Source organism: Desulfotruncus arcticus DSM 17038 (assembly GCF_900113335.1).
Taxonomy (GTDB): domain Bacteria; phylum Bacillota; class Desulfotomaculia; order Desulfotomaculales; family Desulfallaceae; genus Desulfotruncus; species Desulfotruncus arcticus.
On sequence record NZ_FOOX01000024.1, the window covers coordinates 1 to 57,671 of the forward strand.

Consider the following 57,671-nt stretch of genomic DNA (forward strand, 5'->3'; position numbering starts at 1 on the left):
GAAGATCCCGGACCTGGCGCTCAAGTTTTCTTATCAATTCATCATCTGGGCTTAACTTACCACTACCAGGGAATGGCCCTTCAGGCTTTTCACGATATCTTTTTAACCAACCATGTAGCGTGTTGATTTTTATACCTAATTCCCTTGCAACAGAAGCCACTGATCCTTCGGAAGCTTCTACTCGTTTTATAGCTTCCATTTTAAATTCTGTACTGTATTGCCTTGCCATATTTTTTGCCCCTTTCAATTTCTAGTATACTACGTGTTCTTACTGTCCATCAAAAGGGGTACGGGTCAGGATATATCAACATGGCTTCGAGCAATAGCGACAACAGATGAAAGCACATGTCCCATCTGCGGTAATGTACATAGTGATTCCATATCAGTTTTAAATGATCTCTGCGACGCAATCGCGGAGATTGAAAAAACCGCTGGTGATATGAAAGTTGTCCCAGCGGCATTTGAGCGAGAATTACAGATAGTAGATGAGGAGATTCAATATCTCTCTGAGAAGATGTCGGCAATACGGCGCCGGATAAATGAGGAGAGCGGAAAATATCAGGACAACGCGGATAGGAAATATACCTTAAACAATGTAGCGCGTTTTCTTGGCAGAATGGAAATAGCCATCCAAACTTACGATAGAATAGGTTCTGATAGCGAGTTAGAGCAAAAAATCCAAGAAATAGATACTCGTTTATCTGAACTCCGAAAGATAGTAAATGAAAATGAAATCCAAAAGAAGATTAAAGCCGCTTTACGATATATTGAAAGCGAGGCCAACAAAATTGTATCTGGGCTAGATGCTGAACGACCGGATGATCCTATAGAATTCATAATTAAAGACTTGACAATATGTGTCAAGAATGCCTCTGGACGTAGCGACTACTTATGGGAGATAGGAAGTGCCTCTAATTGGTTAGCTTATCATATTGCTCTTAGCCTAGCGTTTCAAAAATTCTTCCAAGAGCGTGGAGAGATATCAATACCTAGTTTTTTGGTGTTTGATCAGCCTAGTCAGGTCTATTTCCCACAGAAACTGGCTCGCCGAAACGAAGAAGATAGCATAGATGATCAAGCAAACTTGAAAGATGAAGATAAAGAGGCAGTACAAAAGATATTTACTACGCTCTCGAAATATATTATGAATACAAAAGCAAAAGTGCAAATTTTAGTGATGGAACATGCCGACGAGGATGTATGGGGTGAAATTGAAAATATTCATCTTGTTAAAAGATGGCGTGGTAATAATGAAAAGCTTGTTCCAGTGGAATGGGTGGATTAGGGATGTTTCCGACACGGTTTTTTAAGAGGCTCCAATGATAGAGTTTTTCACATCAAAACAAAGGAATGTATTTTAAGGTTATTTAGGGAAGATAGGTGGCAGATAGAAATAGTCTGGGACTAGAGAAGTAGTATATAAAATTGAGGTAGATACTGTGTACATTTCCGAACTAAAATTAGAGTCATTCAAATCTTACGAAAATTTAATGTTAAAATTTGACAAAAGTTTTAATGTTATTATTGGCGAAAATAATATTGGAAAATCAACGATATTTGAAGCGTTGCAACTTTGGAAAAAATGCTATGATCTCTCAATTTCAGCAAAGGGTGATAAGTTTTATAGCAAAACAACAACACTGTATGTTAATTTTGAAGATCTTCATTTTATTCGACTTTCGAGTGATGAAGATATTTTTTACTCAGATAAAACCTCATGCAATTTAAAAGTCACTTTTGCTGAAGAGATAAATGGTATACCTCAATACTATACTCTTGATTTTACACTGACGAAGCCTAATATTAAAAACGCATATGTTCGCATAATTCGCGGCAATGAAAATGAGTTTGATCGACTATTAGAACGCCTTAGTCAATTAAATATTAAACTCAGAGAATTTATTTTTATTCATCAAACTTCTCCAGTATCAAATGTTTTAAGTAAAGAACCTTATATGTTCAAAGGACAAGTTACTAAGAAAATTCAAAAGGGAAAATCCGACGAGGTGCTCCGCAACAAAATACTTCAGAGCTTAGAAAAAGGTTCTCAGCTTGAAGAATGGATGCAAGAGGTTTTAGATGTGTCCTTTTGTTTTATACCGCCTAAGCGAAGCGAACGTGACAAGAGTGAATATATAAAGTTATTAGTTGATAAGGACGGAAGTAAACTTGACGTATATTTACAGGGAAGTGGATTTTTACAAACCGCTGAAATATTCTCTACCATTGAAGTGATGAATAATTCGTTAAATATATTGCTAATAGATGAGCCGGATTCACATATTAGCCCACGGATTCAAAGCAGATTACTCTGTTGTTTAAAAAACATTAATGAAACACAAACCTTTATTATTTCACATAATGACAATTTTGTTGCTGATGTGGCTCCCGAGCATATTCTCTTCGTTAATAGTACCAACAAAGGTCAGGGAACGGTTGAGCCATTAGAAGTAGATAATGTAGATGTTCTGCATATGGCACTTGGGGGAATTATTACCGGGTTAACAAGGTTACAAAAATACAAAACCGTATTTTTCGTCGAAGGTGAAGATGATATTTCATACGCTAGAATGTTATGTAATACATTAAAACGCATTGGTTCAGCAGAGAAAATTGAGATGGATAAGCTGTCTTTTTGGTTTATCCGGGGAAAAGATAATCTCAATATCAAGATTATGGCAGGGAAGCAACTTTTATCTCAAGCAGTGGCAGGTTGTCGGTTTAATGCAATATTTGATAAAGATTTTTCTACTACAGGCGCAAACGATAACTATATTAACACAGACGTAAAAAGACGTCTTGGAAATGGTTGTATAATACATACACATAATGGATACTGCATTGAATCTGTCCTCTTTTCTAACCTGGAATTATTAAAATGCTATTTAGAAAAGTTATTACCGTATGCAGCAACACATCCAATTGAAGGGGTAATTCCAAATCCGGATTTTGATCTTTCTCAATTCATTCAAGACTTTTGTGATAAAAAAAGAACTGACATTAGGGATGTGGGTTCTCAATTCTACCAGGATATGAAAAATCGTTTCAACTCACAGAAAAAACCTCAGCGTCCTGAATTAAACGATGTTGACTTTGATGTTTTTGCTGCAGAAGCGTGCTATAGCGTACAGTTTTTAATGAATAAGTCAAACATAGCAGAATTTGTATCACAATTAGAGTATGAAATTGGGGGACAACTGTTCGACAGAGATGACGATAATGAAGAAACATTGTCAAGTAAATTACTCATACATTATTTCCAGACTATCGAAATAGATGATGACATTATTCCAGACTTTTTAGAATTAGTGCATGCTCTTCGCATATAATTTGAACGACAGTATGAGTTCTGAGATAACGTAAAATAAATATGCAAATAAAAAGGACATATGCTATACATCTAAATTGATTCACATACATTAATCCTATGGTAATGTGAGTATTAAATGTCTATTTACACACATTACATAATTTAATCAGTTTTTATTTGTTGTTAAAGGTGCTGAAATCAGTGCTTTTTTTCTTTTGCCCAAAATTGAGAAAGGACTGTCCTTATGAAAATTTGTCAGGTGTAAATCTTCATGACCAAGAGATTAAAACGAAGCAGGAAAAGCCGAAGTGATGGTACCGGTCCGTACAAAAACGGGGGAACGAGGAATGCACTATATTGAACACTTAGCTAGTTTAGCACTCGAGAAAAGGGAATGGCCGTAAGGGTGCAAAATCACAGCCGCAGGTAGGTGCGATATTTTCCTACTCTCTCTTTTCGGCTGGTGATATCTGAAGTTAATCGCAACCGCATTTCAACACAAGACAGCAGTCTTGTGTTGCAGCAAGCACTGAATTTGGCTAGCCAAATTCGCTTGTTAGGGGCTGTCGCCCCTAATACCCCCTTCATGCTGCACTCCTATTAATCAAGAAAAGCGGTGCTATGAATGAACGAACTGCAACAAAAGTGGCGGAAGGAATTTCGCGCTTTCATCCGGTGCAAGGACATCCATCCTGCGCGAAAGGAGCCGGAACGATGAGAAAACGAAATATCCAAATCATTGTACGTCTGAACGCCAGAGAACAACAGAATCTTGCCAAGCAGGTAAAGAAATCGGGGCTTTCACAGGAAGCATTTATCCGTTCCCTCATCAACGGCTATGAGCCCAAGGAACTGCCCCCTCCCGACTATTTTTCCATGACGCGGGAGCTGCACGCCATCGGCGGCAACCTGAATCAGATTGCGGCCAAGGCCAATGCCACCGGGCATATTGACAAGACGGTATTTCAATATGAAGCCAACCGGCTCAGAAAGGCGGTACAGGATATTATAGAGGCGGTCACAGCGCCGGAAAGGAGAAGGGACGATGGCGACCACAGCGATATGGGACGTGACCGACCGCCTTGACCGGGTGCTTGACTACGCCGCCAATCCCGAAAAAACCGAAAACCCTGATTTTACCAATCCAGACTTTCAGGGCTTGCGCAAGGTGCTGGATTATACCCAGCAGGATGTCAAAACCGAAAAGCAGTTCTATGTGACCGGCATCAACTGCGACCCGGCCACCGCCTGCGAGCAAGTGGGCCGCACAAAGCGGCAATATCAAAAGCAGGACGGCATCCTGGCCTTTCACGGTTACCAAGCCTTTGCGCCGGGAGAGGCCACCCCCGAAACCGCCCATGCCATCGGTGTGAAGCTGGCCAAAGAGCTTTGGGGCGACCGCTTTGAGGTGGTGGTATCCACCCACCTGGACAAGCAGCATCTTCATAACCATTTTGTCCTGAATTCCGTGTCCTTTAAGGACGGCAAGCGGTATTACGACAACAACGCCAGCTACGCTCTCATGCGCAAGACCTCTGACCGGCTGTGCCGAGAACATGCCCTGTCCGTCATTGAAAACCCGAAGCGCGGCAAGTCCAAGCACTACGCAGAATGGAGGGCGGAACAGGAAGGCAAACCCACCTGGCGAGGCCTGATCCGGGAGGACGTAGACAAGGCCATTGCCGCCGCCATGACCTTCACGCAATTTATCGCCGTCCTGCGCAAACAAGGCTATGAAGTCAAAACCGGCGTGAAACACCTGGCCGTGCGTCCTTTAGGCAAGGAACGCTTTGTCCGGCTGAAAACCCTGGGCGAAGATTATTACACCGAGGAAGCCATCAAGTGCCGCATCCTGCAAAACCGCACACCCCAGCGGCCACCTCCCTTGCCAGAGCTGAAGCGAAAACGCTGTAATTTCAAAGGGTCCCTTAAAACAGCGAAAAAGCTTACCGGCCTGCAAGCGTTGTACTTCCACTACCTCTATAAAATGGGCATCCTGCCCAAGCCCCGCGCGTCCAACCAAAGGACGCATTTTTTATTGCGCGAGGACCTCCGCTATTTGAATGAACTCACCGCGCAGACCAAGCTGCTCTGCAAAAACCATATTTCCAGCAGCGAGCAGCTTTTCGCCTACCGGTCAACCGTGGAGCGGGAAATGAGCGCCCTGTCGGCCCAACGCAAGTCTCTTTACAACCGCATCCGCCGGTGCCGGGACGAAGAGCAGGCGACAGCCTATAAGGAGCAAATCGCCGGACTGACCAGGCAAATCAGCCAGCTTCGCAAGGAGGTGAAGCTCTGCACGGGCATCCTGTCCCGTTCCGGGGAAATGCGGGAAAAGCTGTCCCGGATCAAGCAGGAAGAAATCCAGCGGCGAAAGGAGGCAAAAGCCTATGAGCAGCGGAGCCGACGCCGTGGACCAAGCCATCAGCCTGAGTCTTAAGGGGATCGAGGTAATGGCCAGAATCTCCGGCGAGGGGGCCAAAAACCTGGCCACCTATTTGTATGCCGTTCTCACAGACCAAAAGAAAACCAGAGGGAAAATCCGGCTGGAGGGGCTGTTGCGCAGCGGCAAGGAGCTGAAAGTCTTTGCGTTCAGGAACGAGGACTTGCAGAAATTCACCCGGGAGGCCAAACGCTACGGCGTCCTTTATTGCGCCCTCCGTGACAAAAAGGACACGGACGGCATGTGCGACATCATGGTGCGGGCCGAGGACGCGGCCAAGATCAACCGCATCGTGGAACGCTTCAAGCTGGCCACCGTGGACACCGCCAGCATCAAGAGCGAAATCGAAAAATCCCGGACCGCCCAGCAGGAGGAAAAAGCGCCCTCCGAAAAGGAAACACCCGCCGAAAAAAGCGCAGACGATTTTCTGGACGAACTCCTGGCCAAGCCCGACCAGCCGGAGCCGGACCAGGAGCGGACCGACAACCCAAACTCCACCACGGACCCTACGGCGGCGAAGGCGGAGAAATCCCCTCCGTCCGAGCCTACTTACGAGCGCAGCGGGAAGGCCGCCGGGGGTACGAGTGAGCCGGAGCGGAAATCCGTCCGGCAGGAACTGAAGGAAATCCGGGAGGCCCACCGGGAGCAGACGAAACCCAAGCGGGAGGCGACCAAGGAACAGGCCAAATCCGCCATGCCGCCCGCCAAATCAGGCCGACATAAATCCAAAGCCAAATCAAAACCGAAAGAGAGGTAAATCCAGATGGGTAATTTTGACGATCTTTTCCGGCAGGAGCAAGGCCAATCCCCGCCCATAAGCGACCAGCCCTTCGACAAGGAGGCCTGGGCGCAAAAAAAGCAGGAGCAGCGGGAAACGGTGTACGCCATGATCGACGAAACGGCGACAGCCGTGGCGCGTGACGGAGACACCTTTCAGAAATATCTGGACGTGCAGAGCCGTTTTGACCGCTACAGCGTTTCCAACGCCCTGCTAATCCTGACGCAGAAACCGGAGGCCACCCGCATAGCGGACTTCAACACCTGGAAGGAACAGGGCGCGTACATCCGCAAGAAGGAATCCGGCTTTTACATCATCGAGCCGGGCGAGGAATACCAGCGCCAGGACGGTTCCACCGGCATCAGCTACAACCCCAAAAAGATGTTCGACATTTCCCAAACCGGAAACAGCCGCAAACGGGAAACCCCCGTCTATCCGGATGAGCGTACCCGGATCAAGGCGCTGCTGGCTCACGCTCCCGTGCCCGTCCGTATCAGCGACGCGCTGCCAAGCGGCGTGAACGCCCTGTACCAGCCGGACACGCGGGAAATCCAAATCCGGTGCGGCCTGGACGCCAATCATATTTTCCGCGCTCTCGCCCAGGAACTGGCCCAGGCGGAAATGGACAAGGGCGACGGAAGCTACAACCGTTCCGAGCAGGGCTTCCGCGCCTATTGCGTGTCGTATATGCTCTGCAAGCAGTACGGCGTGGAAACGGGCGGCTTTTATCACTTCGAGGGCACTCCCCAAATGCTGGAGACTTTGGAGCCGCAGGAGATCCGCGCCGAATTGTCCGTTATACGCGAGGCTGCCAACGAAATTTCCGGCCGCATGAACCGGATGCTCAACCAGCAGCGGCAGCAAAAGCGGCAGGAGACGGAACGTTAAGGAGGAATAGCCCTTGAAGGAAGAAGAAAGGGTGCTGACCCTGGACGACTACGAATACGGCGTGGTGGTGAACGCCCTCAATGAACTGCGAAACGACCTGATTAAGGAGGAACGGCCCACCGACGCCGTGGACGAGCTACTTTTGAAAACCATCGACGCCCCAACCAAAAAGCAGAAGCGCAGGAACCACGATGAAGCGCGCTGAAACCGCCAGGAGCAATCTCATCCTCTGGGCGGTTTTTTTAATTCCGGTGGTGTGGGCGGCCTTGCTGGTCGCCCCATCCCTTTCCGGCGGGCTGCCCGAAATCCTGGAAAACCTCACGGCGGCGATGAACGATCCGTTTCATATCCAATGGGTGGACAATTCGCCCAAGTGTGTTTTGCTCTTTATCGCCGCCTACGGGATGAGCATCGGGATATACCTGTCCACCAAGCGCAATTACCGGCCCAGGGAGGAACACGGCAGTGCCCGCTGGGGCGGGGCGGCGGGTGTCGATAAGAAATACCGGGACAAGAACCCGCAGAAGAACAAAATCCTGACCCGGAACGTCCGCATCGGGCTGGACGGCAGGAAGCACCGGCGCAACCTCAATGTCCTGGTGGTGGGCGGCTCCGGTTCCGGCAAAACCCGGTTTTACGCGAAACCCAACGTCATGCAAGCCAACACCTCCTTTGTGATCCTCGATCCCAAGGGAGAAATCCTGCGGGATACCGGAAACCTGCTCAAAGCAAGGGGCTATGACATCAAGGTGCTGGATTTGATCAACATGCACCTCTCCCACTGCTACAATCCCTTTATTTATTTGCAGGACGACAAGGACGTGCTCAAACTCGTCACCAATCTGATCCGCAACACCACGCCCAAGGGCTCCAACACCAACGACCCCTTTTGGGAACGCTCCGAAACCGCGCTCTTGGAGGCGCTTATCCTCTACCTGCTCTACGAAGCGCCGGAGGATGAGCGAAACTTCCCGATGGTCATGGAGATGATCGTCGCCGCCGAGGTTCGGGAAGAGGACGAAACCTACCAAAGCCCCCTGGACGAGCTGTTTGAGCGGCTGGCCATGCGGGAGCCGGAGCATTTGGCGGTCAAGCAGTACAACATCTTCAAGCTGGCAGCGGGAAAGACGGCCAAGTCCATTTTAATCAGCCTGGGCGTCAGGCTGGAAAAGTTCAACCTGTCCACTATCGCCGGAATCACTACGGTGGATGAAATGGCGCTGCCCGCCATCGGGGAGAAAAAGACGGCTCTGTTCGCGGTAATCCCTGACAACGACAGCAGCTTCAATTTCATCGTGGGGATGCTCTACACCCAGCTTTTCCAGCAGCTTTACTATCTGGCCGACCATGTTTACGGCGGCAGGCTGCCCTTGCACGTCCATTTCGTAATGGACGAATTCAGCAACGTCGCCCTGCCGGATGAGTTTGACAAGCTCCTTTCCACCATGCGCAGCCGGGAAATATCCGTTTCTATCATCTTGCAAAACCTGGCCCAGCTCAAAGCATTGTTTAAAGACACCTGGGAATCCATCGTCGGCAACTGCGATGAATTTTTGTATCTGGGCGGCAACGAGCAAAGCACCCACAAGTATGTGTCCGAGCTTTTAGGGAAGGAAACCATCGACCTGAACACCTATGGACAGAGCAAGGGAGCTCAGGGCAGCTATTCCACCAATTTTCAGTTGTCGGGCCGGGAGCTTCTCACCCCCGACGAGGTGCGGATGCTGGACAACCGCTACGCCCTGCTGTTCATCCGGGGCGAACGCGCCGTCATGGACGACAAGTACGATATTCTCAAACACCCGAATTTAAAGCTGACGGTTGACGGCGGCGGCCAACTTTACCGGCACGGCACCACGGAACACGCCCTGGACTGGAAAGCCGTGGCCTTAAAGGAAGACGGCGATTACGAGCTGCTTTCCGAGGAAGAACTCGAAAGTCTGTCCCCATCATAAAAACAGGAGGAATGATACTGATGAAAATGTCTGGAAAAACCAAAAGGGTTTTTATGGTTTGCTGCGCGCTGGCGCTGCTGCTGCCCCTTTTCGCCGTTCCCGCGTATGCGGCCAATGACCCCCTTCAGGTGGTCAACAACCTGTCCGAATTTATCTTCGGGCTGATCCGCGCCATCGGCCTGATCCTGCTGGGCTTCGGCATCGTGCAGATCGGCCTGTCGCTGAAATCCCACGACCCGAGCCAGCGGGCCAACGGCTTTTTGACCCTGGCGGGCGGCGTCATCATCACCTTTGCCAAGGAAATCCTTAATCTCATCACAGGAGGTTGATGGCCATGTTCAACAAATTCCCCATCACTGAGAAAATGCACATTCATTCCCTGGACGGCGAACTGCGGGAAGCCACCATCCTGGGGCGGCTGGGCGACAACGATTATATTGCCGAGTATAACGGGGTCAAGTGCCATGCCATCTACAACCCCTTTGTCAATCATTTCTATGTGGATGACAAGTATGGCGTCATCAAGGACAAAAAGCCCGGCAAGGACGAACCATGCCGGTGACGATCACAGGAGCAAAGCCCGCGCTTCAGGCGCGGGCTTTGCTTTGGAAACGAGGTGAGTTTATTTGGAAAGCGGCAATTGGGTGGTTGAGAACCTGAACAGCGCCTTGGGAACCTGGAACGAAAAGCTGGTGGAAATCTGGCAGCTTGTCACCCAGTCCCCCACGGAATTTCGAGGCGGCGGCATCTGGCACGTCATTGCCGATATCCACGGCGCGCTGCAGGCCATCGGCCTGGCCCTGCTGGTATTGTTTTTTGTTATCGGTGTGGTCAAAACCTGCGGCAGCTTTGCGGAGGTGAAAAAGCCGGAACACGCCCTGAAGCTGTTCATCCGCTTCGCTTTGGCCAAAGGCGTTGTGACCTACGGGCTGGAGCTGATGATGGCGCTATTTACCATTGCCCAGGGGATCATCTTTACCATTATGAGCAGCACGGGCTTCGGCACCACCAGCCAAGCCGTTTTGCCGCAGGCCATCGTGCAGGCCGTCGAGGAGTGCGGCTTTTTGATGAGCATCCCCCTGTGGGCGGTGACGATCATCGGCAGCCTGTTCATCACGGTGTTGTCCTTCATCATGATCCTGTCGGTGTACGGTCGTTTTTTCAAATTGTTTCTCTATACCGCCATCGCCCCCGTGCCTCTGGCCTCCTTTGCCGGAGAGCCCAGCCAGAGCATCGGCATAGCTTTCCTCAAAGGCTATGCCGCCGTCTGCCTGGAGGGGGCGATCATCGTCCTGGCCTGCGTCATCTTTTCCGTCTTCGCGGCCGCCCCGCCGGTGGTGGACGCCAGCGCCAGCGCCGTGACGATGGTGTGGAGCTATATCGGGGAGCTGATTTTCAACATGCTGATACTGGTCGGCGCGGTGAAGATGGCCGACCGGGTGGTGCGAGAGATGATGGGATTATAAAAAGGATACCGGACAATGAAAATCCGGTATCCTCATAATTTCTCATATATCCTTGAACGGAACGCCATCCCCGTAAACAACAGGTTCCCCTGTTCTTGGGTCAAGCAAATCCCCCTGCGCGTTAAACTGAATTTTGTCAAGCGGTACGCCCATCTCTCTGGCCCGCCGGATCTGCCACGCGACGTCATCTTCAAAGTATTTCTCGTCCCGTTTGCGCCGTATCGCCTTTATCAGAGACGCAATCCAGCTTAACACGGTCAGGCCGAGCAACGAGAAAAGGATGATATGCGCTAAAGTCTCATGTTCCACCGCCCATTTGTTCAGCACGGTGCTGAAAAGCAGGAAGCAAAGGAGGGGAATCGTCAGCCGGAGCTTTCCTGCTGCTTTGAATATGAAAGAAAGAATGAGCAATCCCACCGTAAGGCAAAGAGAAATAAGGGCCACGGCTGCCATAATGGTCACTTCTTTCCATATCGTCCGTATATTTCTATTATATCACGCGGCGCAAATATACAAATAAGAGCGGGAAATCGACACGATCTTGAACGTGAAGTTTAGCAGGGGCATCAACAGGAAGAGGAAGATGGGGATGCGTACAGAAGAATAAACCCTCCTTTTTTACGCTTATTATCGCGCATCAAAGAAGGAAATGGGAGGGTGCGAACGAATTATTTTGGCCTGTCCTGCGCTTTTAATTATTCCGCTTTTTCCCTAACAATTCTTCAACAGAAATATCCAATGCTTTCGCAATCGCAACAATCTCATAATCCTGAACCAGACGGTATTGTCCTTCAAGGCGGGAAAGACTCGTGGGGCTGATGTCCAAGCCCACGGTTTGCAGTTTCGCCAGAAAATCCTTCTGCTTTATATTCCTTGCCTTCCGAAGGGCAACAACCTTGGCTCCGATCATGTTTTTGTTGCCGGGCGGGTTCTGTCGTGGTTTCATAACCTTCGCACCTCACTGTTCTTCCCATCAATTTTAGGTGAGGATACGATAGTTTTAATGCGAATATCGCAGTAAAATAAAAAATAAGTCGATAATCGCAGTAAAATTGAAAGGAGTATGACATAAAAATGAGACAGAAATTGGTTGTTTTACGGGATACAAGCACATTGATCAGCATTATGGCTGACGAAGAACACCCTATTTTTATCCAGCGTAAAATCAGGCAAAGGAAATTTCGGCCATGAAAAAGGTGTCTCTCAATAAAAAACTGGAAAAAGAAAGGAGGAAACTCAACAAACTGGGGGAGGAAGCCTTGAAAAATGGTATCCCCCTCACCCAGGATGAGGCGTTTATGGCGCAGAACCGCAAGGTTGACGCTTTGATAGTAAAGGTAATCAAGGAGAGTGAACGGCACAGGAAAAACCGGCAGGAACGATAAGACCGACAGTCCGATGGCGCTTCGTTAAAGAGGCGCTATTTTTTTTGGAGGTGATATTTTGGAAGTCAAGATCAACCGGGAAATCCGGGACTATACCGAGAGCTTGTTTTTTGGACTGTCCATGCGGCAGTTCATTTTTTCTGTCCTGGCCGTCATTGTGGCCATCGGCATCTACTTCGGCCTGCGCAGCTTCTTCGGCACGGAAACCGTAAGCTGGATGTGCATTCTGGGGGCCGCACCCTTCGCCGCCCTCGGCTTTATTCAATACCACGGCATGACGGCGGAGCAGTTTTTGTGGGCCTACATCAAGTCGGAATTTCTCCTGCCCAAGCGCCTGACCTTTCATCCGACCAACATCTATTACGAAGCCCTGAAGTCCGCCCTGGAAAAACGTGAAAAGGAGGCACGGAAACGCCATGATTAAAACCCTGCAAAAAATCATGAAGCAGGACAAGGAAAGGTTTGCCGTCCCCAAGGGCGTGCAGCAGGCCATTCCCATCCGCGCCATCTGGCCGGATGGCATTTTTCAGGTGGGGAACAAGTTTTCCAGGACCTTTCGCTTTGCGGACATCAACTATGCAGTGGCTTCCAAGGAGGATAAGGAAGCCTTGTTTCTGTCCTATTCGGAGCTTTTGAATTCCTTTGACAGCGGGGCGACCACCAAGATCACGATAAACAACCGCCGCCTGAATAAAACGGACTTTGAAAGCTCCATTTTAATTCCCCTCCGGGAGGACGGGCTGGACGAATACCGCCGGGAATACAACCGGATGCTGCTGGATAAGGCCACAGGCGCGAACAGCATCGTGCAGGACAAATACGTCACCGTGTCGGTAGCGAAAAAGAATATCGAGGAAGCGCGGAACTACTTTTCCCGCATCGGCACCGACCTGATTACCCACTTTTCCCACCTGGGGTCCAAGTGCGCGGAGCTGGACGCCACCGACCGCCTGAGAATCCTGCACGACTTTTTCCGCTCCGGCGAGGAAACGTTTTTCCGTTTCGACCTGTCCGAAACCATGCGCAAGGGGCACGACTTCAAGGACTACATTTGCCCCGACACCCTGGAGTTTGAGCGCGACCATTTCCGCATGGGCAACAGATTCGGGCGCGTCATCTTCCTGCGGGAGTACGCCAGCTTCATCAAGGACAGCATGGTGGCCGAGCTTTGCGACCTGAACCGCGGCATGATGCTGTCCCTGGACATCATCCCCATCCCCACGGACGAGGCCGTGCGGGAAGTGGAAAACCGACTGCTTGGCGTGGAAACCAACATCACCAATTGGCAGCGGCGTCAGAACCAGAACAACAACTTTTCCGCCGTCGTGCCCTACGACCTGGAGCAGCAGCGCAGGGAAAGCAAGGAGTTTCTGGACGACCTGACCACCCGCGACCAGCGCATGATGTTTGCCGTTTTGACGATGGTGCATGTGGCGGACAGCAAGGAGCAGCTTGACGGCGACACGGAAGCTTTGCTGACCGCGGCCAGAAAGCATCTCTGCCAGTTCTCCCCCCTGACCTGGCAGCAGATGGACGGTTTGAACACGGCGCTGCCCTACGGCCTGCGCAAAATCCACGCCATCCGGACCCTGACCACCGAAAGCACGGCGGTCTTTATCCCTTTCCGGGCGCAGGAAATCGCCCACAGCGGCGGCAGTTACTACGGGCAGAACGTGATTTCCAAGAATATGATTATCGCCAACCGCAAGCTGCTCTTAAACGGCAACAGCTTCATTTTAGGCGTGTCCGGCTCCGGCAAATCCTTCACGGCCAAGCGGGAAATCGTCAACCAGATGCTGGCCGGCGACGACGACATCATCCTCATCGACCCGGAGCGCGAATATTCGTCGCTGGTTAAGGCGCTGGGCGGCGAGATCGTCCATATCTCCGCCACCTCCAAAAACCACATTAACGCGATGGATATGAGCAAAGATTACGGCGACGGCGCAAACCCGGTCATCCTGAAATCCGAATTCGTCCTGTCCCTGTGCGAGCAGCTTATCGGCGGCCAGAACCTGGGTGCCAAGCAGAAATCCCTGATTGACCGCTGCACGGCCAATGTTTACCGAAAGTACCTGCAAAGCAATTTCGAGGAGAAACCGCCCACCTTACAAGACTTCCATGCGGAGTTACTGAAGCAAGCGGAGCCGGAAGCCCAGGAAATCGCTTTGGCGATAGAGCTTTTTACCTCCGGCAGCCTGAACACTTTTGCTATGCCCACCAACGTGGACGTAACCAGCCGCCTGATCTGCTACGACATTTTGGATTTGGGCAAGCAGTTGCTGCCCATCGGGATGCTGGTGGTATTGGACAGCATCCTGAACCGCATCACCCAGAACCGGGCAAAGGGCAAAAACACCTTCATTATTATTGATGAAATCTACTTGCTGTTTCAGCATGAATACAGCGCCAACTTCCTGTTCACCCTCTGGAAGCGCGTCAGGAAGTACGGCGCTTTTTGCACCGGCATTACCCAGAACGTAGACGATCTGCTGCAATCGCACACGGCCCGCACCATGCTGGCCAACAGCGAATTCATCGTTATGCTCAACCAGGCTTCCACAGACAGAAGGGAGCTGGCCAAGCTCCTGAATATTTCCGATTTGCAATTAAACTATATCACCAACGTGGACGCGGGCAACGGCCTCATCAAGGTGGGCAGTTCCCTGGTGCCCTTCACCGACCAATTCCCGCGCAGCACCAAGCTCTACAACCTGATGACCACCAAGCCGGGCGAACAGGCTCAGGGCTGAATTAAGCTGCCAAACACCAACGGCTGGCCGAAAAATTATGGCCAGCCGTTCATTTACTTTGAAGGAGGAAAACACAATGGAAACCATCCGGTTTGCAGACAGGGAACACAAGGCTTTTTATAATCAAATGCTGACCAAAACCCGCAATAATGACGTCTATCACCAGGCGTTTTTTTACGCAATGGGCATCTGCCCGGAAACGAGGCGCAATATCCATGCCCTCTTTGATTTCAAAGAAGGCGGCATCAGGCCGGAGGGCCTTGCGGCTCCGTGGCAGACGGGCGGAACCCGCCGCCTGTGCCGCTTGACCTTCAACCTGTGGAACGGCTGGACGGAGGAAGGAAAAGAAAACCGTTCCGCGCCCTACGAGCTGTTCGACTGCGGCTTTGCCCCCTATTTTTTTGAAGCCATCCTGCTGCGCTATCCCGAATATTGCCGGAGCTTGGAACGCGCTGCGCCCCGGTTTTCCGAAAAGGCGCGGTAACAACTGGTGAAACAGCGAAAGGAGGTGGGCGCGTTGAAAGACATTAAGACCAAAGCCACCGTCAAGGACATCAAGGCGCTGGACAAAAGCCTCGATGTGACCCGCAGGGCAAAAAACGCCTTTATTCGCACCAAGGAGCGGGACGAGCAGACGCAGCGGCCGGAACACGACAGCTATGTGGCGTATGCCGAGGATAAGGCAAAGGACAGTGCGGAAATGGTCGGCAATGAGGCTGTTCACACGATGGGGCGTCAGGGCCAAAAGGTGATTCAAAAAATTAAGGAGCGCCGCAATTACCCTTCGGACAGCCATCACGCCAATGCTGCCGACGGCCATGCGGCGGATAAGACCTCTTCCATCTCTGAATCAGGCAGTCCCCCAACGCGCCGGAGCGCCGCTTCCCCTCAAGGAAAGCAAGCTGTCTCGCCCAAGGCCGGGAAAGCCCTGGAACAGTACCCCGCGCCCGGGCAGGCCAAGCAATCGGCCCGGCGAAAAGCCGCCCCATTCAAATTGAAGGGAAGGGGAGAGCGGAAATATACCCTGTTCAAGCCCAACGAGTTGGCAAAAAGGCGGTTTGTGCAGAGCCGGACAAAGGCGCGGTTTACCCGAAACAGAGAAATGCGGACGGCGGAAAGCAAAACCGCACAGGCCGTCCAAAGTCCCCTGTTGAAATCGACCGAAAAAACAACATGGCGCACCGTCCAAACCAGTATCAGCGGCACCGGACGCACCGCCCGGCAATCCGCCCGGTCCGGCGGGAAAGCGGTAAAGAAAACTGCCAAGGGCACCATTAAAACGGCGCGGAAATCGGTCAAGACCGCCGGGCAAACCGCAAAAGCCGGTGTAAAAACCTCTCAGACGGCGGCCAAAACCGCCGCCAAAACCGCCCAGGCCACCGCAAAGGCGGCACAGCGGACGGCGCAAGTGGCAAGAACTGCCGCCAGATTTACCGTACTGATGGCAAAACTGACCGTCAAAGCCGCCGCCGTACTGATCAAGGGCCTGATCGCCCTGGTGGGCGCAGGCTGGGCCGTTCTGGTCCTGCTTCTGATTGCTATCGCCGTGGCCGCCCTGTTAGAGTCTCCCTTTGGCCTTCTTTTTTCCGACGAGAACAAAGATGCGGAGGCAACGCCCGTTTCCATCGTGATACAGGAAATAAACGAGGAATACAACCAGCGGATAGAGGACATCAAAAACGATAATACATGGGACACGCTGGATGTTGAGTACGTCGGCACCGGAGGCAGCCGGGGCAATATCTGGATAGACATTTTGGCCACGTTCGCCGTCAAAACGGCCCTGACCGACAAGGGCATGGATGTTTTCACGATTGATCAGGCCCGTGCTGACCTTATCCGGGAAGTATTTTGGGATATGACGGAAATCGATCATTGGATAGAAACCGTGAAGCATACCGACAGCGAAGGGGGAACATGGTACGAGCGCATTCTGCATATCGTCATCATCCAGCGCACCGCGTGGGAGCAGGCGGAAATCTACGACTTTAACGACGATCAATGGGAAGTGCTGGAGGAACTTTTGTGCGGCGCATACGACCGGTATTTTATAGCCCTGATCACGGGTTTGAGACACCTGGGGGATGGAACGGAGGTTGTTGCGGAGGGCGTTTATATCTGGCCCAGCGCCGCCAGCGACTATGTAACTTCTTTTTTTGGCACCAGGCTGCACCCCGTTCTGGGCATTTACAAAACCCACAACGGCATTGACATCGGTGCTGGATACGGAACGGCGATCCTGGCTGCCGCGGACGGCGTGGTCACAACCGCTGCTTACGACGCGGGCGGCTACGGAAACTATCTCATCATCGACCACGGCAACGGCAATATGACACTTTACGCCCACATGAGCCAAATGAGCGCCGGTGTCGGGCAGACGGTAAAGCAAGGCCAGACCATCGGCTTGGTGGGCAGCACGGGACTGTCCACGGGGCCGCATCTGCACTTTGAGGTTTATGTCGGCGGCACCAGGGTTGACCCCCTGCTGTACTTCTCCAATTATACGGCGGCATGGTAGGTGCTGGCTGGGTTAAAGAAAGAAGATAGCTTGAGCAGATACCTCAATTTATCTTTTGATGCTTCCGAAGGAAAGATATCCAGCCTTAAAGCTTCGCATTCGGCAATTTTTTCAACCTCGCCTATTGATATCTGTGAATTTAGCATCCAATTTTGCGCCAGAAGCTCGGGATATACGACAAGCTCGACATCTCCGCCACTAGGAATCCTCTTGAAGGAAAACTCGATACCAAGCCTGATATAGAAGTATACCAAAGACCATGTAAAATAGAACGGCAGATATTAGACAGGGATAGCAGATTCTTGCCCATCTCAGTTGAGTTAACTGTAAATATGATGCAAATGATGAACATATACCCGCTAATAATAGAGACGTTATTTTAAGTAGTCTATTTTTGCTTGATAGAGGGATAATAAGAGCCAAAATTAGTGCAGCAACCAATCCTGTCAAAGCAATTGTAACTCCGCTTACTGGAATGGGAAGGAATTGATTACATGAAATGCATGCATCTGTATTGTACTTGACCCAAACCGCGTAAAGTAGCACCAATGAATTGATCAATGATATCAGTGAAACACCAGTAAAAATAATATTATTTTTAATATAAATCACCCCCGATGCAATGTTTTACTTCTGCTTTATTTGGCTATTTCCAGGCTCCATAATTATCCATCGGTAATTGCAGTAAATCAGTTGAGGCTTTTGATGGAAGGGATTTTGTTTCAATTTGTTTGTTGGCTAAATAAGAATCAATTTGATTTCTTAAAGTATTTACATGTACCTTTCCCAAAAAAATATTGTCCTTTAAAATCCAAAGCCACTTTTCTTCAGAGTTCTGTACAGTTACCAGTAAATAATTCTTGTAAGCTCCAAAGTGAGGTTGAATCGGTGCTTCCTGAAATTTGCCGCTAAGCGATAATAGAAGATCATTTGCAGGTTTATATTCTTCAAGTACTGGTGAATCCTTCTGCAGATTGAGTACACTTACATTGCCACCGCAACCCGTAATATAAATATTTTCACCAATTTCCACTGTGCTCGAACCTGCATCTGCAATAAAGCTGCAATACTCTCCTCTAACTTCTTTCCACTCTATACGGTCATCTTTTACATTTGCAATAAGTAATTTACCAGCCATCTCATTTTTCTTTTCGCTGGAGGGTACGTCAAAAGCAATCAATACTCTATAGTTATGCTCATCCCCGGATAGTAACAGGGGCTGGGGTTGAGTTGCTCCTGATGGGAGAGGGGGGGCAAGAATTTGTTTTTCTCCGTTTTCAAACGAAACAATAACCTTATCTTCTTCATTATAGGCTTTTGCTTCACCACTGGTGTTCTTTATCACTTCACCGAAAGTAATTTCGTTAGTTTCCAGTTTTTTAATATTGTAATCAGTATTTATAGACTCCAATTTAAGCGAACCTTCAAAGGATGTGGGCTCTATCACAATCTTCTTTTCTCCATCCCAAATCATCCGAAAAGCATAAGGTTCTTGGGTAATTTTTCTAAATAAAGCGGGCTCATCAATGGATATTCTGCCTGTCAATGTATCAAAACGGCATAAGTATGCGCTGTCAGAATTAATCTGATTTCTCTCCTCAGCATTCTGAAGAAAAATTACAAACGGTATTTGCTTTGGGGTCATATTGCCTGTAGCCAAAGGATGTGATGTACCTCTGTTACATCCGGCAACGATAAAAAGCAAAGCAATTAAACAGACTAACAAAAACTTATTTCTCATATTAACCTCCATTTCCTGCCTGCTGCAGGCGACAAATAGTAATGAAAAGGGGGTTGCATCGGTCTTCCCCACGTTACAATGTTTCCGAGGGAAAGAACGTTACAAAGCACGGTGAAGCGAGTTGCGGACTGCCTCTTAGCTTAAATCAGTATATTAACCTCATCAAAAGCAAATCGACAGGCCAATATCAACACTGATTATGGCCTGTTGATTTGTTGTATAGCTAAATTAACTACTATACAAGCTGTCTTCTAATAGTTTATTCTGTAGTAATATGCGTTAGCTGTGCCTCCTGTCCATTTTTCATCATATCGATCGCTTGAATGTCCGCAATATTTTCTAGTTGTGCCGTCATTATAGGACATCATCATGACATGTTCATATGACTTGATTCTAAAAGGAAAGCCTGCAACACAATCATTTAAGTTTGTTGTAGCTATCCAATATGTTTTTGCAACCATATAGTTTGCTTGCGAGGTAACATTAATCCATGCAGAAGTGTAGGGCTTCCAGGTACTATCTGTTGGAATACCGCCGGCATTGAGTCCTTGAGAAACAAAATTTGCACAATCATTGCAAGTATAGGCGGTGTAGGCTGGATTATAATTTGATTTGTCCTGTACAGTTTCACTATCAGGTTCACAGGGCTTAGAAGTGTTCGCTACCCATTTACGGACATAATCTCGGGCTGCTATCCTATCGTAGTTTACAATTGCTGATGGTTCCACCATTCCTTCCTGAGTTATTACATTTTCTTTTATCGTGTCAAAGGCATTTTGCTCAACAGTTTCATTGCTGGGGATATCTTGCAATCTTGTTGGTAGGAAATTGCCTACAGGATCTTCAGCATAGAATTTTATAGTGTCCGGTATCACTTTATCATTGGCATCAAGGGTTGCAGTTACCTTAATATGGTCGGAACAATGCTGCGGTGTGGTAATGTATTCATTTAAGTCTCTCTTCCATATTTCAATTTCCTTATTGGCTTTAGCTAAAGCATTGGCGGACAATTGTTTTCCATTGTTCTGAATATACTTCAGGCGACCTTTTAGGGCAGGTGAATCTTCGGCTTTTGCAAATTTCAAAAGGTGCTTTCTTTCAATATGAAATGTAATTGAAACATCCTGTCCTGATTGAGCAGATGCTATATGATTAATTTGTTGATCCAGTAACTCCCAGTTGCGCAATTCCGTATCCTGACCAATAAAGTCATTGATAATTAACTCAAACTGCTCATATACAACAGGGTTAATCTTTCCTGTAGCTTCTTGGTTGATAAAAGTTTCAGCAGCATATCCTGAAACGGCAGGCAAGCAAAACAAGGCGAAAGCAACTAGACTTGCGATGAGTATTCTCAACCGAAGATTAGCTTTATTCAACAAGATTGTCCACACTCCTTAAATATTTATTTAAGGTATCTCATGTACTTTACTGCAAATTAAATTCAAACATAAACAATTTCTTTAACCAGCAGTAACTGCAATCATAGGCATCACCTTCCTTCTTTGATAATAAAGGAACTCAACAAAATTAAGAATTTGAGCAGTTATAGCTGGGAGTTTAAAAAGCGGTAAACTGAATTTTTAGAGGGCAGACCTGGGTATTTCCCTGGTAAAATAGATTGCATAAAACATCCCTTTCCTTTTGGTGGAGTGGTTTGTAGCACTATTTTCTCCACGCCATTACCATCAGTTACACGATGCAACCAAAAACATGAAATTTTCCCTTCTGCCTATTACATTGCATTTCATTGCTAAAATCACACCTCTGTTTAAAAATTTTTTTCAAAGGTTTTTTTCACACGCCAATATTCTAGGCTCTGACGAAGATACCTTTGCTTGGGGGAACTCTTGGGCAAAAATGCTGGAAGCATATCCCCACTTATGTTGAGCAGAATTTTTCGAAGGGTTTTCATGTGCTAACTTTTTATGAAAATCTTTTTTATTCGGCAATTCGCGATATAATGAACTTGAAAAGCATTTCTTTTTTGTAATTATTTGCTTTCTACAATTGTATTGCGAGGAGGGTTGTTGGTGGGAAGGAATGATAAAAATGCCGAAGCTTTTTATGAGCATTTGTGTAATCAATACTTCGAGCGGATTTATTCTTATTGCAAAAGGCTGGTCAAGGGCCAAGCGCAATTCATGGATTTTGTAGAGGATTGCACTCAAAATACATTTCTGGAAGCCCGCAAACAAATCTCACATTTACTGAAACATCCTAACGTAGAGGGCTGGTTGTATACCACGGCGCGCAACTTGATTAATAAGTCATATAGAAGCATGTATGTTAAAAAGAGACACGAAGTAATGATGGATAAAAATATCGCCAACAATTTAATGGAATTCGACCATGAATTGGAAGATCTTTTTAACAGCATCGTGGATTTGGACAGCCTATGTGCTGACATATTGAGTCAACTCAACGCCCATGAATCTGATTTATATAGAGACTATTATAAAAATAACATGTCGATCTCGGAGCTCGCTAAAAAATACGATGTCTCAGCTACTGCCATAACTACGAGGATTTATCGGTTAAAGAAAAAGATCAAAAATTTCGTCTATGATCATTTTAAAGAAAACTAAAAAAAATTTTTTAAAATATGTGATTTTGCATGACTTGTGCAATGTCATATATAGAAGGGAGAAATTTATGGACAAAAGATCAACGGAACCCATCCCTCCCAACACCAATAGCGATAAGGAGATTTTCAAAAAGATCCTTTCCGAAAAGGAGTGTGATGCGAATGTAAAGGATAGAATGTATGCCATTTTATATGAAGCGTCATCGGCTGATGAGGCAACCATGGACACCGATTTAATTGACGAATGTGTAAAAGCCATCGACCTGATTGAAGGCCATACAGAGCACCTGGACCCCGAGAAAATGAAAGCCATGCGGCAAAAGGTTGACCAAAAATATGAAAACTGGCTGAAAGTTCAACGCAAACGCAGATTAAAGAAACTGTTGGCCCAAAGTGCTGCCGGTTTCATTTTGGTTTTCTTTATGTCCTCCGCGGTGGCTAGCGCCTTGGGTTACAATTTGGTCCAAACCGTGGTTGATTGGGGAAAAGAAACGTTTTATTTATCGGCGGAAAATGAATCCAATGGGCTAAATGGCAACGCCAATATTGCTGACCGAAAGATCTACGGCAGCATCGACGAGGTTTTACAAGACATGCCTGCAAAACCGTTATTGCCTCAATGGGTTCCTGGCGGGTTTGTCTTTAAGTATGCCGAAAAATTTGTCCGTTTGGACAACACCAATGTCATGTTATATTACGAAAATAGTGCCCATAAAACCATTGCTTTTGATTTTGAGATCTATACTGATCAAGCGTCAGCAGATGCGTCTTTTGAAAAAGATGATAAGATGGTTGAGGTTTACGAGAAAAACAACATACCGCATTACATCTTTCAAAACATTGATCGGGTGCAAGCGGTATGGACCAGTTCAAACGTTATATACAATTTAAGCGGCGATGTTTCGACAGACGAAATGAAAAAGATTATAGATTCCATGAATGGAGGTTCGTGATATGTTATTGGCTGCTAAAAAGAAAATGGTGATCATGCTTTTGACCGGTATGCTATGTATGCTGTTTTCCCCGCTGGCTGTTTATGCCAGTGAGGATGACGCTCAATCTCCCAGAGCCAGTGAATACATCCGTTCCACAAGCGTAAATATAACGCCGCAAGGCAACGGAAAGCTTTTGGTGGAGAACAAGCTGGGCGCGACGACTATCGTTGACAAACTGGGCATCATATCCCTGGAAATTCAAAAAAAGGTAGGCGGTTATTGGCAGACCATCTACACTATAGTGGAAAACGATTACCTCTACAATACCGGTACATATGTTTATGACTGCTATTATTATGGAACACCGGGGACGGAATACCGAAGCTATGTTGAATTTTATGTTGAAAATGACGGAGGATCGGAAACCAAAATTGTTGCTTCCACGCCTAAAGTTGCAAACTAAGGTGTGGAATGACAGCAAAAGATGACACGTCATCTCAAAGGTAGCAGTGAAACCACAGTTAAAGCGAAGTATGAAAGAGGCGTGAAGATGTAAAGTTCTCGCAAAAAGTTTTTAGCATTAACCATGATGGCGGTGCTGCTTGTTACCTTGGGCAGCACCGCTTGTGCCGCTGGTGCAAGTGATTTTGTAGTGGACGGTATGTCTCTATTTATCCATTCAAATAGTTTTTAATCCCCATCGCTTGCCTTTTTCAGCATATTTGAAAGTAATGTTAAAGGCTTGCCGCCGTGCGCCATCGTTTTAGTGCTCTATATTGCTCACCGATTGATTGCTGAGAAACAATAGTAGCGAAAGATTTACTTTGCTAATTTCTTACAAGAAAAAAGCGGAGGATTTTATTCCCCCGTTCCTTTGGCTTCCTGTATTCCTTTGCGGTAGCTGCTATGATGATTAAATCCGCTTCCTCTAATTGGTCAAGCTGACTTTCAAGCTGTACGGCGTAAGGCGGTAGAAAACCGGGTAACTCAAAGTGGCTTAAAATATTAGTCCGTCTAAAGGCAAAAGCAAAAGCTCAGGTCACTTCTCGCGGCACATGGTATTCAGCAGGACCTTGGCAACAATGTCGGCTGCGGTTTTTAATTTGGCTTTGTCTATGCGGGCAATATCGTCCGGCAATTCTTGTCCGGTTCCTACCATAACTGGATATTGCGCAATGGTCAGGGCCGGAATTTCTGCTTTCACAAAAGAATAATAATCGCTCATGCCACCTCTGTCAATCTGCATATCATAATCCGCGAACAGCTTGCAAGCTGCATTTTCTTTGCCATTGCTGGTCCCTAAAGTGGCCGGGTTGGGACCTTCTTCGCCGATGCAGTCCAGGTTTATAGCGGCGATTATACACCGGCGCTCATCTCCGCTTAAGCTGTTTACATAGTAGCGGGACCCATACAAGTAATTCTCTTCTCCCCCAAATAACAAGAAACGTACTTCTACATTGCTGGGAAAGTTGGCTGTTTTACGCGCTACTTCCATGAGCACCGCTACTCCGGAGGCATTGTCTATAGCGCCGGTTGTGTGGACGGTGGTATCATAGTGGGCGCTTACGATGATGACATCCTTAGCGTCCGGGATAGCAGGTTTTTTGACCGCGATCAAGTTTTGACTGGTCCCATCCGGCTGGCCAATATTAAAGTCCCAAAATTTTCCTTCTACAAAAGGAGTGTTTTTGAGCTTAACGTTCTGCACGATATAAGGAAACTCCTGGATTCTGGTTTGATAGCCGTAGGATTCTAACTTTGACTTTAAATCCGCGCAGGCCGCTTTTTCTTCTTGCGAACCGATGGGTCTGATGGTACGGGTTAGCTTTTCTATAGTCTGCATCATGCTGTTTTCGTCTGTGGACAAGGAATCTATATCGTCTTGACTTATAGGAGCCTTCTTATTGGCAGGCTCTGCAGCAACCGTTGAAAGGATCGCTTCATTTTTGCTTTCATCCGCAGGTAAGGAATTCATGTAATCCGGACTTGCGGAAGATGTCTTAACCAAAGCGGTTGTATGCGGTGCGTTTTCTTTTGGCGCAACTGGCTGCGGGATAGGAGATGTACTTTTATTTGCATCCGCCCTCTCGTTTTCATCTGTGGGTAAAGAATTTATGCCATTCGACTTTACAGCAAGGGTACTATCCGAAGTGACCGCATCAGCACCGGGGGCGAATTCATTATTCCGGTTGAGATGGCCACACCCGGCCGTCATGAATGCCAGAAGTGTTAACATTACGATATATTGCAGAAATCTGAATTTAACAGTTGTTATCATGATTAATTACAAAAACCCTTTCCTAATACTGTAAATTAAGTTATTTTAACATTATATTGTCTAATAAACATACTGCAATTCATTCCCCATAACCTTGTAATATGAATTTTGATAAGCTATTGGAGAATGAATTGCAATAATTGACAGGCAGGAACAGACTTTACGTATCAGCTAACGGCACTTGTTTGGGGCTGAGTTTTTAAGACGGGCAGAAACACAAAATTAAGACAGCCCATTTAAGGTCTGTTTAGTATTCCTGAATTTTACTATCTAGTATATATCCCTCGGTAGAACCAATATAAACAGGGGTCCAACCATTGCCGTAGTCTGTCAATTCAGAATTATACCATACTGTGTCGCCGGCATAGACCGTTCTTAATATGGAATAGCTGGTACCGGGGCCGCTTCGAATATAAGTTGTTCCTGTAACATGATAATGAATGCTTTCAATACTTTGGGGTGCTGACACGCCGTTGGCTGCAGCTTTATCAACCGGAGCAACTCCAGCCATGGCCAATGATGCTGTCCCCAATAGCATGGTTAAACTTAATACAAATATTGCAATTTTACTTTTAACCGATTTTTTTAACATACAATTCACTCCCTTAATATACTTTGGTTTTCTTGCAATTACTGCGTTTTTCTTAGATTTTCACTTTTTGTTCAGATAGCCAATCTCTTGTTATTTACACCAATGTGTAATATTGGATGGCGGTGCATATACCGCGTGTCTTTGTATCATGGCCAGTGGGATTCCACATCGTCTCCCGGCAGCAAACCTCCATTTAATTTATTAGTACCGGTTATCAGTAAAGTTTTGGTTGCTACTTCACACCCTCATAAGCATCAACTCCTATCTCAATTTTTAAATATATTAACGGATTGCTCCGTCAATCGCAGTATTGCTTAACTTTCGTGATTTTTTCCGGTGCTATCCAAAACTCACCTAGTAGTAAAAGGATTAGCAAACTGCAATCATAGGCATCGCCTTCCTACTTTTTTACGAGGCAAGGAAGAAATATTTTCCTCTATATAGAACATTCCGTTGATTGGTTAAAATCACATATTTTTTAAAAAATTTTGGAAAGAAAAAATAGGGCAGGAATGTCGGCTGGTACTAAAACATGAAAATCAAATAAATATCTATGTTTAATCGGGATTTCCCAGTCGTGGTATCGGCTGAGACTTTTCTGCTCTCAGGAAAAGGCCTGACTCTGATTAATGATATTTCCATTTCTCTCTCTTTATGGGGTATAGTGCCTCCTTTCCCCTGATCACTACCCAACAGAGGTCTAAGTAATCTTCAGTTCCTCCTGTTGCTGATGGCGGCAATCAGGGAGTCCTTATTCAAGCCGCCAATCTTAAAAGCAGTATCAACCTTTTTAAAATACCGATTCACAAATAAAAGATTGGCGTGCATAGGCCTTCTCTACCGTGGCTTTACAAAAACATTTAAAAAAATTTTAAATAAACGGGTGTGTTTTCATCAGAGAAATGGAATGTAATAAGCAGAGGAAAAAATTTCATGTTTAGACTGCATTGTGTAAGCGGGGGATTCGCCAGATATGGAGGAGCAAAAAATTTTTATAGAATCGCAGGAAAGTGATTAAATTGAGTATTAAAAATCTTAATCCACCATATCGTATAGAAATCTCTATGGGTAATGCTGCTACATCTACTTCTTCGTACCCCCCGGCTACCAAGTGATTCTTTATAAATACGGTATGGTGTTTCAAAGGATTCCTAACCTTCTATAAATTAGTTTGCTATAAGAACCAAGTATAATCTTTTTCAATGAATACAAAAAGAAATATTTTTAGGTAGCATTCACGCCCGGCATAAGGTTGATCTGTTTCAGCGGTTTGAATAAAGAATCAAAGCCGCCGTTTTCCTTTTTAAAAATAGGATAGCGGAGGGTTTATTAAGTTTACCCTTCTTTAAAGAACGCGGTGGCATTAGGAGGTTGCCGCCGTGTTGCTTGTTTTCTCTCGACATCATTTGATGACATTTGACTATTTAAAAAAAGCTTAATTCGTAGAGGGCCTTATTGCGTCCAACAAGGTATCTGCACACATTACATAATAAGACGTCTAAACTTTTCTGCCCGATTGGATATTGTCCAATCGGGCTTTTTTGTGCCTTTTTGCCAAGCGTCATTGGAAAAACGCAACAAACAGCCCTTGCCGGTTGGGATAAAGAGTGAAAGGGAAATAGGGACAAGTTTAACTCCCTCCATTTGGAACAGGAAGGAGGTGAACTCTATGGAGCGATCTTCTTCCAATAACAAGGGAAAAACTGTCCAGCATCAGTTTGACAGCTTTTGCAGGAAAGTCCTGAAAGGCGAAGCCAGCAATTATCGCAAAGCACTTGCCCGGCGCTGGCGGTACGAAGTGACCTTTTCCGAGCTGTCAGAGAAGGAGTTGAACCAGCTTTATGCTATGGATGAATATGCGACTGATTATTACTTGTTCCAGGTAATGGGCTACGATGTCGAGGTCAAGGACGCGTTGATAGGTGAAGCGTTGGAAGCGCTGCCCGAGAAAAAGCGCAAAATTATCCTGCTGTCTTATTTCATGGACATGTCGGATGCGGAAATTGGGGAGCTGATGAACCTTGTGCGCACCACAATCTACCGTCATAGGACAAGCTCACTGCAACAAATCAAAAAGTATATGGAGGGAAAAGCCGATGATGAAAACAAATCCGAGCCATAAAAATCTGCTGCCTTTTCCCGTCATTGCGGCAGCGGCAGGCGGCAACATCGAAGCGATTGATGCCGTGCTGAAACACTACGGGGGATATATTGCCACGTTGTCCATTAGGCAGCTTTACGACGAAAACGGTAATCCCCATCTGTGTGTAGACCCTGAATTGCGCCGCAGACTGGAAACCAAGCTCATTACTAAGCTCCTTACATTCAAGGTGGCTTAAGCCTTGCCCGTACGGGAATGTGTCCCCTTTCCACCTTCCCGATGCGGGCTTTTCATGTTGTTGCCGGCCTATAAAAGTCCATTGGTTGACAATGAGCTTTTACAGGCTGACAAACGCCTTTCGCTCTTTAACAAAGAAAGCGTGCTAACCACGCGCAGCATAGGGCAAATCGGATACTTTCGGTCCATGCCGAGCCGGACGGCGGGTGCGCCACGACTTCCCAAAGGGAACGAGCGATCACCACCAGGCCGCAAAATGAGCGTGGCAGCTTGTGGGGCGACGATGCATGGGCCGGTATAATGATACTTCCGTCCAGCCACAGTCCGAGCGTTAAAAGCGTCGCAGGCAATGGGGGCGGCCCGCCGACAGGGGGGAGGTGAAAGTCCTATGAGGACGGTGAGCCGCCGTCCGCCGATAAGCCCATGAAACGATAGAACCGGAACAGAAATGCGGGTCAGGGGTGCGCACCTTGGTGCGAGCTGTATGCGTACCCAATCATGGGCGCGCCCCTGTTTTCTGCATTTTTATTTTAAGCTGAGAGGAGCTGATACCTTGCTCAAAAGCAATGAAGCATATAAGCTGATTTTTCGGGAATACCCGGATGTGGTCGATGTGGAGCAAATGTGTGAAATGCTGGGCGGTATCAGCGCAAAAACCGCATACCGCCTTTTGCGGCAAAATCAGATCAAGCACTTTAAGATAGGCCGGACGTACAAAATCCCCAAGCTTCATATTTTCGAATACCTGGCGGTCGCGCAGGAATCCGATGCGTAAAACATCGTTCGCACCTTTGCAAGATTTTTGGGAGCCTGCTACACTAAACCCGTCAATGGTAGGTGAATATGGACTGTTACTGATTTAAAGGAGGCAAGAATTTATGGTAACAGGACACCTGCGAGAAAAAAACGGCTATTTCCAGATGATCCTCACCTACAAGGATATGAACGGAAAGCGCCAGACCAAGTCCGTCAGTACGGGGCTTCCCGTCAAGGGGAATAAAAAGCGCGCTGAAGCGCTACTTTGGAAAACCAGGCAAGAGTTTAATCCCGACACGGGGATGAGTTGCAAAAACGCTTTGTTTGCCGACTTCCTGAAAAAATGGCTGCAGGACGTTATCAACAGAGTGGACGCCGATACCTACGCCCTTTACACGTACGACGCCAAAGCCTTCATCATCCCTTACTTTAAGGATACCGCCGTTACGGTGGCGAAAATAAAGCCGGGGGACATCGAAGGCTACTATCAGTACGAGAGAACGGAAAAAAACGCCTTGAACACCGCCCTGCTCCAATATCACGAGGTCATCAAGGAAGCCTTGGCCTACGCCGTGGAGCTTGAGCTGATCCGGGACAATCCGGCTGACAAGGTAAACCCGATCTCCGGCGAGGTGCGGATACTGTTTACCGACTTCCTGCTGGAATGGCTGGAGATGATCAAGCACAATGTGGAAATGACCACCTACGCCTCTTACGCTATGTGCATCAAGAGCTGCATTATTCCTTACTTTAAGGAATTCAGGCTTACATTGAAGGATGTTACGCCGAAGCACATCCAGGACTATTATCAGTACGAGCTGAACGAGAAAGGCGTAAGCGCCTGCACGGTGATCCACCGCCACGCCAACATTCGCAAGGCGTTGCAGTACGCTTACAAGGTGGGCTTGATCGCCTTTAACCCCGCCGACCGAATCGAGCGGCCCAAAACCGCAAAATTCGTGGGCAGCATTTACGACGCCGGGGAACTGGAAGCCCTGTTTACCGTTGTAAAAAACAAGCCGATAGAGCTGGCCGTTATCTTAGGCGCGTTTTACGGACTGCGCCGCAGCGAGATCGTGGGGCTGAAATGGGACGCCATTGATTTCGGAAAAAAGACGCTGACCATCAAGCACACCGTAACCGAGTCAAGGGTGGACGGGAAAGCCGTCATCGTGGAAAAGGACCGCGCCAAAACCAAGTCCAGTCACCGCACCCTGCCGCTGGTAGAGCCCTTTGAAAAGCTTCTCCGGCAGATGAAGGCGGAGCAGGAGCGCAATCAAAAGGTATGCGGGAAAGACTATTGCCGGGAATATCTTGGCTACATCTACGTGAATGAGCTGGGAGAACGGATCAAGCCGGGCTATATCACCCAGAATTTCGCGCTCACCCTGAAAAACCACGGCTTGAAGAAAATCCGTTTCCACGACCTGCGGCATAGCTGCGCCAGTTTGTTGTACGCCAACGGCGTCAGCCTGAAGGAGATCCAGGAGTGGTTGGGGCACAGTGATATTTCCACCACCTCAAATATTTACACCCACCTGGATTTCAGTTCGAAGGTTGCCTCGGCCAACGCCATCATTGGCGTATATCCCTCCTGACATCCCTCCAAAACGGCGGAATGACAGGTAAAAAGAGAGCTGAGAGCATTGCAAATATGCGCAAAATGGTTCGTGTGACGGTATGAAGGGCGGCAAACGATAGGTGCCGCCAGAAAAGAAAAAAGCCCTCAAATCCGCTTGTATCGCGGTTCAAGAGCGATTGTTTCTGGTGCCGATGGCCGGAGTCGAACCGGCATGGAGGTTATCCAACGGTTTTTGAGACCGCCGCGTCTGCCAATTCCGCCACATCGGCAAGTTTATTTCAATTTCCCTCTCCATAAATCCGCCTTTGGAATTTGGAGGGATATGGTGGAGGGATATTAAAAATCACAGAGGCTATTCAATTATCAAGAACCCAGCAATCACGCTGGTTTGGGAGCCGCCGACCGGTCGAAAAGGGGCTTTCGCACAGTAGATTTTGAGTGCGGTGCGTCTGCCAATTCCGCCACATCGGCAAATTTATTTCAATTTCCCTCTCCCGAATCCGCTTTTGGAATTTGGAGGGATATGGTGGAGGGATATGAAAAACCATAGAGACTATTTGATTGTCAAGAACCCAGCAACCACGCGGGTTTGGGAACCGCCGACCGGTCGAAAAGGGCTTTTCACGCATTGGTTTTTGAGTCGTGTGCGTCTGCCAGTTCCGCCACTTCGGCATTTTATTATATTTTCAACGTCCGCATATCAGATTGTAACATACTCAAAACTACATTGTCAACGACATAGTTATAGCAAGGTTTTTTCATTTTTGAAGCTAAATGTCAAATATTCATTAGTTAAGTAAATCACAGCTTTGGAAAACTGCCTATAAACCCTGCATTATTGAAGGGTGCTGAAACCTTTTGTCGAATTATATTAATCAGGGTATTAAGTTGCCCTGGTCTTTTTTTGACTGGAGTTGAAAACACATTGAGCCTTTCAGACGAAACACTGGTTCAAAAAAGTAAAAAAGGTGATTTAAATGCTTTTAATGAGCTGGTGCTTCGCTATGAGGGCAAAGTGTTTAGTATTGCCTACAGGTTTATGGGCAATCATGCTGATGCCAGCGATCTTGCCCAGGAAACTTTTATTCGCCTGTACCAATCTCTTGCCAGCTTTAGAGGTGATTCTTCTTTTTCCACCTGGCTATATCGAATTACCGCCAACGCCTGCCGGGATGAATTAAGGAAACACCAGAGAAGGCGAAGCATATCCATGGATGAAATGATTGCCGCTTCGCCGGCTAACGTTCCGGTTGCGGACAACGCTTATTCACCTGAAGATGCGGTTCAGCGCAATGAGGTGCAGCGACAGGTGCAGGAGTGCTTAAATGAACTCTCCGATGACCACAGGCTAATCCTGGTAATGCGCGAAATCCAGGGCTTTAGTTATGATGAAATAGCGGAAGTCCTGCAGTGCTCACTGGGGACGGTAAAATCACGCATTAGCCGGGCCAGAAATGCTTTAAAGGAAAGGTTAAAACGGAAAGGGGAACTTTTATCGACGGAAAGTCGTCTGACAGAAAAAGGGGGGAAGAAAAGTGCGTTGCCAGGACATTAGAGAACAGTTATCTGCATATATTGATGGCATGCTTGATTCTTCCCTGGAAGCGCGGGTTAAACTGCATATTGCTTCCTGTGAGGACTGCAGGCTTGAATATGAAGACCTCATGACGGCTGTCGAATTACTAAAGAGTTTACCCGAGATAACACCACCGCCCGATTTTAATCTGAAACTGCAAGCAAAGTTATCTAATTTGAACCCCCGGGTAGAAGTTCCCGGCAAGATTGGCCTGTTGGGCAGGCTGGTTCGGGGGAAATGGTCCGGCCCGCTGGCTGCCGCGGCGGTAATTTGCTTAACCGTAGGTGTAACTGCATTATGGTATGATCAGCAGCATGGGGATATGTTCAACCCTGTTGTTCAAAATCAAATTGTTGACGATTCCGGTAGAACTCGTCATTCTGATGATGCTAAAACTGGGTCGGGGTCGCATAATCAGGCAGTTGAATCTGATAATTTATCTAACAATTCAAAGAAAAAAACTGAGGTTGTTGATTCAAATCCTCATGAGCGGGTTGCTGTACCAGAGGCAAATCAGGGACAACAGCAACAAATTTATGCAGGTGCCCCAAGCGGACAGATTAAACAGCAGGATGAAAAATCTACCGGCGCAGCTGATTTGCAAAGTTTTGGTTCCGCCGATATTCAAGTAGGCTCCAAGTCTGGAATCGCTGCTGAGCAGACACAACCGCCGGTCGGGGTAATGAGGCAAAAAGATGCGCCTGCAGTTGATGACCGGCCAGCTGTACCTGGCATAAAGGCTGCACCTGATATAAAGAATACTCCTGACCTTAAAGATACGTCTGATTTAACAGAGGCTCCTAATTTCAGCATGATGAAAGCCAGCCCTATGAAAGAAGCTGATGTACCACACATGGCCCGGGAGTATAGAGCAACGTGGGAGCCCGGGGATGATGCCACCGCCTTTATTAGTGATATGGCGGTAAAGTATGATGGGATTATTGAATACGAGCCGCATGAGGCAGGCCAGCACTGGGTGTTGTGGTTACCCGGCGCTAATGTGACAGCTTTTCTAGGTGAACTGAGTAAGTCAGGCAGTTTGGAGGTTAAGACCGAAGACAGAGATTTAACAGGTAAGTATCAGCAAATTGAAAATAAAATTAACGAACTTAAAGAGCGCGAGCAGTGGTTGCTTCAAAACAACAATACAAAAGAGCTGGCCACATTAGAACAGCAAATTCAGCAGCAATCACAAGCGCTGGCCGAAATAAATAAAGAAACGTCAATGTCTATGATCATACTGACGGTTAAATGAGTCCCGTTTCGGGACTTTTCTATTGCACTGTTGCTAAATTAAAGTTAAAATAGGAATAGTTGCGGTTTGGCTTAACACATATCATTAATATGTTAATGCCATAATAGATAAAGAAAGGAGGTAAGATAACAAAATGCGTGAAAAAGTGCAAGCTGCTTTAGATAAAGTGCGCCCGGCGTTACAGCGTGATGGCGGTGATGTTGAGCTTGTGGAAGTTACTCCTGACGGTGTGGTTAAGGTCAGGCTAAAGGGTGCCTGTGGAGGTTGCCCGATGTCCACGATGACTTTAAAACAGGGTATTGAGAGAACAATCAAACAAGCCGTTCCCGAGATTAAAGAAGTAGTACAAGCATAATTAAGACCCCTGCACTGGCAGGGGTTTTCTATTAATATTGTTTATTCGGGGTAATTTTAATTGCGGAGGGGGCTATCAATAATGGTTAGGAAATTTAAGCTGGCAATTTGCCAGAGTAATGCTGCCGGTGATAAGACGTCGAATATCCGTCATGCGGATGAAATGGTGCGGCAGGCAGCATCGCAGGGGGCCGAGGTGGTAATGCTGCCGGAAATGTTTAATTGCCCATACCGGACAGAACTTTTTCCAGCCTACGCTGAGAGCTACCCGAACGGAGAAACAATCCAAATGTTGTCCGGCACTGCTAAAGCTGCCGGGATAGTTTTGGTGGGCGGCTCGATTCCTGAAATAGACGGTGATACCGTATATAACACTTCTTTTATTTTTGGTCCCCAGGGTGAATTGCTGGGCCGCCACAGAAAGGTGCATCTTTTTGACGTAGACTTACCCGACCTTAAAGTCAGGGAATCCAGTACCCTGGGACCGGGCAATAATTTAACTGTTGTCAACGCTGGTTTTTGCAAGCTGGGGATAATCATTTGTTTTGATGTTCGTTTTCCGGAAATCGCCCGGTTACTGGCCATGGAAGGGATACAGGCGCTGATGATCCCCGCGGCTTTTAATACAGTTACCGGCCCGGCGCACTGGGAACTTTCCATGCGCATGCGGGCAGTAGATAACCAGATCTACGTTGCCGCGGCGTCACCGGCTCGGGACGAAAAGGCCGGGTACGTTGCTTACGGCCATTCTATGGTGGTGGATCCCTGGGGTGAAGTACTGGTTGAAGCTGGTTTAGGCAGTGAAATTATTATGGCTGAAATTGACCCGGTTAAAATGGAAGAGGTGCGGGGACGCTTGCCGCTGCTGGCCCAGCGGCGAACAGATTTGTATTCATTGGAATGGAAAAAGGAGGACGGGAATGAAAACAATTGAAGTACCTTGCATTTCTCCCGTCAAAGGAATAAAATTTCGTTTGAGGTGAGAAATGTGCTGACTGCTGGAATTATTGGCCTGCCCATGGTAGGTAAGACAACCATATTTAATCTTGTCACAGAATCGGGGCTGGAAACCTCCAATTATCTGACGGGTAAAACGGAGATTAACGTGGAAATGGCGGAGGTGCCGGATACCCGGATTGATTTCCTGTCCGGTTTATATAAGCCGAAAAAAACTATCTACGCTCAAATTCAATTCAGCGATGTGCCGGGTTTGGTGAGGGGCGCCAGTGAGGGTAAAGGGGTAGGAAACAAGTTCTTGGACGGAATTCGTAATGCCGACCTGCTGGTGCAGGTAGTGAGGGCTTTTTCCAATAAAGACGTTCCCCATGTCGACGGTGATATTGATCCGGTAAGGGATATTGAAACCGTTAACCTCGAACTGCTGCTTGCAGATATGGACCTGGTTGAAAAGAGAATTAAACGGATTGAGGAAGGTAAAAAGATAAAAAAAGAACAGGCTGATGAACTGGCGGTGCTGCGTAAATGCCTGGAAGCGTTGGAAAATGAAATAACCGTGCATCAAGCGGGACTATCCGAGGCTGAAAAATCTTTGCTTGTTAACTACAGTTTCCTCACGGACAAACCTGTGATTATGGTGGTTAATATTGATGAAGAACAGTTGCGCAGCGGTAGTTATCCCGGGTCGGACAAGGTCCGGGAATTTGCGTCGGGGCGCGGCATCAAGCTGCTGGAAATAAGCGGCCAGATTGAAATGGAAATTGCCCAGCTGCCTGAAGAGGACAAAGAAGTGTTTATGGAAGACCTCGGCCTTAAAGAGTCCGGTATCAGCCGTCTGGCCCGGGCAACTTACGAGACGCTTGGCCTGATATCTTTCTTTACCGTTGGCGAGGACGAGGTAAGAGCCTGGACCATTTCCGAGGGGCTAAATGCCAGGAGTGCCGCGGGTAAGATCCATTCCGACCTGGAGCGGGGTTTTATCAGGGCCGAAGTTGTAGCATATGAGGACCTGAAGGAAAATGGCAGTATGGTCAAAGCCAAAGAAAAAGGTTTGGTGAGGTTGGAAGGAAAGGAATACATAGTTAAGGACGGAGATATTTTAAACATTAGGTTTAATGTTTGATTTATTTTGAAGTTGAAACTGCATGGAGTTTTATCCCTTCGCTTTATTTTTTTTTGCGTTTATTATGAGGCTTTCGCCAGTGCTGCAAAGTCGCAATTCCATTCTTGATCAGTTCTATTTGGCCCGGGGTTAGCCCGAGACAATTTTGCAACAGGAATTGATCTCCCGCCTGGTAGGCTTTAGCTGTCTGTTCTGCTTTAAGACAAAAGTCAATTTTTTTTAGGAAGGCGTGCTTTCCTTTACCTGGGGATATTGCCGGAAATAGAAGGTTATTCACTTCGCCTGGTATCAATACCAGGACTCCGCCGCCCAGGGAATGAATATTAAGCTCAATAGATAAAAGTACAAGGCTGTTATACCACCTGCAGGCGAAATCTTCAGGATTAGTGGCGGGATCTTTTAAAAAACCGCAGAGCAGGCTGTTGGAAGCGGCAAAACCAGCACTGTTTAATACCAATATTGGGGTCTCAGAAAAAACCGTTAAAATTACGTCGGGTATTTCAATGCCCGGTGTTAAATACCAGGGATGGCGGGCCTTGCATTTATACCTGTTGTTGATGCCTGTTTTTTCGCCAAATTTAATATAGCTGCGATCCTCGGCCGTGATAGCAACCGGATAATACAGGCTGGTTTCGGAAACAGGGTCACTTAAAAACAGTCCTCGGCCACGAAGTTGTCTTGAATTTTTAACGGTATTGATCAAGTTTAAGGGCGGAAGTCCATACTTCTTTTTAATATCTCTGTCGGGGTGAAAAAAGTGCTTATCCCCGGTTACGTAGCCGATTTTAAATTTGCAGATTGCTTGCAGCGGTACGGTGGTCCCGTAGCAAGCAAGATCGCTGAGCAGGTGGCGCAAATCCGGTTCCAGCAATGACTTTACAAAAGGTTTTTGTCTGTGGTAAATGGTTTCCAAAGGGATTGCAGCCAGACGATATGGGACATTGTTTAATAAGTCGTGGTGGGTAAGGTAAACCCGGTGCTGAACAAAATCGGTTGTTTTAGTGTAATTTTCCGCCAGCAGTAATACCGTTTCCTCTTCAATACCGGGGAAAAGGTCTTCATGTGTTCTGATAACTGTTATATGTTCAAAGGAACGGCTAAAAAATTCCCATAAAGGAATGGCGTATTTTACATGAGTTATTTCAAAAGGCAGTACTAAAGCCAGGCGCCCTCCGGGCTTTAGAAAGGAACAGGCGTGAACTGTAAAAGGCATCCACAAACTGCCGTCCCGTGTCATTTTAACACCTGCTGCTTCGGTGCGGGCTATGGCCAGCCGGGCGGAAGAAATGTCAAGATGGCGCAGCCTGACGTAAGGCGGGTTGCCGATTACCGTATCTATTGGAAAACAGCTTTCAACAGATAAAAAGTCCGCGTTAACAAAGTTTTCAGGATTGATGCTTTGGTTAGATAAAAAATTTTGATAAGTTTCTTGATGTACTTCAACAGCAAAAAGGTTCTGTTTGCTACCCCCCAATTCCTCAAGTCTTTCCAGCGCGGCATCAATAAAGGCCCCGTTGCCGAAGGAGGGTTCCAATACGGTGTCTGTAGCTTTGCGTATCGCCCATCTGGCTAGATAACGCGCTATATTTAAACGGGTATAATATGCTCCCCGTGCTCTGGCGTCAGAAGACAAAGAGATCTCCCCTTTGGTAAAAAATAAAAAACCCCTCCCGTAATAATACAGGGACGGGGTATTATATTTCAACCATGCCTTCCTTTATTGCCATTAAAGCTGCCTGGGTGCGGTCGGTTACATTGAGTTTTTGAAAAATATTCGTCAGATGGTTTTTGACAGTCTTTTCGCTGATGTAAAGCTTTCCGGCAATTGTTTTGTTGGAATCACCGTTCGCCACCAGCGTCAATACTTCCATTTCCCTTTCTGTAAGTCCCCAGGGTCTTGCTTCCTGTGGCTTTGTTGATAACTTGTTAATCTGGCTAAAAATTTTAGCCGTTAAGGACGGGGAGATAAACGATTTACCATCGGCCACCTGCGCTATAGTATTAATTAACTGATCCGGGCTAACGTCTTTGAGCAGATAGGCGGCAACTCCATGGTGAATCATTTCGAATATGTATTCTTCCTGGTCATGAATGGTTAGCGCAATGACCCCGGTACCGGGAAATTCCTGTTTAATAATTTTACAAACTTCCATCCCCGTTAAATCAGGCAGGTTAATATCAAGCAGTACAATGTCCGGGCGGTAACTGCGGCATAATTCTATTGCTTGTTTGCCGTTGCATGCCTCCGCGATAACCTTAAATCTTTTTTCCAGAGATACTATTTTGGTTATTCCTTCCCTGACAAGGGCATGGTCATCAACAATTAGTATCGATATTGGCTTCAAGCAACTCACCCCTTACTTAATACGTAGGTCAAAAACGGGAATTGTGAGGGTAATTAGTGTTCCTTTGCCCGGCCCACTAATTATTTTATATTCGCCCTTTAATATCTGAACCCTCTCACGCATATTAATCAGACCATAACATTCCCGTCCTGAATGATGTTCAAGGTTGTCGGGGGTAAAACCAATGCCATCGTCTTTAATTAAAATTGCAACCTTATCATCAAGCTGCTCCATTTTAACCAGAACGTTCTTGGCTTTGGCATGTTTGCGGACGTTGTTAAGAGCTTCCTGCACCACCCTAAACAGGGCTACCTCGGTGGCAGGGTTAAGGCGCGCCTGCTTACCGAAAAAAACAAATTCTATGTTTTGCTTGTGCTGGTTCCTATAATCCTCCACGTATCGATTAAGAGCGGGGACCAGTCCAAGGTCGTCCAATACCATGGGCCGAAGGTCAAATATGATTTTGCGTACGTCTTGCAGGCTTTGTCGCACCAGTTCCTGTAATCGCATTAATTCTGTTTTAACATTTTGCGGTTCAACTTCCATTAGCTTTAGAATGTATTCCGCACGCATTACGATATTAGCCAGCAATTGGGCCGGTCCATCGTGAATCTCCCGGGCCACTCGTTTACGTTCTTCTTCCTGGGCCCGGATGATATTAATCCCCAGTTGCTGAATTTGCATTAGCTCGCCTATTCTTGTCGATAGGCTTTCCATATGCTTGCTGAGGTATTGCGACACTACTCCGAGATGCGACATGATATTTTCAGCTTTTTTTTGCATATCCAGTATGCTGCGGAGGTTTCTTTCCAGGTTATCCCGTTTATACCTTAACAAATGTTCCTGGCCTTGTAGCCCGGCAACCTCAAGTTGTAACTTTTGTGCTCTTTCATAAGCCCGTTTGATATCCGCTTCCGTGTAGCGGTTGAAGTCCTTGCTGACCTCCATCAGGTGGAGGCGGGCCCGTTTTTCTCTGGCATAAAGTTTATCTACCCGGTCAATTAGTTGTATTATTGTCTTTCTAACGTCTTCCAGTTCATCTTTAACCCTGGCGTGCTCAGTTCTGGTATTTTCCGCAATATCATAAACCTGTTCCTGAGATTCTTGGATATAAAGCAGTATTTCGTTAATGATTTTGTCAAGTAACGCTGCGTTTAACAATGTTTTCACCTGCCAGTTGGATACGAAACGGGTGAATATTTATTCGCTGTTGGCAACAGTCTATCCTGCTGAAAATGTAGAAAGTTTATCAATACCCGGGAAGATTGCAGCAATACCGGATATTATTGCTGCTGGGTCAGTTCTTTTAAAATACTTTCAGCTGTAAAATTAATGATCATATTGCTCATGTCTATTATGCTGCTTTGAAGCAGGGCTTGATCGGCCGCCTCGCCCGCTATTTGAAGTGGCTGGTTAACCTGTGGTTTTTCAGCGGCAGCAGGCTTTTCAGCGACTGTCGGAGGCTCGTCCGGTTGCTGCACCTCCCAGGCGGGCTTCATATTAGGATTGTTAATAACCTTAACCGGTGTTCCCAGCGGGGTATGATCAAACAGCCAGGTCACATCGTTGTTGTGCATTCGGATACACCCCGCCGACGCGTAGGTGCCGATGGAGGCAGGGTTATTGGTTCCATGAATGCCGTAAACCCCGCCGCCGCCGACGCTTAAACCCAGCCAACGGTAACCAAGCGGGTTGCTGGGACTTCCGCCGGGGATATTAAGGCGGTAATAAGCGGGATTGACTAATTTAATAACAATACTGAATTGTCCTTCGGGAGTAAGTGCGGGAGTTTTTCCCGTGGCTACAGGGAAAACTTTAAAAACGGTGTCATTGCTGTTAAAGTAGAGCTTGTTAGTGGCTTTGTTAATAATTATTTCAGTCTTTGCGGCAGCCGGCCCGACGAGGATGAAGAATATGGCCAGGCACAGAATAACTGTGATATAATTTTTTTTTTACCACCTTGACGCCTCCTAATTAAACTGCTTTTATATAACTACGGTGTGAGTATTGATTTGATGATTTTTTTTGGTTAGCAGGGGGAATGGATTTGCCGGATATTAAACAGGAAGAGGAAAAAGCTATCCTGGTGGCGTTGGAACTGCCGGGAATGAAGAGTGACGAGGTGGAGGAATCGTTAAATGAGCTTTCCGGCCTGGCGCAGACAGCCGGGGCTGAAGTAGTGGATATGTATGTTCAGCGGCGTAACCGCCCCGACCCGGCCACTTTCCTTGGCCGGGGCAAGGTGGCGGAATTGGCCGGGGTGGCCGGGGCAACCGGTGCCGATATTTTAATTTGTGACCGTGAGCTGCAGCCCGCCCAGCAGCGTAATCTGGAACAGGAACTGGGAATCAGAGTTATTGACCGTACCCAGTTGATCCTGGATATTTTTGCCTGCCGGGCTCAAACAAAGGAAGGAAAACTGCAAGTTGAACTGGCCCAGCTTCAGTACATGCTGCCGCGGCTGACCGGCCTGGGCACCCAGTTATCCCGCCTGGGCGGGGGAATTGGCACCCGGGGGCCCGGTGAAACCAAACTGGAAGTAGACAGGCGCAGAATTAGAAAGAGGATTTCTGATTTAAAGAAGGAAATTGAAGAGGTGCGGCGGCACCGGGAATTGCTGCGCCGGGGGCGCAAGCAGGTGCCTCTGCCGATGGTGGCATTAGTGGGCTATACCAACGCTGGCAAATCAACCCTGCTTAATATCCTGACCGGGGCTGAAGTACTGGCGGAAGATAAACTGTTTGCCACTTTGGACCCTACCGTTCGCGGCATGAGGTTGCCTGACGGCGACAGGGTATTGCTGGCCGACACGGTGGGCTTTATTCAAAACCTGCCGCATCACCTGGTTGCCGCTTTTAGAGCTACCCTGGAGGAAGTTGTGGAGGCAGATGTGATCATTCACGTTGTAGATATCAGTCACCCCCGGGCGGCAAGTCAAATGCAGGCCGTGGAAGCAGTTTTGGAATCACTGGAGGTGGCCGGCAAGCCGCGTTTAACAGTTTATAACAAGGCGGATCGCCTGACAGGCGGACTGCCTGAGGACCTGTCCGGCCAGGATGTGGCGGATGCTGAAGGGGTTATGGTTTCCGCTCTGCAGGGAACCGGCTTGAACCAGTTGGCTCAGCAGCTGTCAGTGCTTTTACGGAAAAATAGAATTAAGAAAACCTTTTATATACCCTACCATAAAAGCAATCTTATGCACTTGATCCATGAAAACGGAAAGGTGCTGCAGGCGAAACATGATCCTGACGGTGTTGAGGTTCTGGCGGAGATGGGGGTTGTATGGGCGCAGCGTTTGGAAAGTAAATTAAAAGGTTAAGCCAAAAGCCCCTCTAATAGGGGCTTTTGAATTTATTTTTCTATTGAATTACATAAAATAGTTTGGCTGGTAAAAAATAAGAGCAAATCTTGCGCGGGAGGTAAATTCGATGTATGCTGGGCGGTTGACATGCGCCGAGAGACTGGCGATAGAGTCCCAACTGCGGGCTGAGAGGACTTGTGCCAAAAAAGTTCAGATTTACATGAGTGTCAGCCAGGATTCCGCTGTTCAGGCCATACTGCAGCAGATGGCTGAAAAGGGACAGCGTCATATCAGCATACTCAACAACATGCTGCATGACGCAGAGTCCTATTCAGATATACTACAACACTAAATAAGTTGATAAGAAAATATAATTTTTATATGGGGGTTTAGCCATGCAGTTTAATGATCAGGACATCCTGACCGACCTTTTGCAAAACATTAAAGCAATCTCTGTTGATTATCACAACGCTGTTCTGGAATCAGCCAATGATAATGTGCGCAATACCCTGATTCAGTTAAATAATGAGGAGATCAACCTGCAGCGCCAGGTTTTTAATCTTATGCGGGACCGGAATTGGCATCAAATTAATGCTGCGGATACATCTAACCAATCCAAAATTGGCGCTGAAGTTGATCACCACCAGCTGCCTTATTAAGTTCAAAACACCACAGTTTCTTCCTGTCGGGCATCGCTAAACCGTTGGGGTGAAAGTGGGGCCGGGTCAACAGGCGGGTCAATGCCCAGGATCAGACAGGCCGCGATTAACCCTACAGCCGGCGCGTGCATAAATCCGTTTCCGCCAAACCCGCCGATGCAATAAAAGCCCTGCACTTCTGTTTCGCCTAAAATGCCCAGCCCGTCGGGTGTTAACGATCTGACCCCGGTATACATACCGGTTATTTCGGCGTCTTCAAGCACAGGTATGCGCTGCGTTGCCGCCTCTATGAATGCAAACAAGCCGGATCTGTCCACCACCGGATCCAAACCCGGAGAGGTTTGTCTGTCCGTGCCGCCCAGCAGCAGGATGCCGTTTCTTTCAGCATGTAGATAAAACCCGGTATCCAGGTCGACGATTAGTGGAATATTCGAAGGGATCTGCCGCATCGGGGTGCAAACGTGAACCTGTCTGCGGAATGGGGCAGCCGGGAGATCAATTCCGGCCAGTCTTGCCACCAGGTGCAGGTGCGGGCCTGCTGCATTAACCACCACCGGTGCCCATGTTTCAAAGCCGTTGGCTCTAACTCCTTCGATTCGGCCGTTTTGGATAATTAAAGAGTTTACTTCGGTGTTGCAAATTACTTTAACCCCCAGCCGGTGGCACTGCCGGTAATAACCTTCCATTACCCCGTAGGGGTCAGCGTAAGCGTCAAGCCGGCAGTAGCTGCCGCCTGTCAGGTCTTCTGTTTGTACGAATGGATAGCGTTCGGCAATTTCTCCGGGTGCAACAATCTCCGAAGGTACTTCAAGGCGATCCATTGTTGTTTTCATTTCTAACAGGGATGCAAACTTAGCGCTATCACTGGTAACAAAAAGATAGCCCCTTTTGCGAAAATAAACGGGATATTCCATATTGGCAGTAAACCGTTGAAAAAAAGGGTAGCTGATTTTGGATAAAACAATGTTTAAAGGGTGGGCAAACTGATGTCTTATACCGCCTGTGCACTGGGCAGTTGATCCGGCACCGTGGAATTTTTCCTTTTCCAAAAGCACAATCTTTAAATTGGGGTTTTTGGCAGCCAGATTATAGGCTGTGCTCAGTCCGGCAACACCGGCTCCGATAATGATCACGTCTGCAATAACAGCCAAGATGATACCTCCTCTATTCTCCCCGTAAAAATATGTTAATCTATAAAGGTGCAATTGTATAAATGAAGAATTATATTTAGGAGTCAGAATTCAGGAGTCAGAATTATTTGATGCAAAATTTAAGGTCGAAAAAAAATATATAAGGAATGCAAAGAAATTCCTTCTGAATTCTAATATCGTACTGGAGGTATTTTACCTGCGCTCATAGTTAATTACAAGGGGGATGCTGTTATTGTACATATATTCTTTTGACGGAGAACAGCTGAAATATATGCTGGTAGGTGGGGTAAACCTGCTGGCGGAAAATAAAGCGGAAATTGATGCGCTGAATGTTTTTCCGGTACCGGATGGAGACACCGGAACAAATATGTATTTAACTATGCTCTCCGGAGTTAAGGCGGCAAAACAGGTGGACAGCAATAGGATCGGCGATGTGGTTGCAGCGCTTGCCAAAGGCTGTTTGTTGGGTGCCAGGGGCAACTCGGGGGTAATACTTTCCCAAATTTTCAGTGGATTTGCCGGGGCGCTGAAAGGCTTGGACAGCGCCGGAGCGCAGAATATCGCCCGGGCGTTCCGCAGTGGCGCCGATGCCGCGTACCGGGCTGTAGGCAACCCGGTGGAAGGGACGATACTTACGGTAAGCCGAAAAACCGCTGATGCCTTTGAGCGGGCCGCTGCCAGGAGCAGTGACCCGGTGAGAGCGCTGTTGCTTGCCTCCCGCGCTGCCAGGCATGCCCTTGATGAGACACCCGCTTTGCTGCCTGTATTAAAGGAAGCAGGGGTTGTTGATGCCGGTGGCAAGGGCTTTCTGGTCATTCTGGAAGGAATTATCCGGGCATTAAAAGATGCTGCCGCCCAAAGAAATATTGAACTGTTTGATTTAGCTGCCACCCAGCAAAAAGAATTTGCCGGGACCAGGGCCAGGGAATTCAGCGCGGAAATTGAGTTTACTTACTGCACTGAATTTATTTTAATGGGCCGTAATATACCCCACGATACTCTGCGCCAGGAACTGGCGCCTTATGGAGATTGTCTGCTGGTGGTGGGAGACGACCGGATAGCCAAGGTTCATATCCATTCCAATCATCCAGGACTGGTTTTGGAATGCTGCCTTAAATACGGCAATCTTAATTCAGTACAGGTTAGCAATATGGAAGAACAAAACCAGGACTTTAAAAAATCCGTGGTTAAAACAGCTGCAGCCAAGCCTCTGGGGGTTATGGCGGTAGGTGTCGGTGAAGGTATTGCCACCATTCTGGAAAGTATGGGGGTGGATGTAGTAGTTGAAGGCGGTCAAACCATGAACCCTGCAACGGAAGATCTGCTTAAAGCTGCCGAGAAAGTAAACGCGGCTGCAATAATAATTCTGCCCAATAATAAGAATATTCTCATGTCAGCCCGCCAGGCGGCGGAATTAATTGAAAAGGACGCAGTTGTGGTTCCAACGATTAGTATTCCACAGGCTTTTGCCGCCATGCTGGCTTATAACCCGGGTGACACTCTGGCCGGGAATAAGACTAAAATGGAGCAGGCCCTGGCCGAAGTTAAGACCGGCGAGGTGACCAAGGCTGTTCGGGACACAGTAATCGACGGCATGACCATTGCGACGGGTGATTTTATCGGGGTGGCCGATGACGTTATGACAGTGGCAGGCCCCAGCTTAACCAGGGTTGTTAATACACTGATAAAGAAGATGCTTGACGAGGATTCCAGCCTGGTTACCCTTTATTATGGGTCAGCGATGACCGGAGGGGAATCCAGGGAAATAGTAAACCAGCTTCAGGATATTTTTCCTGATATAGATTTTGAGATACATTACGGGGGCCAGCCCTTGTATCATTTTCTGATTTCCGTTGAGTGAACTCGTTCAGCTAAAGCTGAACATCGGGGCTTCAGATGGGGATTCCACCCCACCTGAAGTAAAAATAGGAACTCCCACTTATAGAAGTGGGAGTCTTGGAATCAGATAAAAAGCAGGTAACCACTCAGGATTTAGGAGCCAGAAGTCATAATGATCCGAATGAGTAAACGTTTTTTGTCTTGTAGATATTCTGACTCCTGACTCCTGACTCCTGAATACTTAATGTTTTAAGGTAGGTGTTTGATAATGAGTAAAGTGCACATTGTTACCGACAGCACGGCTGATCTTCCTAAACAATTGGTTGATCAATATGACATATCCGTGGTGCCTTTAAAAGTTTTTTTTGGTTCAGAGTGTTTTTTGGACGGCGTTGAGTTAAACTCCAGTGATTTTTTTACCCGTTTGGCCCGGAGCAAAGAATTGCCGACTACATCCCAGCCGTCACCCGCCGAGTTTACTGATTTTTACCGTACCTGGGTTGATAATGCTGCGGATATAGTCTCTATTCATATTTCCGCCCATATGAGCGGTACTATGCAGTCGGCGCAGCTGGCCAAAAAGATGCTGGATTATGAAGGTCTGGAAGTCGTGGATTCCCAGTCAGTCAGCATCGTGCTGGGAATGATGGTTCTCGCGGCGGCCCGTGCGGCGGCGGCAGGCTTATCCCGGGAAGAGATTATGACCCTGCTGCGGAACATTATGTCCAACCACCGGGTATATTTTATGGTTGATACTCTGGAATATCTTCAGCGAGGCGGACGGATCGGCCGGGCGCAAGCTTTCCTGGGCACGGTGCTGAATGTAAAACCGGTGCTGACCATACGCGAGGGGTTGATTCACCCCCATGAAAAGATCAGGGGCAGAAAGAAAGCAATTAACCGGCTGGTTCAACTAATGAGTGAAAGCTACGGCGACAGCCCGCTATTTTGTTTTTTAACCCACGGCAATGATTTAGAGGGGCTTCAGGCGTTGCAGGATCTGGTTAAAAGCAAATTAAATTGCGTTGAAATTATGGATAACCGGCTGGGTTCCGTTGTTGGCACCCATGTTGGTCCGGGTTTACTGGGCCTTGCCGTTTGCCCTTACAAATATGTTAACTTCTAAATTGATGGAGAGAAATAGATTATGGCATTAATATTTATCAGCCTGTTGGCAGGTATTCTTATCGGCTATCTTCGTCCTCTTTCCCCCGGAGGAACCAAAGTAACCCATGCTTTCACCATGCTGGGGTTAATTATTTTGCTGGCTTCAATGGGGGCACAATTGGGCAGCAATAAGAAAATCCTGGGCGAGCTTGGACAGATAGGCCTGGAGGCTGTTATTTTGGCCGGCTGCAGTGTAGCGGGCAGTATTTTGCTGGTTTATCTCGCCCGCAATTACATTTATCGCGACCTTGAACGAAAATTATCTCGCTGGCAGAGGGGGGAACATAATTGACGTATATTGTTGTTGGCGCTATTTTAGCCGGCGCTTTATTGGGTTACTGGGTACTCCCGGCCGATATGTTGGGCTACCTGGACAGTACCACTTCACTGGCTCTTTGCATTATGCTGGTGGGAGTGGGAATTGACCTCGGCAGCCAGCGGCAAACCTGGCTGCGTCTGCGGGCTTTGGGGTGGAAGGTATTGCTTGTTCCCGCCCTTGTTGCGGTAGGAAGCCTGGCCGGGGCGGTGGCCGGCGGTACTATGCTGGGTATGCCGTTTAACGAAGCTTCAGCAATCGGGGCGGGGTTTGGCTGGTATAGCCTGTCCGGTGTACTGATAGCTAAAATATACAGCGTGGAAACCGGTGCGCTGGCATTTTTAACCAACGTAAGCAGGGAATTGATTGCTTTTATGCTTATTCCTGTGCTGGCGGCCAAATTAGGTCATCTTGTTGCTGTTTCACCCGGGGGGGCCACTACTATGGACACCACCCTGCCATTAATTGCTAAAACCACCGATGCTGACACTACCGTTATTGCCGTCGTGAACGGGACTATTCTGTCTTCAATGGTTCCATTCCTGGTCCCGGTTCTAATTCATTTATAACTATTCAGGAGTCAGGAGACAGGAGTCAGAAGTCAGAAGTCAGAATAATGGTGGTGATCCTATAAAGCCGGTTCTTTGTACTTTTGTCATCTGTGATCAGGTTACGTCCAAACAAGGAAAATTTTCACTGGAAGGGGTATTTTATCGCGTCCACCCGTTCTTTTACCCGGTCAAACACAAATGCTTCCTGGTGGTGGGGTGGTGCGGCACACAGGGGACCTACCGGTTCGGGCTTAGGCTCCTGGCTCCGGGAGGCCGGGTAACACTGGAAATAAACGACTTTCAATTCTCCATCAGCAGATCTAGCCCTTATCATAACACTATTATCAATGCCGAATTGCTTCTGCCGGAAGAGGGAATATATAATTTTGAGATTTTTTTGGAGGGCGAGCCGGCGGGCCGTTTCCCGCTGCATGTAATAACAGCGCCCGCCAGGATTAAACAGTGAGATGATCATGGATAATGTAATTGAGGTACGTGATTTAATTAAAAAGTACAACGGGTTCACCGCAGTGGCGGGAATTAACTTTCAAGTGCGCCGGGGTGAATGCTTCGGTATATTGGGGCCCAACGGGGCAGGTAAATCGTCAACGGTTAAAATGATTTACTGTTTTTCACCTGTTACTGCGGGAGAGATTTCTGTATTAGGTATGGATGTGCTCAGCCGGCCCAGGGAGATTAAAGCACGCCTGGGAGTTGTAGCCCAGGAAAATAATCTTGACCCTGACCTGACGGCGTTGCAAAATCTGGTTAGCTATGCCGGTTTTTATCGGATTCCCTCAGCTGAAGCCCGGGAAAGGGCTATGGAGTTGCTGGGGTTTTTTGATTTGGAGAAATGGGCTAATCACAAAGTTGATGATCTGAGCGGAGGTATGAAAAGGAAGCTGACTATAGCCAGAGGATTAATTAACAGGCCGGAGGTACTGATTTTAGACGAGCCCACAACCGGCCTTGACCCGCAGGCCAGGCACGTGGTATGGCAGCAGATGAACAGCCTGCGGGAGCGTGGTGTAACTTTGCTGCTGACTACTCATTATCTGGATGAGGCTCAGCATTTATGCGACCGGCTGATTATTATGCACCGGGGTGCAATTGTTGAGGAAGGGTCGCCGGGTGATTTGGTGGCACAGCATATCGGGGATGAAGTTGTGGAAGTGGTAAAAGGCGCCGGTGCCGCAGCTGAAATTGTGTCCCGGTTAAAAGATTTGATCAAAGGGCATCTGGTTGTGGGGGATAATCTGTATTTATATCCCCTTGACGGGCGTGAACTGGTAAACGAACTGGGACAACTGGGGGTGGGGCGGTTATACCTGAGGCCGGCCACATTGGAAGATGTTTTTTTGAAATTAACAGGCAGGGGGCTCACCGAAGAATGATTCAGCCCGTCTTTCCGGATATATCCGCACTGGTTTGGCAGGTCTTTAAACGCAATTTCACCGTATACCGCCGCACCTGGATGGTCAGCATGTCCTTTAATTTTGTAGAGCCGCTGCTTTACCTGGCGGCTATGGGCATTGGTTTGGGGAGCTATGTCCGTCCGATGGAGGGGGTGCCCTATCTTAATTTTATTGCTCCCGGTCTTACTGTAACCTCGGCGATGTTTGCAGCAGCTTACGAGTGCACGTACGGCAGCTTTGTCAGGATGGAATTTCAAAAGACCTATAACGCAATTATTGCCACTCCTGCCAGTGCTGATGACGTAGTGCTGGGGGACATGCTCTGGGGAAGCTTTAAATCACTGCTGTACGGAACGGTGATATTAGTGGTTATATCGGTGCTGGGTCTGGTGCGGTCCCCCTGGGCACTGCTGGTGCCCCCGGTATTCCTGCTGGCGGGCCTAACCTTTGCGGCTATGTCAATGGTTTGGGTTGGTTTGGTGCCCAGTATAGATAGTTTTAATTACTATTTTTCACTGGTGGTAACCCCGTTGTTTTTGCTGTCCGGAGTGTTTTTCCCGGTGGATGACCTGGCCCCGGGGATGCGTGTGGTTGCCTGGTTCAGTCCTTTATATCACTCGGTGAGGGTGGCCAGAGGAATGATCAACGGCAACGTTGGAACGTACATTTTGGCAGATATAATCTGGCTTGCTGTCCTAGCGCTGCTGTTGGTGCCCCTGGCCCTGTATTTAATGCGCAGGCTATTGATCAAGTAAGGTCTATCCTGAAAAAGTTCAATCTATACTATAAAGGAAAGGGACGCACCTCCTCTTTAGAAGAGAAAAATGGATGACGGGGTTAATAAATCCATAAGAAATGTGCAAAATATGGATATGGCTTTTATTTTTGTTGCAGATTATTAAATAATAGATTACGATAAAAAATATGTTTATAAAGAATGTGAAAGGAAGTATTTGAGTTGAAATTGCCGCAAATTAAAATTGGTGAACTGATACCGAAGTTTCCGATTATTCAGGGAGGTATGGCCGTGCGCGTTTCCACCGCCCCGCTTGCCGCTGCCGTAGCCAATGCCGGTGGTATCGGTGTATTAGGAGCTTCAGGGATGGAACTAGATGAACTCAGGTTGGAAATAAGAAAAGCGCGGGATTTAACCTCAGGCATAATTGGGGTTAATATTATGTTTGCTGTCCGCAATTTCGCCCAAATGGTGCGTACCGCCCTTGAAGAAAAAATTGATGTCGTATTTACCGGGGCAGGCTTTTCCCGCGATGTCTTCGGCTGGGGAAAAGAATTTGGCATCCCCGTAGTTTCGATTGTGTCATCCGGAAAACTTGCTGCTGTGGCAGAAAAATGCGGGGCAGCCGCTGTGGTGGCTGAAGGTGTGGAAGCGGGCGGTCACCTTGGCACCAACCGCTCATTATTTGATATTTTGCCTGAGATAAGGGCTAAAGTTAAAATACCTGTTATAGCTGCCGGTGGCATTATTGACGGGTTTGGCGTGGCTAAGGCGCTAAAAATGGGTGCCGACGGCGTGCAAATGGCGACCAGGTTTGTATTGAGCAAAGAGTGTGCAGTTGCCAAAGCATTTAAGGAAATGTATCTACAGGCAAGGGCTGATGATGTGGTGATGGTGGAAAGTCCTGTAGGTTTGCCGGGCAGGGCATTGCGCAACGAATTTGTTAGTAAACTACAGCAGGGTAGCCAGCCTAATCCAGAAAAGTGCCGTAATTGCTTAAAAGTTTGCTCGCATAAATACTGCATTATGGATGCGCTGGAAAATTCACGTACAGGACAAGTTGCTGAAGGACTGGTGTTTTGTGGTCAAAATGTTTATCAGATTAAAGATATACTTTCGGTTAAAGATATTTTTGATCGGATTGTTGCCCAAGTTGAGTCGGTAGAATAGCATGCAGGTCACAGAGTAATTGGAGTTGCAGGGAATTCGGAGGTGCTTATGAAAGAAAACCAGCTCATTTCCTATGGTGCAAGAACACCAAAACTGCATGCCACAGTATTTGTAGCACCCGGAGCTAAAATTATCGGCCGGGTTGAAATTGGCGCAAACAGCAGTGTATGGTATAACGTGGTGATTCGCGGAGATGTTGATGAGGTGACAATTGGCGCAGGTACCAATATTCAAGACGGTGCGGTATTGCACCAGGATAAAGGATTTCCGCTGGTTATCGGCAATAATGTTACGGTGGGGCATAATGCCATAGTGCATGGCGGTATCGTGGGTGACGGGGCAGTTATCGGTATGGGCGCTATTGTTATGTCGGGAGCCAAAATTGGCGCCAACAGCGTGCTTGGTGCCGGGTCACTTTTACCGCAGGGTAAGGAGATTCCGGCTAACTCCCTGGCGATGGGTTCCCCTGCCAAGGTGGTGCGGCAGCTTAGTGAAGATGAAGTGCATAATTTTGGCAAGATGGCCAGGGGGTATGGTCGTCGCGCCATATTCTGCCGCGGTGCTGGAGATAACCCTGATATCTAATTGTAGTTATGTTTCGCCGGATGCTTCGATCTGCACCGAACCACCGTATTTTAGTGTAAAGATGACTACTGGAGATTATTGCAGCTTTTTTCAGTGATTAATTTATGATAAAATATTTGTTGCGCTTACTCACCTGTTATTAATTAATATTTAATAGAGATAGAATTTGTTGGTTGATGGAGGGAGCGGAATGAACGGGAGTCCGGTCAGGGTGGGGACAGGCTCGGCTTCGCAGGAAATATTATTTTCGATAAGAAATTACATTGAGGTTACCAAACCCAGGTCAGTATTCTTACTGGTTTTTACTGCGCTTGTTACTATGTTCATTGCCGCCTCCCAATATGGCATGACAGCGTTAATACTTGGCAAGTCTCTTTTGGCCATCACCCTGGCTTGTTCAGGTGTTAATACGGTAAGCTGTTATGTGGACCGGGATATAGATGCCATCATGGAAAGGACCATGCACCGGCCAATTCCCTCCGGTAGAATAGCCCCTCCGGCCAAGGCGCTTGCCTGGGGTCTGGCTCAGTTTATTGCTGCTCTGGGCATAGCGTTAACCCTCAATCTCGAATCTTTTTTGTGTATTTTTGCCGGTATGTTAGGCTATGTCGGCATCTACAGTCTTTGGTTTAAACGAAAAAGCTCCTGGAATATTATTCTGGGGGGCTTTAGCGGCGGTTTGCCTGCACTGTTTGGCTGGACGGCGGTGGCGGGCAAGGTTGAGGCCCTGCCATTGCTTATAGCGCTGCTTGTAATAATGTGGATTCCCAATCATATTTGGAATCTGGCCATATTTTACAAGGATGATTATCGTAGTGTCGGCGTACCCATGCTGCCCGTGGTTTGTGATATAAAACGCACGTTGTTGTATATCCTGCTTACCGTTTTAGGCATGTTTTCTTTGTCTATAGGCATATATTTAACCGGAGTCTTTGGCATGTTTTACCTGGTTTTTGCGATAATTTGCGGTTTAGCTATTACTGCCGGAAATATTTACTTGTTTTTTGTTCCCGAGCAGAAAAAAGCCTGGTTTTTATACAAGTTGTCCAGCCCATACCTGTTCCTTATCTTTTTAGCGATGATGATAGATTTGTATATATAGCTTGATTAAATATTTAATAAATTATAAAATAAAATTGATGTTTTAATATTGATTTTTATTGGTTAATATGTTAAACTTTTTGGTTTTTTTTAACAAGAGAGGTGGCCTACTTGAATACTAACGGTTTTAACGAAATGCTTGATTTAAACTCCAATAACAACATCCTCAGGTCCGAACCCGTTTTAAATGAGGCTGAGAAAATGTTAATCAGACAGGCGGGCTCAACTGTTCATTACCCCAAAGGCCACATAATTTTTGCCACCGGAGATATATCCGACCGGGTGTACTTGATTGAAAGCGGATGGGTTAAAATTTACCGACTTTCCGCTGACGGCAGAAGGGTTACAGTGGGTAGTATCCGCAGTCCGGGTGAAATGATGGGCCTTGCGGAGACATTGGTGGAAGCTGAACGTACGTGTTTTGCCGGCGCGATTAATGACGTTGCTATGGTGGTTATGACCAAGAATAAGTTTGAAGAATTAATGGCCCAGCAGCCTATGCTGGCCATTAAGGTTGCCAAATTGCTTGGGGCCAGAATGCGTGAAGCAGAAGCAATCATTCATGAAATGGTTTGCTGGCAAGCGCCGGGCAGATTGGCCCTGATGCTGATAAAAATGGGCGAGAGGATGGGTGTACAATCCAAAGGCGGGATTAAAATTAACCTGCAGCTTACGCATGAAGAAATAGCCAACATGGTGGGAACATCCCGCCAGACGGTGACATCGCTGTTAAATACCTTCAAACAAGAAAAAAGCATCGTCTATGAGGGTAGAGCGATTAGGATAGTAAACCCCGACAAACTCGCCAAATGGGTAATCTAGGAACAGGCTTAAACTAACTATAATAGCTTGAGATCTTGCTAATTGCGTATAAAAGTTAAGACTTACTTTAACCTGCTCAGGCAGGTTTTTTTCTATATGCGCCAATAACCAGTCCTCTACCAACTTTAATCCGGTTGTTTGTTATTAAATGCGAGGGCTATAAATGTCATGAATATGACTTTAGACTGTCATATCGGCGACATTAAATATGTCTATTATTTGCTAGATTTATTATTATTGGCTGTGTCTGATTAACATATTTTTTAACAAGAGAGGTGACCTGCTTGAATACTAACGGTTTTTCCGAAATGTTTGATTTAAACTCCAATAACAACATCCTCAGGTCCGAACCCGTTTTAGATGAGGCTGAGAAAATGTTAATCAGACAGGTGGGCTCAACTGCTCATTACGCTAAAGGTCAGATAATTTTTGCCACCGGAGATATATCCGACCGGGTGTACTTGATCGAAAGCGGATGGGTTAAAATTTACCGACTTTCCGCTGACGGCAGAAGGGTTACAGTGGGCAGTATCCGCAGTCCGGGTGAAATGATGGGCCTTGCGGAGACATTGGTGGGGGCTGAACGTACATGTTTTGCCGGCGCGATTAATGATGTTGCTATGGTGGTTATGACCAAGAATAAGTTTGAAGAATTAATGACCCGGCAGCCTATGCTGGCCATTAAGGTTGCCAAATTGCTGGGGGCCAGGATGCGTGAAGCGGAAGCAAACATCCATGAAATGGTTTGCTGGCAAGCGCCGGGCAGATTAGCCCTGATGCTGATAAAAATGGGCGAGAGAATGGGTGTGCAATCCAAAGGCGGGATTAAAATTAACCTGCAGCTTACGCACGAAGAAATAGCCAACATGGTGGGAACATCCCGCCAGACGGTGACATCGCTGTTAAATACCTTTAAACAAGAACAAAGCATCGTCTATGAGGGTAGGGCGATTAGGATAGTAAACCCCGTTAAACTCGCCAAATGGGTAATCTAGGGAACAGGCTTAAACTAACTATAAATGCTGTATTAAAGTTATAACTAAAAATTCAAACATGAAACTAAATCTCTGACATGGCGGTTCTAATGTGTTAATTTGGTCCGCCATGTTTTTTGTTTTTTTCAGGATAGATTTTTTTATCGAATTATGATACCGGTTTTAGTAAAATGTAATATGAAATACTGTGTTATTTACGGGGTGCTATATGCTCAAACTAAGTGATCAATCGATAAAAGAGCTAGTGGAAAATGTCCAGGTTTTTCAAAGGGGAGGGCAATACTTTAAGGAAAACAGGGTGACTGCCCTAAAATTCAATAAAAAAGAACTATACCTTTCTGCCCTGGTTGCCGGCGAACAGCAGTATGAAGTGGAAGTAGGCTTTTCAAATAACGGTGAAATTAATGATATCTATTGTGACTGCCCGGCGTTTTACCAGTACGAGGGGGCCTGTAAGCATATTGTTGCAGTATTATTGGCCTTTCGCGACAGGGCTTTAAGAAATAATAAAAGCAACACCGGTGAAAATGTGCTGGCACAAAATATTTTAGATTATTTTAATGGTATTAACGACCCGCCCAAAATCCCTGTAGATCTGGAATTAACCCTTGATTACAAGAATGAAATAAGAGGCGCGGCACGCCGGGTTGTCCCTTCTCTCACTATGCGCATGGGGGAAGGTAAATTATACGTTGTCAAAAATGTTAAAAATGTTTTCAAGGCCATGACTGGTGGGGAAACCATCATATTTGGCAAGAACTTTACCTATTCTCCCCATACCCACGTGTTCAGCTCCAGGTTCAGGCCGATAGTTGATCTTTTGCTGGAAATGTATGAAATTGAGGAAAGCATGATAGAAGATTACTGGTACGGAAGCTGGCAAAATTCTCAGGGCAGGCTATTTAAAGGTAAACAGGTTTTATTAACCCGGTCGCTTTTGCTAAGATTGTTGTCGCTGCTGCCATCCGAAGGATTTAACATTAAAATGTTTGATCAAGAATATTTAAACTTGCCAATTTTAGAGCGGGACTTGCCCTTGCGCTTTTCACTGGGCAAAAAACAGGATGACCTGTTATTAAATTGGGAAAGATTGAATATCTTCCCCCTGGTTGCAACCGGGGAATATTGCTTATTCGAGGGCAAGGTTTATAAAATTTCCGATTATCAGAAGAGATTTTTTGCACCTTTGATTGATGGATTCGCGCAGTCTCCCGATGGGATTCGTTTTTCCAAAAGGCAAAGGGAGCGTTTTTTAGCGGAAGTACTGCCGATGGTTAAAAAAATAGGTCAGATTGATATTCTGCCCGTGGTGCAGGATAGTTTAATTGAAGAGGATTTAGTAACAGAAGTTTATCTGGACAAAGCAGGGGACGACGTTACAGCCAAAGTTGAATTCGTTTATGGTGAAATCCATATAAATCCCTTTACCGCTCAGGCCGTACCGGTGACGGGGGGTAAAATTCTTGTACGCGATACGTCAGGGGAAAAGGCAGTATTAAGCCTGCTTGAACAGGCTGAATTCAGGACTCAAAATGGGAGCTTATATTTAAAACAGGAAGACGCGATATATGATTTTGTGCAGCATCTATTGCCGCAAGTTCAACAGCTGGCGGAAGTGTACTATTCCGAGAACTTTCGTAAAATCCGCTTTCGGGATGCCAAAGCTTTCTCCGGCGGCATACGTCTGAGCGAGGACAGCGGGATGCTGGAATTCTCCTTTGAATTGGAAGGAATTGATATGGCGGAAATGGGCGCTATATTTCAGTCACTCAGGGAGAAGAAGAAATATTACCGGTTAAAAGACGGTTCTTTCCTGCAGTTGGATACAGCCGAAGCTAATTTGGACCAAATGCTGCATATGATCGATGCGCTGGATCTTACAGAGAAGGATTTACAGAAAAATGTGATTAAACTGCCTCAATACAGGGCCTTGTATATTGACCGCTGTCTAAAGGAAGCTGATTTGCATTTCACCAAAAACCCGGCGTTCAAGCAACTGGTGCAAAATATTACGGAACCACGGGACCTGGAATTTAATATACCCCATAATCTTAAGGGTGAGCTGAGGGATTACCAGAAGGTGGGGTTTAAGTGGCTTAAAGCGCTGGCTATGTATGGTCTGGGTGGAATTTTAGCCGACGATATGGGACTGGGGAAAACGATCCAGACGATTGCCTTTATTATCTCGGAAAAGGAAAAAGTGCAGGCGCCTGTGCTGGTGATTGCCCCCACTTCGGTGGTATATAACTGGCAGTATGAAGCTGAAAAGTTTGCGCCGGACTTGCAGGTTGTGGTGGTGTCCGGAACCCGCGGTGAAAGGGAATTACAAATCCAGGCGGCGCAAGGTGCTGATTTAGTGATTACCTCCTATGCCCTAATCAGACGTGATGTAGAGCTGTATCAGGATTTTAATTTTGGTTATTGTTTTCTGGACGAGGCGCAGCACATTAAAAACCCCGGTTCGCTCAGCGCCAAGGCCGTAAAAATAATTAAAGCCAGAGGCTATTTTGCATTAACCGGCACGCCCATGGAGAACAACCTGACTGAATTGTGGTCCATTTTTGATTTTGTAATGCGCGGTTACCTGTTATCCCATCCAAAGTTTGTGAAAAAATTTGAGCGGCCGGTTATCAAAGAGCAGAACCAAAGAGCTTTGCAGGAATTGCAAAAACAAATCACCCCTTTTATTCTGCGCAGGATGAAAAAAGAGGTCTTGCAGGAGCTGCCGCCAAAGATAGAAACCAGGGTGCTCACTGACTTAACCAGGGAACAAAAGAAAATCTACCTGACCTATTTGCAGCAGGCTAAAGGAGAAATTGAGGCATCCATTGCCGCCAAGGGTTTTGAAAACAGCCAAATTAAAATTTTGGCGGCTCTTACCAGACTGCGCCAAATTTGCTGTCACCCGTCCACTTTTTTAGAAAATTACAGGGGGGATAGCGGTAAGCTGCTGTATTTAAAGGAGACCCTGCGGGACACCATTAAAAGCGGGCATAGGATTCTGCTTTTTTCTCAATTTACCGGCATGTTAAGTATTATTAAAAAGCTGCTGGAGGTTGAGCAGATAGATTATTTTTATTTGGATGGCTCCACCAAGGCCGAAGTCAGGGGGCAGATGGTACAGGCATTCAACAAAGGCGAGCGGAGCATCTTTTTAATATCTTTAAAGGCCGGTGGAACAGGGCTAAACTTAACCGGGGCGGACATGGTGATTCACTATGACCCCTGGTGGAACCCGGCTGTGGAAGAACAGGCCACAGACCGCGCTTACCGCATTGGTCAGAAGAATGCGGTGCAGGTGATCAAGCTCATTACCCGGGGCACCATTGAAGAGAAAATATATCAGCTGCAGCAAAAGAAAAAGGCCATGATCGATTCGGTTATCCAGCCCGGGGAAACAATGCTGTCTAAAATGACCGAACAAGAACTCCTGGAGCTTTTGGGATCAGGCTTAAACTAACTATAATAACTGTAATATTATAATAATTGAATATAAATTGAAAGTGCTTAAACCTGCTCAGGCAGGTTTTTTTTTGTGCATTTGCACACATACTAATCCGTAAACATTTGCATTCGGGTTTGTCGCCGGCGCGACGTTTTTATTGTCATCAAGATGACTTTTGGCTGTCATTTTACTGACATTAAGTGTATCTATTATTTGCTAAACTTATTTTTAGCATTAATAATTGTGATGATTACATGAGCAAGAAAGGTGGTGAGTCATGGTAAACGCACTGTTGGATAAATGGTTTCATCCAAACCGTGCCAAGCAGCAGGAACTGCAGGACAGGATTAAGGAGTTGCAGGAACTTTCAAATTTAGCTTTGGAAATTGGCAACCGTCAGATTTATAAAAACCTGCAGGTGGAATCAAACGAGCTATTAATGAAATATTTGACGTATGCTTTTTTTGACGGACTTCGTTTTCTTGCGCCCCATCTTTTTATAC

59 protein-coding genes and 1 tRNA gene (1 of these 60 running past the window's edge) are annotated in these 57,671 nt (G+C 47.0%); 45 read left to right on the top strand and 15 right to left on the bottom strand.

Features of this window, described 5'->3' with window-relative positions:
* The coding region (locus tag BM056_RS23080; RefSeq protein WP_131820827.1) for a transposase at positions 1-229 on the bottom strand (229 nt) is incomplete at its 3' end.
* A 210-nt stretch (positions 230-439) separates the two neighbouring features.
* Here BM056_RS23080 and BM056_RS23085 point away from each other — a divergent pair.
* The 11 genes from BM056_RS23085 (at position 440) to BM056_RS23135 (ending at position 10,840) form a co-directional block, all read left to right on the top strand.
* Entirely contained in the window at positions 440-1,285 is an 846-nt protein-coding gene (locus BM056_RS23085; protein WP_092475081.1) for a DUF3732 domain-containing protein, read from the top strand.
* Positions 1,286-1,439: 154 nt separating this feature from the next.
* Entirely contained in the window at positions 1,440-3,329 is a 1,890-nt protein-coding gene (locus BM056_RS23090) for an ATP-dependent nuclease (RefSeq protein ID WP_165613682.1), read from the top strand.
* Between the two features lie 695 nt (positions 3,330-4,024).
* On the top strand, positions 4,025-4,396 hold the full coding sequence (locus BM056_RS23095; RefSeq protein ID WP_092475085.1) for a plasmid mobilization protein: 372 nt from the start codon (positions 4,025-4,027) through the stop codon (positions 4,394-4,396).
* A complete protein-coding gene (locus BM056_RS23100) occupies positions 4,356-5,750 on the top strand; it encodes a relaxase/mobilization nuclease domain-containing protein (protein WP_092475086.1) in 1,395 nt (464 codons plus the stop codon). Before BM056_RS23095 ends, BM056_RS23100 begins: the two co-directional genes overlap by 41 nt.
* Entirely contained in the window at positions 5,701-6,510 is an 810-nt protein-coding gene (locus BM056_RS23105; RefSeq protein WP_092475088.1) for a PcfB family protein, read from the top strand. Before BM056_RS23100 ends, BM056_RS23105 begins: the two co-directional genes overlap by 50 nt.
* A gap of 6 nt (positions 6,511-6,516) precedes the next feature.
* Positions 6,517-7,419: an ArdC-like ssDNA-binding domain-containing protein gene (locus BM056_RS23110; RefSeq protein ID WP_092475090.1), complete on the top strand. Its 903-nt coding sequence runs from the start codon at positions 6,517-6,519 to the stop codon at positions 7,417-7,419.
* Between the two features lie 13 nt (positions 7,420-7,432).
* The gene (locus BM056_RS23115; protein WP_092475092.1) at positions 7,433-7,624 is read left to right on the top strand and encodes a hypothetical protein; all 192 of its coding nucleotides are present in this window, start codon (positions 7,433-7,435) and stop codon (positions 7,622-7,624) included.
* Positions 7,611-9,374 carry a VirD4-like conjugal transfer protein, CD1115 family gene (locus BM056_RS23120; protein ID WP_092475094.1) on the top strand — a complete coding sequence of 588 codons (1,764 nt, stop codon included), beginning with the start codon at positions 7,611-7,613 and terminating at the stop codon, positions 9,372-9,374. Before BM056_RS23115 ends, BM056_RS23120 begins: the two co-directional genes overlap by 14 nt.
* Positions 9,375-9,427: 53 nt before the next feature.
* A complete protein-coding gene (locus BM056_RS23125) occupies positions 9,428-9,703 on the top strand; it encodes a glutamyl-tRNA amidotransferase (protein WP_238456631.1) in 276 nt (91 codons plus the stop codon).
* 5 nt (positions 9,704-9,708) lie between these two features.
* A complete protein-coding gene (locus tag BM056_RS23130; protein ID WP_092475098.1) occupies positions 9,709-9,936 on the top strand; it encodes a hypothetical protein in 228 nt (75 codons plus the stop codon).
* A gap of 64 nt (positions 9,937-10,000) precedes the next feature.
* Positions 10,001-10,840, top strand: a complete 840-nt coding sequence (locus BM056_RS23135; RefSeq protein WP_092475101.1) for a VirB6/TrbL-like conjugal transfer protein, CD1112 family — start codon at positions 10,001-10,003, stop codon at positions 10,838-10,840.
* Positions 10,841-10,882: 42 nt separating this feature from the next.
* Here BM056_RS23135 and BM056_RS23140 read toward each other — a convergent pair whose 3' ends face one another.
* On the bottom strand, positions 10,883-11,302 hold the full coding sequence (locus BM056_RS23140) for a hypothetical protein (RefSeq protein ID WP_174550001.1): 420 nt from the start codon (positions 11,300-11,302) through the stop codon (positions 10,883-10,885).
* A 229-nt stretch (positions 11,303-11,531) separates the two neighbouring features.
* Positions 11,532-11,786, bottom strand: a complete 255-nt coding sequence (locus tag BM056_RS23145; RefSeq protein WP_092475104.1) for a helix-turn-helix domain-containing protein — start codon at positions 11,784-11,786, stop codon at positions 11,532-11,534.
* Between the two features lie 241 nt (positions 11,787-12,027).
* Here BM056_RS23145 and BM056_RS23150 point away from each other — a divergent pair, with 241 nt between their 5' ends.
* The 5 genes from BM056_RS23150 to BM056_RS23170 all read left to right on the top strand — a co-directional run bounded on the left by BM056_RS23150 (position 12,028) and on the right by BM056_RS23170 (position 17,496).
* Entirely contained in the window at positions 12,028-12,225 is a 198-nt protein-coding gene (locus tag BM056_RS23150) for a hypothetical protein (protein ID WP_092475106.1), read from the top strand.
* A 58-nt stretch (positions 12,226-12,283) separates the two neighbouring features.
* Positions 12,284-12,649, top strand: a complete 366-nt coding sequence (locus tag BM056_RS23155) for a PrgI family protein (RefSeq protein WP_092475109.1) — start codon at positions 12,284-12,286, stop codon at positions 12,647-12,649.
* Complete coding sequence (locus BM056_RS23160) at positions 12,642-14,978, top strand: VirB4-like conjugal transfer ATPase, CD1110 family (protein ID WP_092475112.1); 2,337 nt, start codon at positions 12,642-12,644, stop codon at positions 14,976-14,978. The genes BM056_RS23155 and BM056_RS23160 overlap by 8 nt, the downstream gene beginning before the upstream one ends.
* 76 nt (positions 14,979-15,054) lie before the next feature.
* Positions 15,055-15,462, top strand: a complete 408-nt coding sequence (locus BM056_RS23165) for a DUF6075 family protein (RefSeq protein WP_092475115.1) — start codon at positions 15,055-15,057, stop codon at positions 15,460-15,462.
* Positions 15,463-15,495: 33 nt separating this feature from the next.
* A complete protein-coding gene (locus BM056_RS23170; protein ID WP_092475118.1) occupies positions 15,496-17,496 on the top strand; it encodes a peptidoglycan DD-metalloendopeptidase family protein in 2,001 nt (666 codons plus the stop codon).
* On the opposite strand, the gene BM056_RS25925 is transcribed toward BM056_RS23170, so the two are convergent.
* From BM056_RS25925 to BM056_RS25775, 3 genes are all read right to left on the bottom strand, one after another.
* Complete coding sequence (locus BM056_RS25925; protein ID WP_131820828.1) at positions 17,478-17,750, bottom strand: hypothetical protein; 273 nt, start codon at positions 17,748-17,750, stop codon at positions 17,478-17,480. The two genes, BM056_RS23170 and BM056_RS25925, sit on opposite strands and share 19 nt — an antisense overlap.
* A 392-nt stretch (positions 17,751-18,142) precedes the next feature.
* Positions 18,143-19,237, bottom strand: coding sequence for a hypothetical protein (locus BM056_RS23175; RefSeq protein WP_092475121.1), 1,095 nt, complete (start codon positions 19,235-19,237; stop codon positions 18,143-18,145).
* Between the two features lie 251 nt (positions 19,238-19,488).
* A complete protein-coding gene (locus tag BM056_RS25775; RefSeq protein WP_114319313.1) occupies positions 19,489-20,619 on the bottom strand; it encodes an amidase domain-containing protein in 1,131 nt (376 codons plus the stop codon).
* A 651-nt stretch (positions 20,620-21,270) separates the two neighbouring features.
* On the opposite strand from BM056_RS25775, the gene BM056_RS23185 reads away from it, so the two are divergent.
* The 3 genes from BM056_RS23185 (at position 21,271) to BM056_RS23195 (ending at position 23,222) form a co-directional block, all read left to right on the top strand.
* Positions 21,271-21,825 (top strand): RNA polymerase sigma factor, encoded by a 555-nt coding sequence (locus BM056_RS23185; RefSeq protein ID WP_238456626.1) that lies wholly within the window; start codon positions 21,271-21,273, stop codon positions 21,823-21,825.
* Positions 21,826-21,892: 67 nt separating this feature from the next.
* Entirely contained in the window at positions 21,893-22,777 is an 885-nt protein-coding gene (locus BM056_RS23190; RefSeq protein WP_092475283.1) for a DUF4367 domain-containing protein, read from the top strand.
* A gap of 1 nt (position 22,778) precedes the next feature.
* Positions 22,779-23,222 (top strand): hypothetical protein, encoded by a 444-nt coding sequence (locus BM056_RS23195; protein ID WP_174550002.1) that lies wholly within the window; start codon positions 22,779-22,781, stop codon positions 23,220-23,222.
* A 364-nt stretch (positions 23,223-23,586) separates the two neighbouring features.
* On the opposite strand, the gene BM056_RS27735 is transcribed toward BM056_RS23195, so the two are convergent.
* From BM056_RS27735 to BM056_RS23205, 3 genes are all read right to left on the bottom strand, one after another.
* The gene (locus tag BM056_RS27735; protein WP_165613689.1) at positions 23,587-23,763 is read right to left on the bottom strand and encodes a hypothetical protein; all 177 of its coding nucleotides are present in this window, start codon (positions 23,761-23,763) and stop codon (positions 23,587-23,589) included.
* Positions 23,764-23,798: 35 nt separating this feature from the next.
* On the bottom strand, positions 23,799-25,037 hold the full coding sequence (locus BM056_RS23200) for a M28 family peptidase (RefSeq protein ID WP_092475127.1): 1,239 nt from the start codon (positions 25,035-25,037) through the stop codon (positions 23,799-23,801).
* Between the two features lie 247 nt (positions 25,038-25,284).
* Positions 25,285-25,629: an SH3 domain-containing protein gene (locus tag BM056_RS23205; protein WP_092475129.1), complete on the bottom strand. Its 345-nt coding sequence runs from the start codon at positions 25,627-25,629 to the stop codon at positions 25,285-25,287.
* 1,669 nt (positions 25,630-27,298) lie between these two features.
* Between BM056_RS23205 and BM056_RS23210 the strand changes: the two genes are divergently transcribed.
* From BM056_RS23210 to BM056_RS23225, 4 genes are all read left to right on the top strand, one after another.
* Positions 27,299-27,751 carry a sigma-70 family RNA polymerase sigma factor gene (locus BM056_RS23210; protein WP_092475132.1) on the top strand — a complete coding sequence of 151 codons (453 nt, stop codon included), beginning with the start codon at positions 27,299-27,301 and terminating at the stop codon, positions 27,749-27,751.
* Positions 27,729-27,968, top strand: coding sequence for a helix-turn-helix domain-containing protein (locus BM056_RS23215; RefSeq protein WP_174550003.1), 240 nt, complete (start codon positions 27,729-27,731; stop codon positions 27,966-27,968). The genes BM056_RS23210 and BM056_RS23215 overlap by 23 nt, the downstream gene beginning before the upstream one ends.
* A 552-nt stretch (positions 27,969-28,520) precedes the next feature.
* On the top strand, positions 28,521-28,742 hold the full coding sequence (locus tag BM056_RS27060) for a helix-turn-helix domain-containing protein (protein WP_274377588.1): 222 nt from the start codon (positions 28,521-28,523) through the stop codon (positions 28,740-28,742).
* Positions 28,743-28,845: 103 nt separating this feature from the next.
* Entirely contained in the window at positions 28,846-30,321 is a 1,476-nt protein-coding gene (locus tag BM056_RS23225; RefSeq protein ID WP_092475140.1) for a site-specific integrase, read from the top strand.
* A gap of 167 nt (positions 30,322-30,488) precedes the next feature.
* On the opposite strand, the gene BM056_RS23230 is transcribed toward BM056_RS23225, so the two are convergent.
* Positions 30,489-30,574: transfer RNA gene (locus BM056_RS23230), tRNA-Leu, on the bottom strand.
* A 656-nt stretch (positions 30,575-31,230) separates the two neighbouring features.
* Between BM056_RS23230 and BM056_RS23235 the strand changes: the two genes are divergently transcribed.
* The 5 genes from BM056_RS23235 (at position 31,231) to ychF (ending at position 35,570) form a co-directional block, all read left to right on the top strand.
* Positions 31,231-31,860 (top strand): RNA polymerase sigma factor, encoded by a 630-nt coding sequence (locus BM056_RS23235; protein ID WP_092475142.1) that lies wholly within the window; start codon positions 31,231-31,233, stop codon positions 31,858-31,860.
* On the top strand, positions 31,841-33,136 hold the full coding sequence (locus BM056_RS23240) for an anti-sigma factor family protein (protein WP_092475145.1): 1,296 nt from the start codon (positions 31,841-31,843) through the stop codon (positions 33,134-33,136). The genes BM056_RS23235 and BM056_RS23240 overlap by 20 nt, the downstream gene beginning before the upstream one ends.
* Before the next feature lie 133 nt (positions 33,137-33,269).
* Positions 33,270-33,491 (top strand): NifU family protein, encoded by a 222-nt coding sequence (locus tag BM056_RS23245; protein WP_092475148.1) that lies wholly within the window; start codon positions 33,270-33,272, stop codon positions 33,489-33,491.
* Positions 33,492-33,572: 81 nt separating this feature from the next.
* Positions 33,573-34,424, top strand: coding sequence for a carbon-nitrogen hydrolase family protein (locus BM056_RS23250; RefSeq protein WP_092475151.1), 852 nt, complete (start codon positions 33,573-33,575; stop codon positions 34,422-34,424).
* 54 nt (positions 34,425-34,478) lie between these two features.
* A complete protein-coding gene (gene ychF / locus BM056_RS23255; RefSeq protein WP_092475293.1) occupies positions 34,479-35,570 on the top strand; it encodes a redox-regulated ATPase YchF in 1,092 nt (363 codons plus the stop codon).
* A gap of 43 nt (positions 35,571-35,613) precedes the next feature.
* Here ychF and BM056_RS23260 read toward each other — a convergent pair whose 3' ends face one another.
* The 4 genes from BM056_RS23260 to BM056_RS23275 form a co-directional block, all read right to left on the bottom strand.
* Positions 35,614-37,203, bottom strand: a complete 1,590-nt coding sequence (locus BM056_RS23260; RefSeq protein ID WP_165613683.1) for an Eco57I restriction-modification methylase domain-containing protein — start codon at positions 37,201-37,203, stop codon at positions 35,614-35,616.
* Between the two features lie 61 nt (positions 37,204-37,264).
* On the bottom strand, positions 37,265-37,915 hold the full coding sequence (locus BM056_RS23265) for a response regulator (RefSeq protein WP_092475156.1): 651 nt from the start codon (positions 37,913-37,915) through the stop codon (positions 37,265-37,267).
* A 12-nt stretch (positions 37,916-37,927) separates the two neighbouring features.
* The gene (locus BM056_RS23270) at positions 37,928-39,085 is read right to left on the bottom strand and encodes a sensor histidine kinase (protein ID WP_337833543.1); all 1,158 of its coding nucleotides are present in this window, start codon (positions 39,083-39,085) and stop codon (positions 37,928-37,930) included.
* Between the two features lie 113 nt (positions 39,086-39,198).
* Complete coding sequence (locus tag BM056_RS23275; RefSeq protein WP_092475162.1) at positions 39,199-39,855, bottom strand: L,D-transpeptidase family protein; 657 nt, start codon at positions 39,853-39,855, stop codon at positions 39,199-39,201.
* A 101-nt stretch (positions 39,856-39,956) separates the two neighbouring features.
* On the opposite strand from BM056_RS23275, the gene hflX reads away from it, so the two are divergent.
* The 3 genes from hflX to BM056_RS23290 all read left to right on the top strand — a co-directional run bounded on the left by hflX (position 39,957) and on the right by BM056_RS23290 (position 41,875).
* Positions 39,957-41,234, top strand: a complete 1,278-nt coding sequence (gene hflX / locus BM056_RS23280; protein WP_092475165.1) for a GTPase HflX — start codon at positions 39,957-39,959, stop codon at positions 41,232-41,234.
* A gap of 109 nt (positions 41,235-41,343) precedes the next feature.
* Positions 41,344-41,568 (top strand): hypothetical protein, encoded by a 225-nt coding sequence (locus BM056_RS23285; RefSeq protein ID WP_092475169.1) that lies wholly within the window; start codon positions 41,344-41,346, stop codon positions 41,566-41,568.
* A 43-nt stretch (positions 41,569-41,611) separates the two neighbouring features.
* On the top strand, positions 41,612-41,875 hold the full coding sequence (locus BM056_RS23290; RefSeq protein ID WP_092475172.1) for a spore coat protein: 264 nt from the start codon (positions 41,612-41,614) through the stop codon (positions 41,873-41,875).
* Positions 41,876-41,877: 2 nt separating this feature from the next.
* Here BM056_RS23290 and BM056_RS23295 read toward each other — a convergent pair whose 3' ends face one another.
* Positions 41,878-43,026, bottom strand: coding sequence for an NAD(P)/FAD-dependent oxidoreductase (locus tag BM056_RS23295; RefSeq protein WP_165613684.1), 1,149 nt, complete (start codon positions 43,024-43,026; stop codon positions 41,878-41,880).
* 223 nt (positions 43,027-43,249) lie between these two features.
* Between BM056_RS23295 and BM056_RS23300 the strand changes: the two genes are divergently transcribed.
* The 14 genes from BM056_RS23300 to BM056_RS23365 form a co-directional block, all read left to right on the top strand.
* Entirely contained in the window at positions 43,250-44,887 is a 1,638-nt protein-coding gene (locus tag BM056_RS23300; protein ID WP_238456628.1) for a DAK2 domain-containing protein, read from the top strand.
* Positions 44,888-45,133: 246 nt separating this feature from the next.
* Positions 45,134-45,991, top strand: a complete 858-nt coding sequence (locus tag BM056_RS23305) for a DegV family protein (RefSeq protein ID WP_092475180.1) — start codon at positions 45,134-45,136, stop codon at positions 45,989-45,991.
* Between the two features lie 21 nt (positions 45,992-46,012).
* Positions 46,013-46,324 (top strand): LysO family transporter, encoded by a 312-nt coding sequence (locus BM056_RS23310; RefSeq protein WP_092475183.1) that lies wholly within the window; start codon positions 46,013-46,015, stop codon positions 46,322-46,324.
* Complete coding sequence (locus BM056_RS23315; protein ID WP_092475185.1) at positions 46,321-46,917, top strand: LysO family transporter; 597 nt, start codon at positions 46,321-46,323, stop codon at positions 46,915-46,917. The genes BM056_RS23310 and BM056_RS23315 overlap by 4 nt, the downstream gene beginning before the upstream one ends.
* Positions 46,918-47,044: 127 nt before the next feature.
* The gene (locus BM056_RS27815; RefSeq protein WP_435050981.1) at positions 47,045-47,365 is read left to right on the top strand and encodes a DUF6941 family protein; all 321 of its coding nucleotides are present in this window, start codon (positions 47,045-47,047) and stop codon (positions 47,363-47,365) included.
* A gap of 7 nt (positions 47,366-47,372) precedes the next feature.
* Positions 47,373-48,293 (top strand): ABC transporter ATP-binding protein, encoded by a 921-nt coding sequence (locus tag BM056_RS23325; protein WP_092475296.1) that lies wholly within the window; start codon positions 47,373-47,375, stop codon positions 48,291-48,293.
* Complete coding sequence (locus tag BM056_RS23330; protein ID WP_092475190.1) at positions 48,290-49,069, top strand: ABC transporter permease; 780 nt, start codon at positions 48,290-48,292, stop codon at positions 49,067-49,069. Before BM056_RS23325 ends, BM056_RS23330 begins: the two co-directional genes overlap by 4 nt.
* Positions 49,070-49,272: 203 nt before the next feature.
* Positions 49,273-50,220, top strand: coding sequence for an NAD(P)H-dependent flavin oxidoreductase (locus tag BM056_RS23335; RefSeq protein WP_092475193.1), 948 nt, complete (start codon positions 49,273-49,275; stop codon positions 50,218-50,220).
* A gap of 48 nt (positions 50,221-50,268) precedes the next feature.
* Positions 50,269-50,805, top strand: coding sequence for a gamma carbonic anhydrase family protein (locus tag BM056_RS23340; protein ID WP_092475208.1), 537 nt, complete (start codon positions 50,269-50,271; stop codon positions 50,803-50,805).
* A gap of 190 nt (positions 50,806-50,995) precedes the next feature.
* Positions 50,996-51,907, top strand: a complete 912-nt coding sequence (gene cyoE / locus BM056_RS23345; protein ID WP_092475211.1) for a heme o synthase — start codon at positions 50,996-50,998, stop codon at positions 51,905-51,907.
* A gap of 134 nt (positions 51,908-52,041) precedes the next feature.
* A complete protein-coding gene (locus BM056_RS23350; protein ID WP_092475306.1) occupies positions 52,042-52,728 on the top strand; it encodes a Crp/Fnr family transcriptional regulator in 687 nt (228 codons plus the stop codon).
* Positions 52,729-53,036: 308 nt separating this feature from the next.
* Positions 53,037-53,723 (top strand): Crp/Fnr family transcriptional regulator, encoded by a 687-nt coding sequence (locus tag BM056_RS23355; RefSeq protein ID WP_092475308.1) that lies wholly within the window; start codon positions 53,037-53,039, stop codon positions 53,721-53,723.
* A 208-nt stretch (positions 53,724-53,931) separates the two neighbouring features.
* Positions 53,932-57,183 (top strand): DEAD/DEAH box helicase, encoded by a 3,252-nt coding sequence (locus BM056_RS23360; RefSeq protein ID WP_092475213.1) that lies wholly within the window; start codon positions 53,932-53,934, stop codon positions 57,181-57,183.
* A gap of 262 nt (positions 57,184-57,445) precedes the next feature.
* A protein-coding gene (locus tag BM056_RS23365) for a hypothetical protein (RefSeq protein ID WP_092475216.1) crosses the window boundary here: on the top strand, positions 57,446-57,671 show its 5' portion. Its footprint extends 161 nt past the window's final position; only the first 226 of its 387 coding nucleotides appear in the window; the start codon lies at positions 57,446-57,448; its stop codon lies beyond the right edge, outside the window.

Excerpts from the sequence above, each read along its gene's own strand:
- BM056_RS23085 (WP_092475081.1), top strand. The coding sequence starts at position 440 with ATGAAAGTTGTCCCAGCGGCATTTGAGCGAGAATTACAGATAGTAGAT.
- BM056_RS23095 (WP_092475085.1), top strand. The coding sequence starts at position 4,025 with ATGAGAAAACGAAATATCCAAATCATTGTACGTCTGAACGCCAGAGAA.
- BM056_RS23100 (WP_092475086.1), top strand. The coding sequence starts at position 4,356 with ATGGCGACCACAGCGATATGGGACGTGACCGACCGCCTTGACCGGGTG.
- BM056_RS23105 (WP_092475088.1), top strand. The coding sequence starts at position 5,701 with ATGAGCAGCGGAGCCGACGCCGTGGACCAAGCCATCAGCCTGAGTCTT.
- BM056_RS23110 (WP_092475090.1), top strand. The coding sequence starts at position 6,517 with ATGGGTAATTTTGACGATCTTTTCCGGCAGGAGCAAGGCCAATCCCCG.
- BM056_RS23120 (WP_092475094.1), top strand. The coding sequence starts at position 7,611 with ATGAAGCGCGCTGAAACCGCCAGGAGCAATCTCATCCTCTGGGCGGTT.
- BM056_RS23125 (WP_238456631.1), top strand. The coding sequence starts at position 9,428 with ATGGTTTGCTGCGCGCTGGCGCTGCTGCTGCCCCTTTTCGCCGTTCCC.
- BM056_RS23130 (WP_092475098.1), top strand. The coding sequence starts at position 9,709 with ATGTTCAACAAATTCCCCATCACTGAGAAAATGCACATTCATTCCCTG.
- BM056_RS23145 (WP_092475104.1), bottom strand. The coding sequence starts at position 11,786 with ATGAAACCACGACAGAACCCGCCCGGCAACAAAAACATGATCGGAGCC.
- BM056_RS23150 (WP_092475106.1), top strand. The coding sequence starts at position 12,028 with ATGAAAAAGGTGTCTCTCAATAAAAAACTGGAAAAAGAAAGGAGGAAA.
- BM056_RS23160 (WP_092475112.1), top strand. The coding sequence starts at position 12,642 with ATGATTAAAACCCTGCAAAAAATCATGAAGCAGGACAAGGAAAGGTTT.
- BM056_RS23165 (WP_092475115.1), top strand. The coding sequence starts at position 15,055 with ATGGAAACCATCCGGTTTGCAGACAGGGAACACAAGGCTTTTTATAAT.
- BM056_RS23175 (WP_092475121.1), bottom strand. The coding sequence starts at position 19,237 with ATGAGAAATAAGTTTTTGTTAGTCTGTTTAATTGCTTTGCTTTTTATC.
- BM056_RS23190 (WP_092475283.1), top strand. The coding sequence starts at position 21,893 with ATGGACAAAAGATCAACGGAACCCATCCCTCCCAACACCAATAGCGAT.
- BM056_RS23195 (WP_174550002.1), top strand. The coding sequence starts at position 22,779 with ATGTTATTGGCTGCTAAAAAGAAAATGGTGATCATGCTTTTGACCGGT.
- BM056_RS23200 (WP_092475127.1), bottom strand. The coding sequence starts at position 25,037 with ATGATAACAACTGTTAAATTCAGATTTCTGCAATATATCGTAATGTTA.
- BM056_RS23205 (WP_092475129.1), bottom strand. The coding sequence starts at position 25,629 with ATGTTAAAAAAATCGGTTAAAAGTAAAATTGCAATATTTGTATTAAGT.
- BM056_RS23210 (WP_092475132.1), top strand. The coding sequence starts at position 27,299 with ATGGAGCGATCTTCTTCCAATAACAAGGGAAAAACTGTCCAGCATCAG.
- BM056_RS23215 (WP_174550003.1), top strand. The coding sequence starts at position 27,729 with ATGAAAACAAATCCGAGCCATAAAAATCTGCTGCCTTTTCCCGTCATT.
- BM056_RS23225 (WP_092475140.1), top strand. The coding sequence starts at position 28,846 with ATGGTAACAGGACACCTGCGAGAAAAAAACGGCTATTTCCAGATGATC.
- BM056_RS23245 (WP_092475148.1), top strand. The coding sequence starts at position 33,270 with ATGCGTGAAAAAGTGCAAGCTGCTTTAGATAAAGTGCGCCCGGCGTTA.
- BM056_RS23250 (WP_092475151.1), top strand. The coding sequence starts at position 33,573 with ATGGTTAGGAAATTTAAGCTGGCAATTTGCCAGAGTAATGCTGCCGGT.
- hflX (WP_092475165.1), top strand. The coding sequence starts at position 39,957 with ATGGATTTGCCGGATATTAAACAGGAAGAGGAAAAAGCTATCCTGGTG.
- BM056_RS23285 (WP_092475169.1), top strand. The coding sequence starts at position 41,344 with ATGTATGCTGGGCGGTTGACATGCGCCGAGAGACTGGCGATAGAGTCC.
- BM056_RS23290 (WP_092475172.1), top strand. The coding sequence starts at position 41,612 with ATGCAGTTTAATGATCAGGACATCCTGACCGACCTTTTGCAAAACATT.
- BM056_RS23300 (WP_238456628.1), top strand. The coding sequence starts at position 43,250 with ATGCTGTTATTGTACATATATTCTTTTGACGGAGAACAGCTGAAATAT.
- BM056_RS23305 (WP_092475180.1), top strand. The coding sequence starts at position 45,134 with ATGAGTAAAGTGCACATTGTTACCGACAGCACGGCTGATCTTCCTAAA.
- BM056_RS23310 (WP_092475183.1), top strand. The coding sequence starts at position 46,013 with ATGGCATTAATATTTATCAGCCTGTTGGCAGGTATTCTTATCGGCTAT.
- BM056_RS23325 (WP_092475296.1), top strand. The coding sequence starts at position 47,373 with ATGGATAATGTAATTGAGGTACGTGATTTAATTAAAAAGTACAACGGG.
- BM056_RS23330 (WP_092475190.1), top strand. The coding sequence starts at position 48,290 with ATGATTCAGCCCGTCTTTCCGGATATATCCGCACTGGTTTGGCAGGTC.
- BM056_RS23340 (WP_092475208.1), top strand. The coding sequence starts at position 50,269 with ATGAAAGAAAACCAGCTCATTTCCTATGGTGCAAGAACACCAAAACTG.
- cyoE (WP_092475211.1), top strand. The coding sequence starts at position 50,996 with ATGAACGGGAGTCCGGTCAGGGTGGGGACAGGCTCGGCTTCGCAGGAA.
- BM056_RS23350 (WP_092475306.1), top strand. The coding sequence starts at position 52,042 with ATGCTTGATTTAAACTCCAATAACAACATCCTCAGGTCCGAACCCGTT.
- BM056_RS23355 (WP_092475308.1), top strand. The coding sequence starts at position 53,037 with ATGTTTGATTTAAACTCCAATAACAACATCCTCAGGTCCGAACCCGTT.
- BM056_RS23360 (WP_092475213.1), top strand. The coding sequence starts at position 53,932 with ATGCTCAAACTAAGTGATCAATCGATAAAAGAGCTAGTGGAAAATGTC.